Annotated in this window: 49 protein-coding genes and 1 pseudogene (2 of these 50 cut by a window edge); 21 read left to right on the plus strand and 29 right to left on the minus strand. The window is 46.0% G+C overall.

Annotation, left to right across the window (positions count from 1 at the left end; all coding sequences use genetic code 11):
* Positions 1 to 801: the final stretch of an Ig-like domain-containing protein gene (locus OU793_RS00275; protein ID WP_140102939.1), read on the plus strand. Its footprint begins 1,746 nt before the window's first position; 801 of the gene's 2,547 nt are visible here — the last part of the coding sequence; the start codon falls outside the window, past its left edge; it ends in the stop codon at positions 799 to 801.
* Between the two features lie 141 nt (positions 802 to 942).
* On the opposite strand, the gene OU793_RS00280 is transcribed toward OU793_RS00275, so the two are convergent.
* Positions 943 to 1,686 carry a YggN family protein gene (locus tag OU793_RS00280; protein WP_021449939.1) on the minus strand — a complete coding sequence of 248 codons (744 nt, stop codon included), beginning with the start codon at positions 1,684 to 1,686 and terminating at the stop codon, positions 943 to 945.
* A gap of 61 nt (positions 1,687 to 1,747) precedes the next feature.
* A complete protein-coding gene (locus OU793_RS00285; RefSeq protein WP_005456579.1) occupies positions 1,748 to 2,227 on the minus strand; it encodes a GreA/GreB family elongation factor in 480 nt (159 codons plus the stop codon).
* Positions 2,228 to 2,303: 76 nt separating this feature from the next.
* On the opposite strand from OU793_RS00285, the gene OU793_RS00290 reads away from it, so the two are divergent.
* Positions 2,304 to 4,229 carry an ATP-dependent DNA helicase RecQ gene (locus tag OU793_RS00290; protein ID WP_025509116.1) on the plus strand — a complete coding sequence of 642 codons (1,926 nt, stop codon included), beginning with the start codon at positions 2,304 to 2,306 and terminating at the stop codon, positions 4,227 to 4,229.
* 1 nt (position 4,230) lies between these two features.
* Here the strand turns inward: OU793_RS00290 and dinB are convergent, their stop codons facing one another.
* The 11 genes from dinB to bolA all read right to left on the minus strand — a co-directional run bounded on the left by dinB (position 4,231) and on the right by bolA (position 13,894).
* Positions 4,231 to 5,295 (minus strand): DNA polymerase IV, encoded by a 1,065-nt coding sequence (gene dinB, locus OU793_RS00295; protein ID WP_140102940.1) that lies wholly within the window; start codon positions 5,293 to 5,295, stop codon positions 4,231 to 4,233.
* A 132-nt stretch (positions 5,296 to 5,427) separates the two neighbouring features.
* Positions 5,428 to 5,661: a DUF2789 domain-containing protein gene (locus tag OU793_RS00300; protein ID WP_020841183.1), complete on the minus strand. Its 234-nt coding sequence runs from the start codon at positions 5,659 to 5,661 to the stop codon at positions 5,428 to 5,430.
* Positions 5,662 to 5,837: 176 nt separating this feature from the next.
* Complete coding sequence (gene nqrM, locus OU793_RS00305) at positions 5,838 to 6,071, minus strand: (Na+)-NQR maturation NqrM (protein WP_005436655.1); 234 nt, start codon at positions 6,069 to 6,071, stop codon at positions 5,838 to 5,840.
* Between the two features lie 22 nt (positions 6,072 to 6,093).
* Positions 6,094 to 7,098 (minus strand): FAD:protein FMN transferase, encoded by a 1,005-nt coding sequence (locus tag OU793_RS00310; RefSeq protein WP_005494217.1) that lies wholly within the window; start codon positions 7,096 to 7,098, stop codon positions 6,094 to 6,096.
* A 155-nt stretch (positions 7,099 to 7,253) separates the two neighbouring features.
* Positions 7,254 to 8,477, minus strand: a complete 1,224-nt coding sequence (gene nqrF, locus OU793_RS00315; RefSeq protein ID WP_005456545.1) for an NADH:ubiquinone reductase (Na(+)-transporting) subunit F — start codon at positions 8,475 to 8,477, stop codon at positions 7,254 to 7,256.
* A 33-nt stretch (positions 8,478 to 8,510) separates the two neighbouring features.
* The gene (nqrE, locus tag OU793_RS00320) at positions 8,511 to 9,107 is read right to left on the minus strand and encodes an NADH:ubiquinone reductase (Na(+)-transporting) subunit E (RefSeq protein ID WP_005436652.1); all 597 of its coding nucleotides are present in this window, start codon (positions 9,105 to 9,107) and stop codon (positions 8,511 to 8,513) included.
* Between the two features lie 7 nt (positions 9,108 to 9,114).
* Positions 9,115 to 9,747, minus strand: coding sequence for an NADH:ubiquinone reductase (Na(+)-transporting) subunit D (locus OU793_RS00325; RefSeq protein WP_005456515.1), 633 nt, complete (start codon positions 9,745 to 9,747; stop codon positions 9,115 to 9,117).
* The gene (locus tag OU793_RS00330; protein WP_005456526.1) at positions 9,747 to 10,532 is read right to left on the minus strand and encodes a Na(+)-translocating NADH-quinone reductase subunit C; all 786 of its coding nucleotides are present in this window, start codon (positions 10,530 to 10,532) and stop codon (positions 9,747 to 9,749) included. The genes OU793_RS00325 and OU793_RS00330 overlap by 1 nt, the downstream gene beginning before the upstream one ends.
* Complete coding sequence (locus OU793_RS00335; protein WP_005456580.1) at positions 10,522 to 11,766, minus strand: NADH:ubiquinone reductase (Na(+)-transporting) subunit B; 1,245 nt, start codon at positions 11,764 to 11,766, stop codon at positions 10,522 to 10,524. Before OU793_RS00335 ends, OU793_RS00330 begins: the two co-directional genes overlap by 11 nt.
* 5 nt (positions 11,767 to 11,771) lie before the next feature.
* The gene (locus OU793_RS00340) at positions 11,772 to 13,112 is read right to left on the minus strand and encodes a Na(+)-translocating NADH-quinone reductase subunit A (RefSeq protein ID WP_005494215.1); all 1,341 of its coding nucleotides are present in this window, start codon (positions 13,110 to 13,112) and stop codon (positions 11,772 to 11,774) included.
* 473 nt (positions 13,113 to 13,585) lie between these two features.
* Positions 13,586 to 13,894 carry a transcriptional regulator BolA gene (gene bolA / locus OU793_RS00345; protein ID WP_005456570.1) on the minus strand — a complete coding sequence of 103 codons (309 nt, stop codon included), beginning with the start codon at positions 13,892 to 13,894 and terminating at the stop codon, positions 13,586 to 13,588.
* Between the two features lie 274 nt (positions 13,895 to 14,168).
* Here bolA and OU793_RS00350 point away from each other — a divergent pair, with 274 nt between their 5' ends.
* From OU793_RS00350 to OU793_RS00365, 4 genes are all read left to right on the plus strand, one after another.
* A complete protein-coding gene (locus tag OU793_RS00350) occupies positions 14,169 to 15,326 on the plus strand; it encodes a methyltransferase (RefSeq protein WP_140103632.1) in 1,158 nt (385 codons plus the stop codon).
* A 36-nt stretch (positions 15,327 to 15,362) separates the two neighbouring features.
* The gene (locus OU793_RS00355) at positions 15,363 to 15,932 is read left to right on the plus strand and encodes a YajG family lipoprotein (RefSeq protein WP_005456550.1); all 570 of its coding nucleotides are present in this window, start codon (positions 15,363 to 15,365) and stop codon (positions 15,930 to 15,932) included.
* Positions 15,932 to 16,477, plus strand: coding sequence for a peptidylprolyl isomerase (locus OU793_RS00360; RefSeq protein WP_025541591.1), 546 nt, complete (start codon positions 15,932 to 15,934; stop codon positions 16,475 to 16,477). The genes OU793_RS00355 and OU793_RS00360 overlap by 1 nt, the downstream gene beginning before the upstream one ends.
* Positions 16,478 to 16,548: 71 nt before the next feature.
* Complete coding sequence (locus OU793_RS00365; protein ID WP_005456555.1) at positions 16,549 to 17,901, plus strand: MFS transporter; 1,353 nt, start codon at positions 16,549 to 16,551, stop codon at positions 17,899 to 17,901.
* 86 nt (positions 17,902 to 17,987) lie between these two features.
* On the opposite strand, the gene OU793_RS00370 is transcribed toward OU793_RS00365, so the two are convergent.
* The 4 genes and pseudogenes from OU793_RS00370 to OU793_RS00385 all read right to left on the minus strand — a co-directional run bounded on the left by OU793_RS00370 (position 17,988) and on the right by OU793_RS00385 (position 20,644).
* Positions 17,988 to 18,647 carry a ChrR family anti-sigma-E factor gene (locus OU793_RS00370; RefSeq protein WP_021822483.1) on the minus strand — a complete coding sequence of 220 codons (660 nt, stop codon included), beginning with the start codon at positions 18,645 to 18,647 and terminating at the stop codon, positions 17,988 to 17,990.
* The gene (locus OU793_RS00375) at positions 18,644 to 19,228 is read right to left on the minus strand and encodes an RNA polymerase sigma factor (RefSeq protein WP_005456530.1); all 585 of its coding nucleotides are present in this window, start codon (positions 19,226 to 19,228) and stop codon (positions 18,644 to 18,646) included. The genes OU793_RS00370 and OU793_RS00375 overlap by 4 nt, the downstream gene beginning before the upstream one ends.
* A 41-nt stretch (positions 19,229 to 19,269) precedes the next feature.
* Positions 19,270 to 19,959, minus strand: a pseudogene (locus OU793_RS00380) (2-dehydropantoate 2-reductase); the annotation flags it as partial.
* 88 nt (positions 19,960 to 20,047) lie between these two features.
* Positions 20,048 to 20,644 carry an LON peptidase substrate-binding domain-containing protein gene (locus OU793_RS00385; protein ID WP_015297181.1) on the minus strand — a complete coding sequence of 199 codons (597 nt, stop codon included), beginning with the start codon at positions 20,642 to 20,644 and terminating at the stop codon, positions 20,048 to 20,050.
* 323 nt (positions 20,645 to 20,967) lie between these two features.
* On the opposite strand from OU793_RS00385, the gene OU793_RS00390 reads away from it, so the two are divergent.
* The 4 genes from OU793_RS00390 to csdA all read left to right on the plus strand — a co-directional run bounded on the left by OU793_RS00390 (position 20,968) and on the right by csdA (position 24,573).
* Positions 20,968 to 21,768: an outer membrane protein OmpK gene (locus OU793_RS00390; protein ID WP_015297182.1), complete on the plus strand. Its 801-nt coding sequence runs from the start codon at positions 20,968 to 20,970 to the stop codon at positions 21,766 to 21,768.
* A 107-nt stretch (positions 21,769 to 21,875) separates the two neighbouring features.
* Positions 21,876 to 22,766, plus strand: a complete 891-nt coding sequence (panE, locus tag OU793_RS00395) for a 2-dehydropantoate 2-reductase (RefSeq protein WP_031827692.1) — start codon at positions 21,876 to 21,878, stop codon at positions 22,764 to 22,766.
* The gene (locus OU793_RS00400; RefSeq protein ID WP_005456692.1) at positions 22,763 to 23,362 is read left to right on the plus strand and encodes a DJ-1 family glyoxalase III; all 600 of its coding nucleotides are present in this window, start codon (positions 22,763 to 22,765) and stop codon (positions 23,360 to 23,362) included. The genes panE and OU793_RS00400 overlap by 4 nt, the downstream gene beginning before the upstream one ends.
* A complete protein-coding gene (csdA, locus tag OU793_RS00405) occupies positions 23,362 to 24,573 on the plus strand; it encodes a cysteine desulfurase CsdA (RefSeq protein WP_077283292.1) in 1,212 nt (403 codons plus the stop codon). Before OU793_RS00400 ends, csdA begins: the two co-directional genes overlap by 1 nt.
* Positions 24,574 to 24,606: 33 nt before the next feature.
* Here csdA and OU793_RS00410 read toward each other — a convergent pair whose 3' ends face one another.
* The 5 genes from OU793_RS00410 to OU793_RS00430 form a co-directional block, all read right to left on the minus strand.
* A complete protein-coding gene (locus OU793_RS00410; RefSeq protein WP_005456666.1) occupies positions 24,607 to 25,527 on the minus strand; it encodes a sensor domain-containing diguanylate cyclase in 921 nt (306 codons plus the stop codon).
* A gap of 309 nt (positions 25,528 to 25,836) precedes the next feature.
* The gene (gene csdE, locus OU793_RS00415; RefSeq protein WP_005482295.1) at positions 25,837 to 26,265 is read right to left on the minus strand and encodes a cysteine desulfurase sulfur acceptor subunit CsdE; all 429 of its coding nucleotides are present in this window, start codon (positions 26,263 to 26,265) and stop codon (positions 25,837 to 25,839) included.
* A 34-nt stretch (positions 26,266 to 26,299) separates the two neighbouring features.
* Positions 26,300 to 27,109, minus strand: coding sequence for a tRNA cyclic N6-threonylcarbamoyladenosine(37) synthase TcdA (tcdA, locus tag OU793_RS00420; protein WP_005494185.1), 810 nt, complete (start codon positions 27,107 to 27,109; stop codon positions 26,300 to 26,302).
* A gap of 99 nt (positions 27,110 to 27,208) precedes the next feature.
* Positions 27,209 to 28,312: a murein transglycosylase A gene (mltA, locus tag OU793_RS00425; protein ID WP_005456533.1), complete on the minus strand. Its 1,104-nt coding sequence runs from the start codon at positions 28,310 to 28,312 to the stop codon at positions 27,209 to 27,211.
* 260 nt (positions 28,313 to 28,572) lie between these two features.
* Positions 28,573 to 29,028, minus strand: coding sequence for a DUF2850 domain-containing protein (locus tag OU793_RS00430; protein WP_005456510.1), 456 nt, complete (start codon positions 29,026 to 29,028; stop codon positions 28,573 to 28,575).
* Between the two features lie 164 nt (positions 29,029 to 29,192).
* On the opposite strand from OU793_RS00430, the gene argA reads away from it, so the two are divergent.
* Entirely contained in the window at positions 29,193 to 30,530 is a 1,338-nt protein-coding gene (argA, locus tag OU793_RS00435; protein ID WP_140103630.1) for an amino-acid N-acetyltransferase, read from the plus strand.
* A gap of 348 nt (positions 30,531 to 30,878) precedes the next feature.
* The gene (locus tag OU793_RS00440) at positions 30,879 to 31,067 is read left to right on the plus strand and encodes a hypothetical protein (protein ID WP_011106047.1); all 189 of its coding nucleotides are present in this window, start codon (positions 30,879 to 30,881) and stop codon (positions 31,065 to 31,067) included.
* A 36-nt stretch (positions 31,068 to 31,103) separates the two neighbouring features.
* On the opposite strand, the gene recD is transcribed toward OU793_RS00440, so the two are convergent.
* From recD to recC, 3 genes are all read right to left on the minus strand, one after another.
* A complete protein-coding gene (gene recD / locus OU793_RS00445) occupies positions 31,104 to 33,251 on the minus strand; it encodes an exodeoxyribonuclease V subunit alpha (protein WP_140103629.1) in 2,148 nt (715 codons plus the stop codon).
* Complete coding sequence (recB, locus tag OU793_RS00450) at positions 33,251 to 36,925, minus strand: exodeoxyribonuclease V subunit beta (RefSeq protein WP_193237423.1); 3,675 nt, start codon at positions 36,923 to 36,925, stop codon at positions 33,251 to 33,253. The genes recD and recB overlap by 1 nt, the downstream gene beginning before the upstream one ends.
* A gap of 327 nt (positions 36,926 to 37,252) precedes the next feature.
* Positions 37,253 to 40,744: an exodeoxyribonuclease V subunit gamma gene (gene recC / locus OU793_RS00455; RefSeq protein ID WP_159404035.1), complete on the minus strand. Its 3,492-nt coding sequence runs from the start codon at positions 40,742 to 40,744 to the stop codon at positions 37,253 to 37,255.
* A 253-nt stretch (positions 40,745 to 40,997) separates the two neighbouring features.
* Between recC and OU793_RS00460 the strand changes: the two genes are divergently transcribed.
* Positions 40,998 to 42,821, plus strand: coding sequence for a DUF3413 domain-containing protein (locus OU793_RS00460; RefSeq protein ID WP_053046910.1), 1,824 nt, complete (start codon positions 40,998 to 41,000; stop codon positions 42,819 to 42,821).
* Between the two features lie 79 nt (positions 42,822 to 42,900).
* Here the strand turns inward: OU793_RS00460 and OU793_RS00465 are convergent, their stop codons facing one another.
* Positions 42,901 to 43,875, minus strand: a complete 975-nt coding sequence (locus OU793_RS00465; protein WP_005484954.1) for a TDT family transporter — start codon at positions 43,873 to 43,875, stop codon at positions 42,901 to 42,903.
* A gap of 109 nt (positions 43,876 to 43,984) precedes the next feature.
* On the opposite strand from OU793_RS00465, the gene OU793_RS00470 reads away from it, so the two are divergent.
* The 3 genes from OU793_RS00470 (at position 43,985) to dapD (ending at position 46,699) form a co-directional block, all read left to right on the plus strand.
* Positions 43,985 to 44,911 (plus strand): LysR substrate-binding domain-containing protein, encoded by a 927-nt coding sequence (locus OU793_RS00470; RefSeq protein ID WP_005482339.1) that lies wholly within the window; start codon positions 43,985 to 43,987, stop codon positions 44,909 to 44,911.
* A 128-nt stretch (positions 44,912 to 45,039) separates the two neighbouring features.
* Positions 45,040 to 45,336 carry a YebG family protein gene (locus OU793_RS00475; RefSeq protein ID WP_005482297.1) on the plus strand — a complete coding sequence of 99 codons (297 nt, stop codon included), beginning with the start codon at positions 45,040 to 45,042 and terminating at the stop codon, positions 45,334 to 45,336.
* A 331-nt stretch (positions 45,337 to 45,667) separates the two neighbouring features.
* Positions 45,668 to 46,699: a 2,3,4,5-tetrahydropyridine-2,6-dicarboxylate N-succinyltransferase gene (gene dapD / locus OU793_RS00480; RefSeq protein WP_005456577.1), complete on the plus strand. Its 1,032-nt coding sequence runs from the start codon at positions 45,668 to 45,670 to the stop codon at positions 46,697 to 46,699.
* Positions 46,700 to 46,774: 75 nt separating this feature from the next.
* On the opposite strand, the gene glpQ is transcribed toward dapD, so the two are convergent.
* Together glpQ and glpT are read right to left on the minus strand one after the other, a co-directional pair.
* Positions 46,775 to 47,830, minus strand: a complete 1,056-nt coding sequence (glpQ, locus tag OU793_RS00485; protein WP_005484945.1) for a glycerophosphodiester phosphodiesterase — start codon at positions 47,828 to 47,830, stop codon at positions 46,775 to 46,777.
* Between the two features lie 56 nt (positions 47,831 to 47,886).
* On the minus strand, positions 47,887 to 49,257 hold the full coding sequence (glpT, locus tag OU793_RS00490; RefSeq protein WP_005456512.1) for a glycerol-3-phosphate transporter: 1,371 nt from the start codon (positions 49,255 to 49,257) through the stop codon (positions 47,887 to 47,889).
* Positions 49,258 to 50,152: 895 nt separating this feature from the next.
* Here glpT and OU793_RS00495 point away from each other — a divergent pair.
* From OU793_RS00495 to OU793_RS00515, 5 genes are all read left to right on the plus strand, one after another.
* Positions 50,153 to 51,007 carry an MIP/aquaporin family protein gene (locus tag OU793_RS00495; RefSeq protein WP_025789001.1) on the plus strand — a complete coding sequence of 285 codons (855 nt, stop codon included), beginning with the start codon at positions 50,153 to 50,155 and terminating at the stop codon, positions 51,005 to 51,007.
* 50 nt (positions 51,008 to 51,057) lie between these two features.
* Positions 51,058 to 52,575, plus strand: coding sequence for a glycerol kinase GlpK (gene glpK / locus OU793_RS00500; RefSeq protein WP_005456578.1), 1,518 nt, complete (start codon positions 51,058 to 51,060; stop codon positions 52,573 to 52,575).
* 159 nt (positions 52,576 to 52,734) lie between these two features.
* Entirely contained in the window at positions 52,735 to 53,526 is a 792-nt protein-coding gene (locus tag OU793_RS00505; protein WP_005456614.1) for a DeoR/GlpR family transcriptional regulator, read from the plus strand.
* Positions 53,527 to 53,704: 178 nt separating this feature from the next.
* On the plus strand, positions 53,705 to 55,264 hold the full coding sequence (gene glpD, locus OU793_RS00510; protein WP_005456665.1) for a glycerol-3-phosphate dehydrogenase: 1,560 nt from the start codon (positions 53,705 to 53,707) through the stop codon (positions 55,262 to 55,264).
* A gap of 284 nt (positions 55,265 to 55,548) precedes the next feature.
* Positions 55,549 to 56,496 carry a CorA family divalent cation transporter gene (locus OU793_RS00515; protein WP_005494158.1) on the plus strand — a complete coding sequence of 316 codons (948 nt, stop codon included), beginning with the start codon at positions 55,549 to 55,551 and terminating at the stop codon, positions 56,494 to 56,496.
* Between the two features lie 76 nt (positions 56,497 to 56,572).
* Here OU793_RS00515 and OU793_RS00520 read toward each other — a convergent pair whose 3' ends face one another.
* On the minus strand, positions 56,573 to 57,671 hold the 3' portion of the coding sequence (locus OU793_RS00520; RefSeq protein ID WP_159404033.1) for an NnrS family protein. The gene runs 86 nt beyond the window's last position; the window shows 1,099 of its 1,185 coding nt (coding positions 87-1,185); its start codon lies off the right edge, out of view — the gene reads right to left on this strand; its stop codon occupies positions 56,573 to 56,575.

Genomic DNA, 57,671 nt, shown 5'->3' on the forward strand with positions numbered 1-57,671 from the left:
CCTGCACTCGACCCAACGCAATTCAAACAAGATATGGCAGCATTGCAGGCGAAAGGTAAGAAGTTCGTTCTATCTCTTGGAGGTGCTGAAGGCACTATCACTCTAAACACTGACCAAGACGAAGCGAACTTTGTTTCTAGTCTAACTGGCCTTATCGCTGAATGGGGCTTTGATGGTCTCGATGTGGATTTAGAGAGTGGATCTAACCTAGTACACGGTTCACAAATTCAAGCTCGTCTTGGTCGTGCTTTGCTGCAAATTGAGCAAAACATGGGTGGCGATATGTACCTAACCATGGCTCCTGAACACCCTTATGTTCAAGGCGGTTACGTCGCTTACAGCGGAATTTGGGGAGCGTACATTCCCGTGATCAACGATACTCGCAGCACGCTCGACTTGCTTCATGTTCAGCTATACAACAACGGCGGTCTGCCAAACCCGTACCTACCTGGCTCTGCACCAGAAGGCTCTGTTGATATGATGGTCGCTCAATCTAAGATGCTTATCGAAGGTTTTGAACTAGCCGACGGCACTCAGTTTGCGCCATTGCGTGATGATCAAGTCGCGATCGGTTTACCTTCAGGCCCAAGCTCGGCAAACTCAGGTCAGGCTCCGACACAAAATATTCTTAGTGCGCTAGACTGTTTAACAAAAGGCACATCCTGTGGCACCGTTAAACCAGCGTTCAACTACCCGAATTATGCTGGCGTAATGACCTGGTCTATCAACTGGGATCAGCATGATGGCTTTAACTTCTCAAAACCTGTTGGTGATAAGTTAACTCAGATGAACGCGCAATAAGCGCCTTTAAGCCGGTTAGGTGCGTTTGGTCAAACCCTCGCAACTCGACCAAAAGATGGAACCACTAAAACGAAAAGAGAGTGCCAAACGGCGCTCTCTTGCTTTGTATTTTTAGATGTTGTTTCTACGCGAAGCGATTCATCAAATGGTAAAGACTCGATAGTCTTTCAACTCAGGAATTTTCTTCAACAAATCGTCTTCTTGCCCTGCCATATTGTCCAGAGATTCACATAAGTCTTCCGCTTGTTGCTCCACCTCTTTCGAATGTTCAGCCAGACGCTGCTCAACTTTCGCACTTAATTCTGCCATGCTTTCAGAGAGTGCTGTTAGGTTTAAACCACCCTCTTCTTTCATTTTTTTCGATAAAGCATCGAACGCGCTAGCCAGAAACTCTTTATTAAAAATCTCCTGCGCTTTTTCAAAATCTTTCGTCCAGCCCTGCGTCATCGATTCAAAGCTGTCTGCAGGCAAAATAAAATCACCATCTTTGTAATAACGAGATTGCACATCAGCAAAGAAGTCTTTAACTGCAACTTTTACGTTATCAAACGCGCCCGGCGCATCCAAACTCGCTGCCACATCATCAATGATGTCATTGGCAAGTTCCAAACCATCACTCGCTAGCTGCTTAGCTTGAGGGATATAGGCATTCATTTTTTCGCGATATGCTTCAATCGCGGCTTTCTGCTCTGCATCGAGTTCAATCAACTCACCTTTGATGAACAAGTTGTTGTCTTCGTCCACGACGGCTTTATCACCAGATGTCTGGCGAATTTCCAAACTCTGTCCATCCATACGAACTTCATTATGGATGTCCACACGACATTGCGCTGCATAGCCTGTTGCACTAACCATCAGCAATGAAAGTGTAAAAAGTTTCTTCATGTCATTCTCTTATCTTCAAAATAACTTCTGTTAAACATAACACTCAGTTATACATTTGATGTCAGAACACCGTCACGACTTCGTAACAAGTTGTTTTATCGCCAATTTTCATCTCAAACTCTTCGCCTTCCTCTTTGCCAAGTAACGCTCGTCCCAATGGTGATTTCGCTGTTAAGACAAAGACTTCCTGATCTTGCCAAGCCACCGTTAGTCCACCAGAGCACGGACCGATGAAAAAGCGTTTTTCGATATTATTCTCATCGACGAGAACCACATACGCGCCTACACCTATTGGCGCATCCGTAAAGTCGCGAATAACCATTGAACGATACTGACGCAATTCGTCCTCACTCTCTTGTACTCGCATTGCTTGGCCATGAGCAAGATAGGAAGCCTCTAATGCAAGCGTGTCGTACTTATGCTCGGGCACTGTTTCTTCGTCCGTTGCGGCATCGATGGCTCTTTGGGTGGAAGCGTGTGCAATTCGAAGTTTTTCTTCCAATTGATGAATGATGATTTGGATTAACTCAGCTTTGTTCATACTTTTTGAAGGCGCGCTCAGTAGGCAGGATATGTTAATGTACTCTAGTCTATCACCGAAGAAAGGTTTCCCTAACATGCAAAGTACCCAGTTACTACAAACGCTTCAATCCGTGTTTGGTTTTGACTCATTACGCCAAGGCCAACAACCAGTTATTGAATCGGTCATGAATGGTTACTCTGCAGCAGCAATATTCCCAACGGGCTCGGGCAAATCTCTTTGTTATCAACTCCCCGCCACCATGCTGCCAAACCTCACTTTAGTGATCTCGCCATTACTGGCGCTAATGAAAGATCAGCTGAGCTTTTTGCAAAGCAAAGGGATCGCTGCCGCTTCTATTGATAGCAGCCAAAGCAGAGAAGAAGCGCAACGCGTAATGGTTGGAGTCAAAAACGGGGAAATCAAAATTCTGATGATTTCTGTCGAACGCCTCAAAAACGAGCGCTTTCGCGAGTTCATTCGTCAAGTGCCAATCTCTTTGATGGTAGTCGATGAAGCGCACTGTATCTCTGAGTGGGGACATAACTTCCGTCCGGATTACCTCAAGTTGCCGCAATATCAGCGAGAACTGAATATTCCTCAAACCTTATTGCTGACCGCCACAGCAACGCCCGCCGTTATTGAGGACATGAAAAATAAATTCGATATTGCGAGTGACCACATTACTGTAACTGGCTTTTACCGTTCGAACCTCGATATTTCAGTCATCCCTTGCGAAGAGTCCGAAAAGCAAACGCAACTCAACACGATTGTCGCCGCAGCCCCTAAACTGCCAACCATCGTTTACGTAACGCAACAGCAAACTGCAGAGCAAGTGGCTAAGTCATTGATCCACATTGGCGTTAACGCTCATGCGTATCATGCAGGAATGAAAAGTGAAGTTCGTGAGCAAATACAACAGCAATTTATGGCGAGCCAAATTGACTGCATTGTGGCCACGATTGCCTTTGGGATGGGTGTCGACAAATCAGACATTCGCCGAGTAATTCACTTTGATCTACCTAAATCCATTGAAAACTATGCACAAGAAATAGGTCGAGCAGGACGCGACGGACAACGCTCTGAATGCATTCTGCTTGGCAATACTTCTGGGCTAACTGTATTAGAAAACTTTGTGTTTGGCGACACGCCTGAGCGCTCTTCGATTAGTTATGTATTGGGTCAAATCAAAGAGCACCAACCTCAGTGGGAAGTCGTGCCACTACGTTTGTCTCGCGAGAGCAATATCCGCCAGTTACCACTCAAGACACTGTTGGTGTATTTAGAGCTTGCGAAAGTGATCGAAGCTAAGTTTAGCTACTTTGCCGAATATCGATTCAAATTCCTACAAGATCAGCAATTCATCGTTAACCAATTCCAAGGAGAACGACGCGAGTTTGTAGAAGCCATTTTCACTTGTTCGACCAAAGCGAAAGTATGGTGCCAAGTCGATCTCGATGCTCTTTGGATGCACTATCATTCGGAACGTAGCCGCGTTGTCGCTGCACTGGATTACTTTCATCAGAATGGTTGGGTTGAACTGGAAAGCAAGCAGCTAACCGATGTGTATTCCGTCTTGCCCGATACACAGAATATCGAAGACATCACGCAACATCTGTACGAGCTGTTCCAATCTAAAGAGCGCAAAGACATCGACCGAATTCACGCCATGTTGGGGTTGTTCCAATCGTCAGATTGTTTAAGTCATCAATTAGCCAGTTACTTTGCCGACCACAATGCCCCTGCTCACTGCGGTCATTGTTCTGTGTGTCGAGGACAGAGAGCGGTGTTCCCACCTCGGATTTACGATCAACCTGAACCAGCAGTCGCCTCCGCTTGGATTGCAGAGTTTGTCCAACTTTCCCCTTCTGCAATCAGTAACGAAGCCATAGCCCGATTCTTATGTGGCATCAGCACGCCGTTGATCAGCCAACTTAAAGCCTCAAAGCTATCTGGGTATGGTGCATTGGCTAATGTGTCCTTCGAACAGGTACTACAATTAGTTGAAAGTGTGCGGGAATAGATTAAAAGAAGCTGAGTTGGCGAGCTTGCTCTTCTGGCTTGAGCATAACGCTCAAGCCTAAGAGGCGAATTTCACGACCATTTTGACGCTTTAGAATGTCTTTTAGCAACAACTTAAAGTCCTCAAGTTCTAACTGAGGATGAATGTGTTCAATGGTAGTGAGCTGGAAGTCCGCGAACTTTACCTTAATGCCTTGCTTAATGATCGATTTATCTGGACTGGCACGCTCCAGTCGCTTTTCCAGTTCAGGATAAAGTTTCTCTTCGATCACTTGCCAGCACTCATCATAAGTAGAGATGTTTTGGCTAAACGTTCGCTCAACACCAACCGACTTTCTCTCACGCTCGACTACAACTTCTCGATCATCGATACCGTGACTACGTTTCCACAATGATGCGCCTTGGCGACCGAATTGGCGTAACAGTTCTCGATAGTCGCTATTTTTAATGTCTTCACACAGATAAAAGCCCGCTTGATGTAACTTTTCTAGACTGACCTTACCAACTCCAGGGATTTTTTCTAGTGGTAGCTTATCGACCACTTCTTGAACTTTCTCAGGAGGAATAACAAACTGTCCATTGGGTTTGTTCATATCCGAAGCAACTTTAGCGAGAAACTTAATCGGCGCGATTCCAGCTGATGCCGTCAGGCCCAACTCGTTTCGAATATCATTACGGATAGACTCCGCAATTAGGGTTGCTGAGCCCCTGCACGCTGTCGCATCGGTAACATCTAGGTAGGCCTCATCAAGAGAAAGAGGTTCAATTAAGGAAGTATAACGTTCGAAGATAGCTCGAATTTTCAGTGAGACTTGTTTGTAGACATGCATTCGACCGGGAACAACGAGCAAATGCGGGCAAAGCTGTAACGCACGAGCGGTAGGCATGGCACTACGTACGCCAAACTTGCGTGCTTCATAGTTACACGTGCTAATGACACCGCGCTGTTTTTCATGCCCGCCAACCGCAAGCGCTATATCTCGATAATTTGGGTTATCTCGCATCTCGACGGCAGCATAAAAACAATCCATATCGACATGAATAATCTTTCTGATTCGCTCTGACATACCCGACAAAATACTGGTTAAAAATACAGTATAATTCAATTAACGAAGCAAGAAAATGAAAGATTAAAACCACCGCTCAAAGAACATATTGCCAAGTTTCTAAAGGGTTGAATTATCTTTTTTTATCGCGGTTCAATCACGCAACATTACATCGAGCTGATCCACAAGCTCAGCCCAATCAGCATCTTCTTCAATAGCTTGTTTTAAAAATGCGGCCTGAGAATGTGTCCAGAAACTCGCTTCGTGTAAAGGTGCTGATTCACGTTTATGTCGATGCGTATTGACGAAATCTTTAATTTCTTTGGAAGAGCTCCCTAACCCGAGCTGATTGAAAAGATCAGCCATGCCATGTTGATGTAATTCCATTGTGTCCTCCGACTCGAATGAACCTTTATTTGAGTATATACCTCACCCAATTATGCGCCCGTGAAAGTACTAATATTTCACTCTCTATGTAGAAAGCACGGCGCTTTGATACACGCAAAAAATAACCCAGCCGAAGCTGGGTTATAGAAAAATGATAAGCACTCTATGCTTGCGCGTTACGCTATACGGTCTTTTTCCCACGCAGCTAGCTTTTCAGCACGAGCAGCTTCGCGAGCTTCACGCTTCTTGCGCGCGTCACATGGCTCTGGGCAGTTACATACTTTCTCTATGCCGACTGCGCCAAGACCACCACAGCTGCCTTTCACTACTTTCTTCTGGAAGATGTAGCCAACTGCCATCGCTGCGATCACCGCAACAAACACTGCAAATGTAATTAGAAATGTACTCATAAGAACATGCTCACTTCTGATGTTATTTGTTCATGAATGGCTTGTATGCTTCCGAAGCCAGCTCTTTAAAACCATCTTCCGTTTTCACAATCATGAAAACAGGAATGTTATTTTCGTTCGCGATTTCCATGCCTTTTTCTTCGCCTAGCACCATAAGACCCGTTGCTAGACCGTCAGCAGTCATCGACGATTTATCCAATACTGTCACAGACACCACTTTATGATGGATTGGTTTGCCTGTTTGCGGATTGATAATGTGAGAGTATCGCACACCATTGCTCTCAAAGTAATTACGGTAGTCACCACTTGTTGCAATTGCCATGTCACCTGGTTCGATGATCTCTTGAATAGATCGCTCATCAACCGTTGGTTTCTCAATCGCGATTCGCCATGGCACACCTTCTCGGTTAATACCTTTCAAACGCATTTCGCCACCAACTTCGACCATGTAGTTTTTGATCCCAACCGATTGTAGGTAATCAGCAACCACATCAACCCCCCAACCTTTTGCAATCGTTGACAGGTCAACATACAAATTAGGAATGTCCTTTGACAGTTTGTTACCATCAACGGTCAGGTGGTGAATCCCAGTGTTTGCCTTACGAGCCGCTAACTCTTCATCAGAAGGCACTACGTCAGGGCGAGCTTCTGGGCCAAAGCCCCAAAGGTTAACCAGAGGACCAACCGTTACATCAAGCGCACCTAAAGTTAGGCCATTGAGACGAACCGCTTCTTTTACTACGGTTGCCGTTTGCGCTGACACTTCGAAAGGCTCACTTGTTTGATGCTGGTTAAAACGACTCAGCTCTGAGTCTTCACGGTAAGTCGACATTTGATCGTTGACTTCTTCAAGCAGGCGATCGATTTCCGTTTGCAGAGCCTTCGGCGTCGGAATGCCATCTTGCTCAATGTATTTAATGTTGTAAGAAGTCCCCATTGTAGGACCGCTTAGATGAATTTGATCAGCAGGCTGTTCACAACCAGCCAAAATCAATAGAGAAGCGAATGCAACAAGCCACTTTTTCACTTGTTTACTCCCATTGTTGTTGAATTGATATGGGAAATAGGACCATGTCCGTCAATCCAATTTCCTATAGCAACTGTTGAATATGGTTTTGTATTTCAGAAAAAATAATGGCTAGCCCTTAGAGAGCTAGCCATAAATACAATCACTTGGAGGGATTAACCACCGAAGTCATCTAGTAGGATGTTCTCATCCTCTACACCTAGGTCTTTCAGCATGCCGATAACAGCCGCGTTCATCATAGGTGGACCACACATGTAGTACTCACAGTCTTCTGGAGCTTCGTGATCACGTAAGTAGTTCTCGTAAAGAACGTTGTGAATGAAGCCTGTGTAACCATCCCAGTTATCTTCTGGAAGTGGATCTGACAGTGCACAGTGCCATACGAAGTTGTCGTTCTCAGCCGCTAGGCCATCGAAGTCTTCAACGTAGAACATTTCACGTTTAGAACGTGCACCGTACCAGAATGACATCTTGCGCTTAGAGTGCAGACGTTTTAGCTGGTCGAAGATATGAGAACGCATTGGAGCCATACCTGCACCACCACCAATGAATACCATTTCTGCGTCAGTGTCTTTCGCGAAGAACTCACCAAATGGGCCAGAGATAGTACACTTGTCGCCTTCTTTCAAAGACCAGATGTACGAAGACATGATGCCCGGTGGTACGTCTGGGTTGTTCGGCGGCGGAGTTGCGATACGAACGTTAAGCATGATGATACCGTGCTCTTCAGGGTAGTTAGCCATTGAGTATGCACGAATTGTTTCTTCATTAACTTTAGACTCGTAACGGAAAAGATTGAACTTCTCCCAGTCCTCACGGTATTCCTGAGGAATATCGTAGTCCGCGTATTTAACGTGGTGAGCTGGCGCTTCAATCTGGATGTAACCACCAGCACGGAAAGGTACTGATTCGCCATCTGGAATTTGTAGCTTAAGCTCTTTGATGAATGTCGCTTTGTTATCGTTAGAGATAACCGTACATTCCCACTTCTTAACGCCGAAGATTTCTTCTGGTAGTTCGATGTCCATGTCAGTTTTCACTGCCACCTGACACGCTAGACGCTCACCTTCACGAGCTTCACCTTTAGTGATGTGATCAAGCTCAGTTGGTAGGATGTCGCCACCGCCAGATTTAACTTTTACGCGACACTGACCACAAGAGCCACCGCCACCACAAGCAGAAGATACGAATACGCCAGCACCAGCTAGAGCACTCAGTAGCTTACCGCCTGGTTGTGTAACGATCGCTTTATCAGCGTCACCGTTCACAGAAATTGTAATGTCACCTGTTGGTACAAGCTTAGACTTAGCGAAAAGAATCACTAGTACTAGCGCAAGTACGATCAGAGTAAACATCACTACACCAAGAATAATGTCCATTGACTATTCCTTAATTGTTGCGGTTTACCCGACTTACAGTTGAACACCAGAGAAAGACATAAAGCCTAACGCCATAAGACCTACAGTGATGAATGTGATGCCAAGACCACGTAGACCTGGAGGTACGTCAGAGTACTTCATCTTCTCACGGATACCTGCAAGAGCAACAATTGCTAGCATCCAACCCACACCAGAACCGAAACCGTAAACAACAGATTCAGCAAAGTTGTAGTCACGTTGTACCATGAAAGATACACCACCGAAGATCGCACAGTTTACTGTGATCAACGGTAGGAAGATGCCTAGCGCGTTGTACAAAGGTGGGAAGAAACGGTCAAGAACCATCTCTAGGATCTGTACAAGTGCTGCAATTACACCGATAAAGGTGATGAAGTTTAGGAAGCTAAGGTCCACGCCCTCAACTAACGCATTTTCTTTCAGAACTAGGTTGTAAACTAGGTTGTTCACAGGAACAGCGATAGTCAAAACTACCACAACTGCAACACCTAGACCGAAAGAGGTCTTAACTTTCTTAGATACGGCAAGGAAAGTACACATACCTAGGAAGAAAGACAGTGCCATGTTCTCGATGAAAATCGATTTAACTAACAGACTGATGTAATGTTCCATGACGCCCTTACTCCTTCGCTTCTACTTGTTCTGGTTTAAACACACGGATTACCCAGATCAGGAAGCCGATTAGGAAGAATGCAGATGGTGCTAGTAGCATTAGACCGTTAGGCTGGTACCAACCACCGTTGCTCACTAGAGGTAGTACTTCCATACCAAATAGTTTGCCTGAGCCGAATAGCTCACGGAAGAAACCAACAGTGATAAGAACGAAACCGTAACCTAGACCGTTACCAATACCGTCGATTAGAGAAGGTACTGGCGCAGACTTCATTGCGAATGCTTCAGCACGACCCATTACGATACAGTTTGTGATGATCAGGCCAACGAATACTGATAGCTGTTTAGAGATATCGTATAGGTAAGCTTTTAGCACCTGGTCTACCACGATTACTAGAGATGCGATGATCGCCATTTGAACGATGATACGCACACTGTTAGGAATGTGATTACGGATCAGAGAAACAGAGAAGTTAGACAGAGCAGTTACGAATGTTACCGCTAGTGTCATTACAAACGCCGTTTCTAGTTTAGTTGTTACTGCAAGAGCAGAACATACACCAAGAACTTGTAGCGCGATCGGGTTGTTATCCAACACCGGCGCCATAATGCTCTTTTTAATGTTTTGTGCGCTAGACATTAGTTCAGACCTCCGTCACGAACTTTTGCTAGGAAAGGACCAAAGCCCATGTCACCTAACCAGAAGTCGAATGTACCTTGAACACCGTTACCAGTTAGTGTCGCACCAGATAGGCCATCAACGCCGTGTTCAGAACCTGCTGGCGCACCACCTTTAACAACCTTGATTGCTGGTTTGTGGTTTTCGTCGAACAGTTTCTTACCAACCCATTGAGCACGCCATGATGGGTTCTCAACTTCACCACCAAGTCCAGGAGTTTCACCTTGCTCGTAGTAAGTGATACCAGACACAGTGTTACCGTCAGTTTCAACTGCAACGAATGCGTACATCATCGACCATAGACCGTTACCGTGAACTGGGATGATAACTTTAGAAACGTCATCACCGTTTTTCACTAGGTATACGATACCCGTGTTAGCACGACGAATGATCTTAGCTTTGTCTTGCTCAGCTGTAAGCTTAATAGACGTTGCGTTGTCTTTCGCTGCTTTACGTTGATCGTAGTTAGCTGCTTTAGAACCATCAGCCGCTTCTTCAACGAATTCGCCTGTTGCGAAATCAACCAAGCGAGGCTCGATGTATTCAGCATATAGCTCAGGTACTTTCTTACCATTTGCTTCAATGCCAGCAACTTCAACAATCTTTGATTGTTTATCTAGGACAGCGTTAGCTTTTTGCTTATCACGCAGACCTACTGCTGCTGTTGATACGATGATTGAACAAACAAGGCTCAACCCGATAACAACACCCAGCGTCTTTTTAATGCTGTCGTTATTACTTGCCATAGCGTGCTAGTCTCCGCTTGATGTTCTTCTCAATTACTACATGGTCGAACAGAGGTGCGAATAGGTTCGCGAATAGAATCGCCAGCATCATACCTTCTGGGTACGCTGGGTTAACTACACGGATCATCACACACATTGCACCGATTAGGATGCCGTACCACCATTTACCTTTGTTAGTAAATGAAGCTGATACTGGGTCTGTAGCCATGAAGAACATACCGAATGCAAAACCACCTAGAACTAGGTGCCAGTGCCATGGCATGTTGAACATTGGGTTGGTGTCAGAACCGACCACGTTAAACAGTGTCGATACTGCAATCATACCGATCATTACACCCGCAATGATGCGCCATGAAGCGATTCGCATGTAAACGATCATCGCTGCACCGATCATTAGAGCAAGAGTCGATACTTCACCAATTGAACCAGGGATGTTGCCGATGAAAGCATCCATCCAAGTGATAGGAGCGCCAGTGATGTTGTTGATCAACGCGCCGCTACCGCCGTGAGCCCATTGGCTAAGAGCAGTTGCACCAGAGAAGCCGTCAGCTGCAGTCCAAACTACGTCACCCGAGATTTGCGCTGGGTAAGCAAAGAATAGGAAAGCACGACCTGCAAGTGCAGGGTTAAGGAAGTTGCGACCTGTACCACCGAAGATCTCTTTAGCAACAACAACACCAAATGTAATACCTAGCGCCGCTTGCCATAGAGGTAGCGTTGGTGGAACGATAAGTGCGAAAAGAATAGAAGTTACAAAGAAACCTTCGTTAACTTCGTGCTTACGCACCATACAGAAAAGCACTTCCCAGAAACCACCAACAAGGAATACTGTTGCGTAGATTGGTAGGAAGTACGTCGCACCTAGTAGCATCTTACTGCCGACGCCTGCATCAGCAGAAATCGATCCGCCTAGCATTTCAGTCAGCCAGTAGTGCCAGTTACCTGCGATAACTGTCGCTAGTTGATCACCAGCGTACATGTGGTTTAGAGCTGCAATAGCTTGGCCACCTGCGTTGTACATACCCCAGAACATTGCTGGGAATACCGCAAACCAAACCATGATCATGATACGTTTTAGGTCAACGCTATCACGAACGTGTGAGCTTTTCTTTGTTACTAGACCTGGCGTGTAGAAAACTGTCGCTACAGCTTCGTACAGGGCAAACCATTTTTCATGTTTACCACCAGGCTCAAAGTGATGCTCGATGTCTTCAAGAAACTTTTTAAGAGCCATGGAAATTACCCTTCCTTCTCGATCTTATCTAGGCATTCACGAAGTAGTTGACCGTACTCGTACTTACCAGGACAAACAAAGGTACACAATGCCAAATCTTCTTCGTCTAGCTCTAGCGCGCCCAGTGCTTGAGCACTGTCACTATCGCCCGCGCATAGATCGCGAAGTAGCAAAGTAGGTTCCATATCTAATGGCATTACGCGTTCGTAGCTGCCGATTGGAACCATTGAACGGTCACTACCATTAGTCGATGTTGTCATGTTGAACAACTGACCTTTGAATAGGTGACCAAGGAATGAGCGAGTTACTGAGAACTTGTTCTTACCAGGCATAGCCCAGCCGAGCAGTTCTTTTTCACGGCCTTCGCGTAATACAGAAACCTGCTGATGGTAACGGCCAAGGTACGCGTGTGGACCTGTAGCGTGAGTACCAGTTAGTACTGAGCCAGAGATCACACGAACTTCGCCAGGCATCAGTTCGCTATCTGTTAGGTCGTCAAGGCTAGCACCCATTACGGTACGAACCAGACGTGGGTTATTCACCACTGGGCCCGCTAGAGAGATAACACGGTCTGTGTATAGCTCACCTGTTAGGAACAGCTTACCGAACGCGATAACGTCTTGGTAGTTGATGCTCCAAGCCACGTTTTCTGCATTTACTGGGTATAGGAAATGCATGTGGGTGCCAGCAAGACCTGCTGGGTGAGGGCCATCGAAGACGTGTTCTTCTACGTTAGACTGAGAAGAGCGTGGCAAGCTAGTGCCAGACTTACATACGTAAACCTTGCCTTCTGTCAGGGCTGAAAGAATGTCTAGACCGGCAATGAATGCTTCTTGTTGTTCGTTAATGATCAACTCAGGCTTAGCTGCAAGAGGATTAGTATCCATTGCAGTTACGAAAATAGCCTTAGTAGCAGACTCGATTGCTGGAACCTTGCTAAACGGACGAGTACGTAAAGCGGTCCAAAGGCCAGATTCAACCAGTTGAGTCTTGATCACTTCGCGATCTAGACCAGATAGTTGAGCGGCTTCGAACTTATCGAATGTCACCTGCTCTTCACCTGCCACTTCAATCACTACAGATTGAAGGACACGTTTAGCGCCACGGTTAACTTCGATCACTTTACCGGCTGCTGGTGCAGTAAATTTCACGCCAGGGTTCTTCTTGTCTTCAAAAAGAATTTGCGCTTTTTTCACTTCATCACCAACGCGGACATGCATGGTAGGACGCATGCCAACGTACTCTTCGCCAAGCAAGGCGACTTTTTTGATGGTCTTACCATCATTAATCACCTGGGATGGAGTTCCTGCGATAGGAAGATCCAAGCCCTTCTTTATTGTAATCATACGCACTTGCACTACTTTTATCGGGAAAAAGATTCTTTTGATTGCGTAACTTTTAGACACGACATCAGTGTCCGGTTTTGATGTTGTTTAAAACACCAAAATCGCAACATCCTATTAAAAATCTCGTCACATGAAATATGAGAGATTTATCAGGTGCGGTAGTCTAGCATTTTTTAGGAACTTGATGCCATGACCAATCATCAGAATAGAGGGGTAATTTCGATAGAATCAGGTCTAAAAGGTCAAATATTAGTCATAACTTTGACCGAACGCACAAATGACATATTCCACACATATCTTATGGAAATGAAATATTCACAGCCTGAAATATGCTTTAATTTATATTCATTTGTTGAAACGCTGTTAACACATTTTTTAACCAACATTTGTGCCACATTTTTGTCCCACACAAAATGTAAAACAAAAAAAGATGGCCTGAGCCATCTTTCTAAAAACGTCTGGGTTGAAAGGGGTTAACGCCCTCCTCCCATACACATTGGACTGTCTGGTGCACCATTTTGCTCACGTTTCCACTCTTCCTCTGTGTAAGTATGGATCGCAAGCGCGTGAATATGATTGTCTAGCTCATCGGCAAGAATTTGATGAACTTGACGGTGACGGCCAATCAATCTCTGACCGGCAAATAAGTCACTCACAACAATGACTTTAAAGTGACTTTCCGAGCCAGGCGGCACATTGTGCATGTAACTTTCGTTGATAACTTTTAAGTAGCTTGGTTGCAGCTCACTATGTAACTTCTTCTCTATGATTTCTTGGATCATATTCTTTCCTCAATGATGCAAATGCCATAAGTATATACCCAACTCCTAAAGAGGTGGAGACTTGATACTCTTTCCATTTTGCGACTTTGTTTCGCGTTAATACTAGCAAAGGTTCAGCCCATTCAGCACTGATGCGTTTAAAGCACGAGCCACAAGCTTGCCACTTTACGCTATTTCGGCGAGTTAAATAGAAAATTTGACAGCTTTTTGTATCTACGTAAGCCATCATTTGCGACAATAATCACTAGTTTATTGAATCAACCTACGTTTACTTATGAAAACCGAATTGAATCTTCACGGTAGAAGCCTCACGCTTCATCGTTTTCCTAAGCGTTCTAACGAAACGCTTCAAGCTTGGGATGCGGGTGATGAGTACCTGATCAATCACGTCGAAGAAATGGCATTACCTGACCATCAAAACATCGTTGTTATCAATGATAACTTTGGTGCCCTCGCTTGCTGGTTTTCTGAAAAACATCATGTCACTTTTATGAGCGATTCTTTCGTCTCTCACAAAGGCGCTCAAAAAAATCTTGAAGACAATCAATGTAATAAAGTGGCATTTCTGACCACAATGGACAGTATTCCTGCGAATACAGATCTTGTGTTAGTCCAGCTACCTAAAAGTAATCGTCATCTTGTTTGGATTTTGAGCCAACTTCGCAAAGTGCTTCCAACCGCTTGCCCTGTGATTGCTGTAAACAAAGCCAAAGAAATCCATACGTCTACATTAAAATTGTTCGAAAAATACCTTGGAGAGACTAAAACGTCACTGGCGTGGAAAAAGCATCGACTGGTCTTTTCTCAGGCCAATGCAGAACCAAGAATTGAAGTAGATCCAATCACGGCTTGGGGTGTCGAAGGAGAACACATTCAGCTTAAAAACCTGCCAAATGTCTATTCAGGAGAAAGCTTAGACTTAGGTGCGCGTTTTATGCTGCAACATATTCCTCAAGACGCCTCAATCAACCACATTATCGATTTGGGATGCGGTAACGGCGTCTTATCGGTAAAAGCAGGTCAACTCAATCCAAATGTAAGACTGACTTGCGTTGATGAAAGCTTCATGGCGCTTGAATCTGCCAAGCAGAACTTATTGGATAACTTAGGCGAAGGTCGCGACATTCAGTGCGTGGCCAATAACTGTTTGGATGAATTCAAACCTGACAGTTGCGATTTAATCATGTGTAACCCACCGTTCCATCAGCAACAAGCCATTACCGATCATATCGCATGGCAAATGTTCTGTGATGCAAAACAAATTTTGAACCAAAATGGCAAGTTACTCGTCATAGGAAACCGTCACCTCGGCTACGATGCCAAGTTGAAACGTCTGTTTGGCGATAAGAATGTGAAACTCATCGCTTCTAACAATAAGTTCGTGATTTTACAGGCAACAAAAAATCCTGCTAAATTAAGCGCAAAACAATAGAGCTCTCCGAGCAAAATGTTTACAAGGAACAATAAAATGAAAAAACTGTTACTCGCGGCTTCGGTTGCATTGCTTGCTGCATGTTCAGCACCACAACAACCGCAACTGAACCTAATGCCTGAAAGCACCTTGAGCACCAATCCTATTGTACAAGGCAAAACATACAGCTTGACCAGCAAAGACGTGCGCGCAGCGCAGTACGTAGCTTTGGTTGATAACGGTCGTTCAAACATTCTACCACTTCATGCGAAACAAAACTTACGCATTGCATTAGAAGAAGCTTTAGAGAAACAGTTCTCATCTCAAGGTTTCCACTCTGATTTAAACAGCAACAACGCAATTGAACTGAATGTTCAAGAAGCGCTAGTGAACGTCAAACATTCCGTGATGGAAAACCAAATGGATGCCAAAGTGATACTAGAGATCACAGCAGAAACACCACAAGGCAAATTGGTGAAAACCTATACAGGTACTGCAAAACGCTCTGGCACTTTAAGCGCTTCAGATTCTGATATTGAAGAAACACTGAATGATGTAGTGACGTTAACGCTTAAAGAAATTGCTAACGACCCAGAGCTTCGTCAGTACATGCAGGAGCGTTTCTAATGTTACGCAAAGCGATTCTTTCTTTAGCATTACTTAGCTGCAGTGTTTGGGCAGGGCCAAAAGTGGCGTTTGAAACAACGTTAGGTTCATTTACCGTCGAGCTGAATGAAGAAAAAGCGCCAATCACAGTGGCTAACTTTCTGAAATATGTAGAAGACGGCAGCTACGAAGGTACGATTTTCCATCGTATTATCCCAGGATTCATGGCACAAGGTGGTGGCTTTAACCAAGACATGCAGATGGTAAAAACATACGCGCCAATCAAAAACGAAGGAAATAATGGTCTGAACAATGACCGCACAACCATCGCAATGGCACGCACTAATGCACCAGACTCTGCAACTCGCCAATTCTTCGTCAACCTCGTCGACAATGACTTCCTAAACTATGGTGCTCGCCCACCGGGTTATGCGGTATTTGGTGAGGTGACTGAAGGATTCGACGTTATCGAAAAAATGGCACAGCAGCCGACCACTACAGTAGGTCGAATGCGTGATGTACCAGAGACGCAAATCGTCATTACTAAAGCAACGCTACTCAAATAGCCAAACCCATAAGCCCTTTGAATATTCGAAGGGCTTTCTCGTTCCATGGCTTCATTTTATTGGATTGATTTATGTCTTCATTACCTTCCATCACTTGGTTGGAAACGGTAAAAAGTTACCTTGATAAGCGACTCATGTGGGTTTTCATGTTGGGCTGTTCTAGCGGCTTTCCATGGGTACTTATCGGCTCAAACATGTCTGGTTGGCTAAAAGACGCCGGCTTGACCCTTTCCGCAATCGGCTATTTTGGTAGTGTCTTTGCGGTCTATGCGATCAACTTTCTGTGGGCTCCCTTGGTCGACCGAGTGAAGTTACCGCTGTTGTATCCTCTGCTTGGACAAAGACGCAGTTGGATCTTTTTCTGTCAAAGCATTGTTCTGGTTGCCACATTATTCATTGCAGGGGTCAATCCTGCGGAAAATCTCATTTTCGCCTCTCTGCTCGCCTTGTGTATTGCAACGGCATCGGCAACACAAGACATCGCCATCGACGCTTTCCGAATTGATACTTTTCCAAAATCGGAAGAATCTAAGTTGCCACAAGCTTCGGCTATGGCAGTCATCGGATGGTGGACAGGCTACTCATTGCCGGGATACTTGGCGTTTGTTAACGCCGATACTATCGGCTGGAACGGAGTGTATTACGGTATGGCAGCCGTTGTCGTGGTACTCATGGTGTTCACTTTGTTAGTGGGCGAACCAGTCACACAACGTGAAAAGCTCCAATCCGAAGCGGAACAAAGACACAAAGAAGTCGTCGGTTCAAAACTTGTGGCGTGGTTTACGGTCACCGTTGTTGAGCCTTTCCTCGATTTCTTCAACCGAAATGGTGTTCGCGTCGCGATAACCCTGTTGCTGTTTGTCTTCTTGTTTAAGATTGGCGAAGCATTCCTGGGCCGCATGTCGATTGCTTTCTACAAAGACATTGGCTTTAGCAACGAACAAATTGGCTACTACTCGAAGTTGATTGGATGGGGAGCCACCATCTTCTTTACTCTCGTTGGCAGTATGTTCAATGTGAAGTTTGGTATCGTGCGCGGTTTGATGATTGGCGGCATTGCTATGTCAGCGAGTAACTTGATGTTTGCTTGGATAGCATCTGTTGGCCCTAACGAGCATCTGTATTTAGCGACCATCATCGTTGATAACTTTACGACGGCATTTTCCACTGTGGCCTTTGTCTCGTTTCTGACTCTATTAACAGGGCAAGCGTTCTCTGCCACTCAATATGCATTGCTTGCGTCGCTAGGAAACTTTGGACGAACCACGCTAGCGTCATTCAGCGGTGAATTGGTTGACTACCTAAATGATTGGAGCACGTTTTTCATTCTCACAGCCGTAATGGTGATCCCAAGCTTGATCATGTTGTATTCACTGCGTCATTACTTTACGGATCTTTTGGAAAAAGCGCGGCATAAGCACTAACAACCGCAAATTTGCGCAAAAGTAAGAATAAAAAAACCACCGCACAATACGGTGGTTTTTTCTATACAAAACGCGGGATTCGAAGCTTACGGGTAAAGCCCTTTGCCGAACAAGTTGAAGATTCGTGCAACACCTTGCGTGAAAATCATTGGCTCAGTGAGTACCGTTAAACACAAACAGTCTTCACCTTCCTGAGTAAAGGGGCTGTGTTTCACTGAGGCATCTCGTATCATCAAGTCGCCTTCTTCATACTGCCCGTCTTCATCGCTAAATCCACCATGCAGAACCAGTGTGGATTCCAACCCTCTGTGCGTGTGTTGTGGGATTTGTACATTTTCGCCGATGTACATCAGGCTCACTCGAGCATCTTCACCCAAATCAATTTGTGCACTAAAAACCTTCCCACCGTAGCTTCGCCACGATCCCACCAAATCAGAAAAGCGCACTAACGTTTTTGGAAGCTCGAAGCTTTTACCTGCGACATTGACGAAAGCTGTATCTTGAATCACCACATTGTCGTTCACAGGTTCTGCGTTAATAATGTCGTTAAACATGTCATCAAACTCATGTGAATACTCTAATGGACTTTCACTCACTGTATTTGCTTGACTTGCTTCTACTTGGTTTACATACGCTCGGCACTTTGCGCACGTCTCTAAATGTGTGGCGACCACAAGACCAGAAACCGCATCAATGCTGCCCGAAGCGTATGCTTCTAACAAGTTGTTATCTGGATGTTTGTTCATAGTTGCTCCGTATGCATTGAGTGCCTTAACTTTTCTACTGCGAGTCTTAACCGAGACTTCACCGTGCCTAGTGGTATGTCAAAAAGTTCCGCTACTTGCTGATGTGGCAGTTCTTCGAGATAAACTGCTTGCAATACGTCTCTCTGATTTTTAGGCAAAATATCAAGAAACTTCACCACCTGTTCCTTCAGCATGTCTTGTTCTGGAGAATAATGATCAACCAGATCTGGCGGATAATATTCCGATGGCCAAATGTCATCAGAATGGATGTGAAGCTCTTTACCCTTTTGTTTTCTGAGTAAGTCAAAACACAAGTTGCGGATAATCGTGTATATCCACGTCGATAATGCACTCTTCTTTCCATCGTAAAGATGAGCTTTTTGCCAGACCGTTGCCATGGTTTCTTGAACCATCTCCATAGCAACTTGCTCATTACCAACGTGCTTGTAGGCAAACTGTTTTAGCTTGGGTGCATAAAAACGGAATACGAACGCAAAAGCCTCTCTATCTTTGGCTTTTACTTTATCCATGTAAGCGTTCCATTCATTTCGCCCCAATTTTTGTGGGCTATCACTCATCATAATCAGCCTTTACTATAGGGAGGCTCTCACCTCCCTTCTTCCTAATCGGTGATGTCATCAACGAGAAGATTGAAGCCACCATTGTTTCCGTCATCAATAGCAACCACTTGGTAGACAACACCATTCATTAAGTCTACTGGTAGCGAATCGATCGCGACCGCGTCAGGGTTGCCTGCGACGGTGACAGTTACGTAGTAAGTGCCTGCCGCAACATACAATCCTTTCGCACTTTCTTTATACGCAAAGTTTGTGATGGTTGGATCACTGCCCTTTATCCCTACTGACGTTGTGAGGTAGATATCCACCACCTCTGCTACTGGGTTGGCTGCCGCATGAGTCACGTTTAAAGTCGCACTGGTTGCCACTGCGCGTCTCATGTCTTCACCATTAAAGACTCTATCGCAATAAAAGGGCTTACAACTCCGACAGCATATACGCTGTCATCTTTCCCGCCATCAACCTTAATCCATCAACATCAATTATCTGATGACTCGTAGTGCCATCGACAAGATGCCCGACTCGAACTTAGCTTGGTTTCCTGTGATTTCAATTATAGAAGAGGAGGAACCATCAAGAACGAGCTGCTTAACTAGTAAAGAGCTACTTGAATCACCAGTATTAATAGCTGCAATGGTCAAATTGGAGTTAGCAGAAAGCGCGACTGCACCCGAATCAAAAACAACGGAGTCGCCCACGATTAATCTAACTTGATAGTCTCCTGCTGGAATGTTCGATTGTGTCAGTGTCTGATGAACCACAAGCGGCTATAAAGCCATTGCCAATATTGCAGCGGCTCTGCTCAGACTCAGCTCAATCCTTTCATATCCTTGCCTCTTTGTTAGTCGGGGCTTCTATGGCTTCTGTCAGAAATTGCAACGCAGGAATACAGTCCTCTGCGCCAACGAGCTGTTCGAACAGATTGCAGTCTAAAGGAAGTAATTCAAGCCAGCGCTGGGTAACCCAAGCTGAGTCATCGTAAAAACGATGCTGGTAAAGGTTTCCAAGTTGCGGAAACTCTTCATAAATATGGGATAATTGCTGGCTTAAATAGAAAAAATCTGGTGAGTTGTCTGGATGTTGCCAATTGTCTAACCATTCGACTTCTGCATGGCGTAAACCGTCCGAGTCCGCACGAACTCGTTTGATAACAAAGCGTTTCTCACCAGCGACTGTAATACCAAGAAGCCCATCACTAAGCGTTTCGAAATCAACCATCTTGACCAAAGTGCCGATCGAAGAAACATTTCCCACCACTTTTGGATCACCATCACTGCCCACAAGGCAAACACCAAACCCAACATTTTGCAGACTACATTCTTTCACCATACGCTTATATCTAGGTTCAAAAATACGCAGATTCATCTTGCCTTCGGGTAGTACAACCGAGGTGAGCGGGAATAACATGACTTCTTTCATTCAAACGTCCTCTTTGGTTCTCCGATTCATACGAACGCCTTATTACTCGGATCACTAACGATTTGTGTTGGTTAATCGACTGGCTTAAAAAGTCATAAAATCGCTTACGCAAACGATCTAAATCACATATTTATTGCAAGCTAATGCAACAAACAAAAAGTTCCGTAAATAAAGATAAGTTCGTGACACGCCTCACTAAAAACGTTCATTTTTGCACCCTTTATCACTTTCATTTGCGATTTTTATCGCTATTATTCCCGCCAATTGGAAAGCGCAGCACAGATTGCGTGTTCTGAATCATTACAAACATAGAGAGTCCCCTTATGCGTAAATCACTTCTAGCTCTTAGCCTTCTAGCGGCTACATCAGCTCCTGTAATGGCTGCTGACTACTCAGACGGCGACATCCACAAGAACGATTACAAGTGGATGCAATTCAACCTAATGGGTGCATTTGACGAACTTCCAGGAGAGTCTTCACACGACTACCTAGAAATGGAATTCGGCGGTCGCTCTGGTATTTTCGATCTTTACGGTTACGTTGACGTATTCAACCTAGCGTCAGACAAAGGCAGCGACAAAGTTGGCGATCCTAAGATCTTCATGAAGTTTGCTCCACGTATGTCTATCGACGGTCTAACTGGTAAAGACCTGTCTTTCGGTCCAGTTCAAGAACTTTACGTTGCAACGCTATTTGAGTGGGATGGTACTGATTACAAAACTAACCCATTCTCAGTAAACAACCAAAAAGTTGGTATCGGTTCTGACGTAATGGTTCCATGGTTTGGTAAAGTAGGTGTTAACCTATACGGTACTTACCAAGGTAACCAAAAAGATTGGAACGGTTTCCAAATCTCGACTAACTGGTTCAAACCATTCTACTTCTTCGAGAACGGTTCTTTCATTTCTTACCAAGGTTACATCGATTACCAATTTGGTATGAAAGAGAAATACTCAAGTGCTAGCAACGGTGGCGCAATGTTCAACGGTATCTACTGGCACTCTGACCGCTTCGCAGTGGGTTACGGTCTAAAAGGCTACAAAGACGTTTACGGTATCAAAGACTCTGACGCACTTAAGTCAACTGGCTTTGGTCACTACGTAGCTGTAACTTACAAATTCTAATAGAACCCATAAGTTCCCCAAAAATGGCGCCAATTGGCGCCATTTTTATTTGCTTTCCTCTCTCCCCTCATTATCCTTGCAGCAAACCTTTTTACTGAGAGCGTTTGGTGAATATTCTCATTTTAGGTCCGGGGGCCATTGGCTCACTGTGGGCAACAAAATTTCAATTGGCAGGACACCAAGTATCAGTGTGGGGCAGAACGTCTGAGCCGCAACACTCTCTTACGCTTGATGACTCACCTGCAATGGAGTTTCCTAACCAACATATTCCCTCTTTACAACAAGCGGATTTGATTTTGATCACGGTGAAAGCGTGGCAAGTGACCACGGCACTCAAACCTCTTATTGAGCACATTCATCGCGATGCCATTGTTATGCTTATGCACAATGGTATGGGTACGGCCGAGCAGGTAGAAGAGATGCTATCCGGAAATCCCGTCGTTATCGCAACCACAACCCATGGTGCTTATAAGCCGAATAAAGAACTCGTAATGCACACGGGGCAAGGCATCACTCAAGTTGGCGGCTTTAATGCATCTGGCGCTCATTGCCAGTTTTTGCAAGATGTTATGCAGCACGCTTTACCAGAAGTGGTTTGGAACCCAAACATCAATGCCGCGTTGTGGACCAAACTCGCCATAAACTGTGCAATCAACCCGCTTACAGCATTGCATCAATGTAAAAATGGCGACCTTGCACACGGTGATTTTCAAGACACCTTGAAAAACATCACGAAAGAACTTGTCGAAGTGATGAATAAGGAAGACATTGCGACGCAGTTCGACGTACTTTTCGAGACCATTATGCAAGTGGTGCGGGCAACGTCTGAGAACTATTCTTCAATGAGGCAAGATGTGTTTCATCAGCGCCCGACCGAAATTGATTTTATCACTGGGTACTTGCTAAAAGCGGCAGAGAAACATCGCATCAATACACCTGAGAATTTAGAACTTTACCAACGCATCAAACAAATAGAACAAAGCTGGACAGAAGAATGAGTAAGAAAATCTTAGTGCCAATCGCTCCGGGCACCGAAGAAATGGAAGCCGTCACCGTTATCGACTTGATGGTTCGCGCGGGTTATGACGTTACAGTTGCAAGTGCTGCATTTGATGGTGCACTGACAATGAAAGCCTCTCGCGGTGTAACACTGACCGCGGATTGCAAGCTGGTTGATATTGCCGATGACGAGTTTGATGCGATTGTTCTTTCTGGTGGTGTTGGCGGAGCAGAAACTTTCCGCGACAGTACCGTCATGATTGAAATCCTCAAACAGCACATGTACGAGGGTAAACTGGTGGCGGCAATTTGTGCAGCTCCTGCTTTGGTTTTGCAACACCACAACCTGTATCCAGATGCGTTGATGACATGTCATCCAAGCTTCCAATCTCATATTCCTGAAGACAAATGGCGAGCTAAACGTGTCACCATGGATGTGAATCACAACCTACTGACAAGTCAGGGACCAGGAACCGCACTTGAGTTCGCAATGGAAATCATTATCAAACTTTCCGGTAAAGAGCATGGATGGATGGTCGCAGAACCGCTAGTCACTATCCCAACACTGCATTATCACGAATTTGGTGAAGAGTAATGTTTGACGTAAACGCTGTACGCGAACAGTTCCCGGCTCTAAATCAAGACGTAAACCAATCGCCTTTGGTTTACCTTGATAGCGCAGCAACAACACAAAAACCGCAGTGCGTCATTGATGTCATCAGCCATTACTATAGCGCGCAAAATGCTAACGTACATCGTGGTAGCCACAGTTTGACAGCAAACGCGACTAGCCAGTTTGAAGCCGCTCGCGAAGCCTTAGCAACGTTTATTGGTGCAAACAGCTCTAAAGAAATCATTTGGACGCGAGGCGCGACCGAAGCACTTAACTTAATTGCACAAACTTACGCTCGCAGCACCTTACAACCGGGCGATGAGATCTTGATTAGCGAGATGGAACACCACGCCAACATCGTGCCGTGGCAAATTGTGGCAGAACAAACTGGCGCGAAAATCGTGAAAGTGCCAATGACACCCGAGTGCCAGTTTGACTTGCAGGCGTTTGAACAGAAGCTCTCTGAGCGATGCAAAATCGTCGCGTGCGCACAAATAACCAACGTGACAGGCACACGCCAACCTATCGAAAAGATCACCGAGCTAGCGCACAGCGTTGGTGCGGTAGTTGTAGTTGATGGCGCACAAGGCATCGTGCACGAGCAGCTAGATTTGTCGGCATCAGATATCGATTTTTACGTTTTCTCAGGTCACAAGCTGTATGCACCAGCAGGTATTGGCGTCCTATACGGCAAACTAGAGTTGTTAGAAGCGATGCCACCATGGCACGGCGGCGGTAAAATGGTTGAACGCGTTTCTTTTGAGAAAACGACCTTTTCTGCACTTCCTGGCAAATTTGAAGCGGGCACACCAAACGTAGCGGGCGCGATTGCTTTAGCGAAAGCCATTGAGTGGTACCAAGGTTTTGACCATCACGAAGTCGAGGATCATCTCCATGCGCTTCAAGATAAGGCCTACCAAGCACTAAACGCGTTGGATGACATCCATATTCTAGGCTATCAACCGAATGCCTCTGTACTGACGTTCGTAATGGACGGCGTTCATCACCAAGACATGGCGACGCTGCTCGATCAACAAGGCATTGCGGTACGAGCAGGACACCATTGCGCTCACCCATTGATGGATGCGCTAAACGTCAAAGGAACGGTACGCGTTTCTTTTGGTATTTATAACACAGCTGAAGATGTGGATAGGCTCATCGCCGCCGTAGAGAAAGCCGTCGACATGTTATAACGCCCACCTTTCGACTTGGAGTAACCAACAAGGTTACTCCATCTGCCTATCCAGAGTCGCCACGCAATTTCTGCCATTTCTTTTCGCAGCATAAAGCGCTTTATCTGCATGCGCATACAAGCGTTTGGTGGTTTCATTTCTGCCTATTTTGACCACGCCTACGCTCACCGTGACCGGAATTTCAATCTTTTCAAATTCAAACTGGCAATTTTGAATATGGGAACGTACTTCCTCTCCCACTTCTTTCGCCGCCGATAGAGAGGTTTCTGGCAGGATAATCGCAAACTCCTCCCCTCCTACTCTTGCAAAAATCTCGTCTTTAACCAACAAGTGAGAAACCAAATCGGCTAATGTTTCTAAGACATAATCTCCCGCATCATGGCCACGTTTATCATTGATAACTTTAAAAAAATCCAAATCAAACAATAATAAAGCAGATTGGTAGTCAGGAGTTTGGGATTTAATGACTTCTTCTGTGAGCTTTTCGAAAAAAACACGTCGATTGTAGATGTTTGTGAGAGCGTCAATTTGGCTTTGGTGGCGAAGAAGGGTTTCGACTCGGTGGCGGTTGGAAATGTTGCGGGTAAGAATGAGAACAACGCGACGACCTTGATAGTTTATAGTGAGCGGACAGATTTTCCCTTCGTAATAGAGGTCGCCTTTTGGCCCACTGTTCGCATCTATTCCCTGAATGCTGTCGGCACACATCTTGTACTCGATCGTCACAATACTGTCTTGATTGAGTGACCGATTGATCTGTTCGATAAACCAGTCGGCTTGCTCTTTCTCAAGTACACTGTGCAGCGTCTTACCTATCAAATTGCTTCCATCGTGATAGGCTTTTTTGTCTGTTCCTCCAAAAACATCAATATAGATACCATCTTCACTCAAAATAAAAGTGGGGTCAGGCATTCCGGATAACACGTCTTGCGCATGTTCCAAGGTGAATTGCATACAGGGAGGTTCCTAGCGTTTGTATCTAAGTAACCCAATCGCCTCCAAATGTGTTTCAACATTGGGGAATAGAAGCGAATGGGGCATATGTCTATTATCTAATATAGACAAATTTTAAATACAATTGAGTCTATAAAAACCAAGTGGGCAATATAATGAATCTGGATCAATAGAAAGGTCAATTAAAGTCAAAATAGTCGACTATTTGCATATTTTTTATTCACACGCAAAAAACGTCTCAACTCAGATACAAAAAACGCCAAACAGCTAAGCTATTCGGCGTTTTTTAAAAATTGGGGAAATGGCTCATTACACGGCAGTGTGCTTAATCTGCTCAACAATAGCTTTCAGGCCATTACCACGTGATGGGCTTAAATGCGCGATGAGTCCCAGCTGCTCAAAATAATCATCAATATCAAACGCTTGAATTTGATCGGCCGTTTTACCGTCATAAGCCGCCATCACCAACGCAATTAATCCCCGTACAATACGCGCATCGGAGTCTGCACAAAAATGCCACACGCCATTTTGCGCTTGGCTCACTAACCACACCAAGCTTTCGCAACCTGATACTGTAACTTGTTCTGATTTCAGCTCTTCTGGCATTTGTGGCAGCTTTTTACCCCACTGAATGACCTGACGGTAACGATCTTCCCAGCCTTTAAATTGCTGCATCGTTGCGACAATATCTTCGCTGGTGATTTCTGTTCCAAATGGAGATGCAGGAAAATCGATCATAATGTGCCCTTCTGTTTGATGCTTTTTGGCTGAACTACTTCTTGTGTTTTTGAATCAGCTTCTCAACGATTCGCGATACCGCAACAAAGCCAAACGTCGCGGTTACGACAGTTGCCGCACCAAATCCGCTAGCACAATCCATACGTTTTGGACCGTCCGCTGTCGACTTCACACCACACACTGAACCGTCTGCTTGAGGATACTTCAGCTGCTCGGTTGAAAACACGCAATCAATACCAAACTTACGAGCCGGATTCTTAGGGAAGTTATGATGACGACGTAAAGTGTCTTTGATTTTCTTCGCTAAAGGATCTTGAATCGTTTTCGTTAAATCAGCGACCATGATCTGCGTTGGATCGACCTGACCACCAGCGCCACCCGTGGTGATCACTTTGATCTTGTTGCTGCGGCAATACGCCAGCAAAGACGCCTTCGCTTTTACGCTATCAATCGCATCCAACACGTAATCAAACTCTTTACTTAAGTACTCATGTTGATTGTCTGGCGTAATGAAATCATCAATCAGATTAACTTTACACTCCGGGTTGATCAACTTGACGCGCTCAGCCATCACTTCAATTTTGCTTTGACCAACGGTACCCGTCATCGCATGAATTTGGCGGTTAATGTTCGTGACACAAACATCGTCCATATCAATTAGAGTCAGCTCACCGATCCCCGTACGAGCCAGCGCTTCCACCGCCCATGAACCGACACCACCAATACCAATCACACAAACGTGTGCAGCGCGAAGAATGTCCACTTCACTATTGCCGTAAAGACGGCGTGTGCCGCCAAAGCGTTGGTTGTAACTGTCAGATGCAGGGGTATCGAGTTCACGCATATTGAAGTCCAGATGATCGATAGAAAAACAAAGAGTGCGATTTATACGCACTCTTTGATGAAATGTCTAGATAAGAGGGGGTTCCTCTTTCTTGGATGGCTATTGTAGCTTTTCTGGCGGTAAAGCCCAAGGCGCTTGAGTTGGTGAGTTTTCCAGCCCAAGTTTCCACACTCGACCAAAATGCTTGTAATGCCCAGCTTCTGTCCCTGCTCTAGCACCAATGCCATGATACAGATCCAAATGGTTTTGTTTTACCGCACCACCTGTGTCTAACACGATCAGCATTCGCAGTTGGTGAGCGCCGCTCCAAGTACCATCGGCATTCAACAACGGCACTTCCGCCAAGATTGGCGTGCCCATTGGTAAGATAGAACGATCGCCCGCGACAGCGGCCATTGGCAACAACGGAATACCAGCCGAGCCTGTTACAGGCGCTTCCGCTTTTGGTGCAAAGAAAACGTAAGAAGGATTTTGCTCCAACAGCTCGCGCACTGTTGCATCGTCGTTGTCCATCACCCACTCTTTAATCGCTTTGAGGGACATTTTTTCACGCGGCACTTCACCACGTTCAATCAAAATGCGGCCAATGCTGACGTAAGCTTTGTTGTTTTTCCCTGCGTACGCAAAGTACTCCAACGTATCATCATCTTCAAAATGCACATAGCCACTGCCCTGCACTTCCATCATAAACGGGTCAATACGATTTGGCGCATAACCAAGCACTAAACCTTGGCCATCTAATGCCCCATTGTAGATCTCCGCGCGAGTCGGACAATCTGATGTGCAGTTCGGCTTACCGTAAACTGGGTACTTAAAAATGTCGTTTGGTGTATGACGAAGCTCCATCACGGGAGAAAAGTATCCGGTAAACAACACATTACCTTTTTTATCACCACCACCCAATTGCGCAGCTTGAATGCCAAACGCACTCAACGCGCTGGTGTCTCCGCTTTGCTGCGCCCACTCACTCAGTCTTTGGTAAAGCGGTTGGTAAATCTTCGCCATGGATGGTGACTTCATCACCACTTGCTCAGCTTGCTTATTAAACTCAGTAAAATCGCGTGGTTTGTTGGACTCAACTACATCCACTTTATTTAGGATCTGAGGGAACTCACCATCGAGATATTGCTGAGCGCGATCATTTTGTTGAGCACAACCAAATAGCAGACTCAAAGAAATAATAGGAAGGAGTTTTTTTAACACGTGATTTTTCCGTAAAAAAGAATAGCAAAAGGATGGCAAACAAATGCAAACGACGCAATTGAAAAGCGACGACAAAATGTTTCAACACTAAGCCAATCCGTTTACTTGTTGTTAAATCATCCATTTCGGGACGAACAACATGATAACAGGAGAATATTTACGAAATTGTCCAGACAATGTCTGAACTGATGTGGATATCAAAAAGATAGGAATGTTGAGCACTCGCGCAATGGCGAATGCTCAAATAGAAAACACAGTATTTAACGAACAGCGATGCCAGCGTGCCCTTCAAGACGAAAGACCGGAAGATAGTGCGCCCGCGCATCCAACTTCATTTCTGTATGTTGTTTTCCGACAAAATCAAAATGGCGCACGGTCGAACCGACTTTGTATGAGAACGAATCGCCATCAAACTCAAAATCGGTTGCAATGGTCGAGCCATTAACGGTCACGCCCCTTTCACTAAGCACAAACTCTTCCCTCGAGTAAGGCGCTACATCTTGCTCAACCCAGCGGCCATAAATTATTGATTTAGAAATGGGAGGGTTAATGTACCGAGTGATCAAATCGCCATACAGCATACAAACAATGACCGTACCCAGCACTGCCATTAGCATGAGAGAACGTTCCGCCCACTTGCGAAGTGACGATTTTGTGGATGAATTAGACTCGTTTTGAGCAGTGATCGCAGCATTCTTATTTACAACTGAAGACATGAGGTTCACTTATTTGAAATAGACGCGCGTATTGTAACCTCCATAACCAAACTGGACAAAGCACCGTACTCCAGATGTTTGTGCTTTATTCCAAAAAATTGCCTTGCCATCAATTGAATAAAAAGACATCATTTAAGCATAAATAAACACAAGGAATGGCTGTAGTGAAAATTCGTAGTACCGCTCTCGTAAAAGGATTCCGCCAATCAACCCCTTACGTCAACGCTCACCGTGGGAAGACCATGGTGATCATGCTGGGAGGTGAAGCGGTCGCTCATAATAATTTTGGCAATATAATCAATGATATTGCTTTGATGCACAGTTTAGGCATCAAAGTCGTTGTCGTTTATGGCGCTCGTCCACAAATCAATCAATTACTTGAAAAACAAGACCTTACTACGCCATACCACAAAAACATCCGAATTACCGACGAAGCGGCACTATCGGTAGTTATGCAAGCTGCTGGGCAGCTTCAACTAGCCATTACCGCACGCCTTTCAATGAGCTTAAACAACACCCCAATGGCTGGCACACAACTGAATGTAGTCAGTGGCAACTTTGTCATTGCACAGCCACTTGGCGTAGATGACGGTGTCGATTACTGCCACAGTGGACGCATTCGCCGCATTGACACCGACGCGATTAATCGTACGCTCGACCAAGGCTCTATTGTGCTACTTGGCCCCATTGCGAGCTCCGTGACAGGCGAATGTTTTAACTTGCTTTCTGAAGAAGTCGCGACGCAACTGGCGATCAAATTAGGCGCAGACAAACTGATTGGTTTCTGCTCTGAACAAGGCGTGATTGACGACAATGGCAATGCCGTCGCAGAGTTGCTGCCTATCGAGGCAGAGCACGTTATCAAAACGCTTTCAGAAAACCACGCTTCAGATTCCGATTACAACGCGGGCACTTTGCGTTTCCTCAAAGGTTCCATCGCCGCTTGTCGCGCTGGCGTCCCACGTAGCCATCTCATCAGCTACAAAGTAGATGGGGCTTTGATTCAGGAGTTGTTCTCGTTTGACGGTATCGGAACTCAAGTCGTCATGGCGAGCGCAGAGCAAGTTCGTCAAGCTGGTATTGATGACATCGGCGGCATTTTGGAATTGATTCATCCATTGGAAGAACAAGGCATTTTGGTCAGGCGTTCGAGAGAACAGCTAGAGCAAGAGATTGGTAAATTCACCATCATTGAAAAAGATGGCTTAATCATCGGATGCGCAGCTTTATACCCATATTCTGAAGAACGAAAAGCTGAAATGGCCTGTGTTGCTATTCACCCAGACTATCGGGATGGCAACCGAGGTTTGTTGCTGCTGAACTACATGAAGCATCGTTCAAAATCAGAAAACATCAACCAGATTTTTGTCCTTACCACCCACAGTCTACATTGGTTTAGAGAGCAAGGATTCTACGAAGTTGGAGTCGATTACTTGCCAGGAGCCAAACAAGGGCTGTACAACTTTCAGCGTAAGTCCAAAATCTTAGCGTTAGACTTATAAACAAACTCAACATGATTAACAGATGCGTTCTGAATCCTCAATCCGAGGTTTGGAACGCCATGCTCCGACTCTCTCAACAATAAAGCCATGAATCATAAGCAGTAATACCATTAATTTAGATATGCAAAGCATTACATTGATTTTAGTTCCATTTTTACCTTTTCAATATACACACTGTTGGCTATACTCTGCGCGCTAGTGATTGGTTTTTAACCAATGCAAATGGATCTAGGTGATGATACGTAGCCTTCACCCTAAAATGCTGGGCAGTCGATAACTAGTTAGCCCGCATTGCACACCAAGGACAGTTGTTAATCTGACTTTCAATAAGCCGAGACGAGCACTGTTATGAGAACAATCATTTGTAATTCGCTTCAAAGTTTCTGGGATATGGCTGACAATCAGTTTTTAGAAGGCCTAGATGTTCACTGTGTTTTTCCGGTGAATGACGCCATTCGAGACTTTATCCTTACTTACCAACAGCAATACAAAATACGCAGCGTGTCTTTTACCGATGCCTTTGCACAACGTACATAAAAGAAGACCGAGCCATAAGCTCGGTGTCTTCTTGTTTTAGTTAGTAAGCCGCTGTACTAATCCACTCGCGCGAGTAGTTTTCACTTTAATGCCTCGCTTCAGAACATTGAGCTCGGCATAAAGAGCTAAACGCTTCTTCGCGCGGGTAATGCCTGTGTAAATCAACTCACGGGTTAATATCGGGCTAAAGTCTGGGGGCAAAATCATCAGGGTGTAATCAAATTCACTACCTTGCGATTTATGGATGGTCATGGCGTAAGCCGTTTCATGTTCAGGTACTCGGCTCGGTAAGACCGATTTCACACTGCCGTCAGGTAACTCAAAAAAGACTTTCAAACGCGGTTCTTCTTCAGTGTCATCTCGCATGCAAATACCAATATCACCGTTATACAAACCTAAACCGTGATCATTACGCGTAACCATGACGGGTCTGCCGTGATACCAAATTTCATCCTGAACTTGAATGAACTTGCGCGCCGCGAGCGCTTTCTCGATGCGCTGGTTTAGCCCAGCCACACCAAAGTCACCTTCACGGATCGCGCACAGCAGTCGGCATTGGTTGAAAGTATCTAACACCGCTTTGGCTTTGTGCGTTAGCGACTCTGGCTCTCCGGTTTTAGGATCAGTTTCCTGTTGTCCAATGCGTTTGAGGTAACGACCGTATTCCTGCACCAACGTCTGCATCATTTGGTTGTAATGTTGACTACTTAGTGCGAAATGTTCGATATCGGAAAAGTCACGCGCCCAGACGCTATCTACGCTCGCAGCAGAACCTGAGTTAACCGCTTTTGCCAACTGACCAATGCCTGAGCGAGCGTCAAATCGGTAGCTCTTTTGCAGCATACATAAGCTATCGGCAATGCTGGAGGCACTGTTCCCCGTATGGGCTAAAGTATCGAAACCTGTCAGTTTTGCGATGGCTGACGCCTGCTCTTTGCCATAACCCAATGCATGGAACGAACAGATATCACCCAACACAGCCCCTGCTTCAACTGAGGCAAGTTGGTCTTTATCACCTAACAAAATCAGCCGCGCATGCTTCGGTAAGGCATCGACCACTTTGTACATCATTGGTAAATCAACCATCGACGCTTCGTCGATAACCAAAATATCCAAATGCAGTGGATTTTGCTTGTTGTGACGAAATTCTGCGCTATTAGGAATCGCGCCCAGCAACCTATGTAAGGTACTCGATTCAGTCGGAATTTTGGCTTTTAGCTCCGGAGAAACTGGCAGTTCTTGCACTGCTTTACCAATGGACTCGGTTAATCGCGCCGCCGCTTTCCCCGTTGGGGCCACCAGCTTGATGGTTAGATTTTTCTCGTGCGTCGCCTGTTCAATTAAAGCAGCAAGCAATTTGGTTACTGTCGTCGTTTTACCCGTACCTGGGCCACCAGAAATCACAGCAAATCGACGAGTTAACGCAACCGCCGCCGCGACTTTTTGCCAGTTCACACAAGCTGAGAGTGGTACGAGTTCATCCAGTGTTTGCAAATCTTGAACTTTGCGCGCATTGCTAAGCACGGAATCAATGGCGTACCAATCCAACGATTCGCTTGCGACCACATCAAGGTGGTCACACACCAATTGCTGACGCAACACTTGGTTGCTGCTTCCCGCTTCTACTGCTTTGCCTAACGCGTTAAATAGAAAATGGTATTGGCGCGCAAACAAATGGTTGAGCAACTCGGATAATCGCGCAAACTCTTGTGGTTGCAAGTTAACTGCGGCGCCCAACTGATTGAGCTTTTCCGCCAGTGTCACTTCATAATGCCAATAGCGGTGCAGATACAGACGCTCGCCATCGAACATCAGCGGTAAGGCTTCTCCTTGCGCGCCGACCACGGTGGAATTTTTTAATACTTGAATCCAGTCTATGCCTTGCAACTGTGTGTTGAGCGCCAATGCCGACTCACCAAACAGCCCTAGCTTACTGGCTAAATCCGTAGATTGCCCTTGTGCATCGAACAGAGACAGACAGATATGTCCTTTGCCAAGCTCACTACTGACAACACCAGCGATAAACGCCAATGCTTGACTGTCCGACTGTTCATCATGCGTTTGAGAATCAATAAAACAGGCGAATTGGTAGTCGAGCTGACGAATAGCACCTTTGTGCGCCAAGCGTTCCAACACTGCCAATAGGCTATCTTGGTCAGAATGAAGATTGTGATTTGTCGTCATTAAAGTAGCTCCATCTGCCCGGCTTGAGTTGAGCGCGTTTCAAGTACTTGACCATCAATCAAACGATCCATCTCTTGTAAGAACTCTAAGGTTGGTTTCGCGGCAAAAATGCCGTGGTCACTCTGCCCATCCATGCCGCGCAAGAACAAGTAATACACGCCACCGAAGTGCTGCTCATATTGATAATTCGCCAATCGGCTGCGTAGGAAACGATGCAGTGCTAACGCATAAATCTGGTACTGCAAATCGTAGCGGTGATCAGCCATCGCCGATTTCAGAGCCTCACCATGGTAGTGCGTCACATCGTCGCCAAGATGATTCGATTTCCAGTCAAGCACGTAGTATTTACCTTGATGTTCAAACACCAAGTCGATAAAACCTTTGAGCATACCTTGCACGGTTTGGAAACCTAAATCCCCCGCTTTCGCCGACAACGGATCGTGACGTTGAATGACTCGGTTTAACGCCGGTGCAGACAACACTTCAATCGGCAACAAAAATTCCATCTCCACCAAACGTTGCGACGGTGCTTTTTGATTCAGCAGCAAAGACTTACCATCCAACGGAGTTGCGAGTACGGTATCAATCAATTGCTGTAAAATGGGCAACCACTCTTCATCGAGCTGTTCGCTTTCCATCAAGCCAAGGATGATTTGTGTATTCTCTTCCGTCGTGGCTGGCTGAGTAAATTCAATTTCCTCAAACAGGCTGTGCAGGAACGTACCCGGACGCGCACCGCGAGGGAAGGTAAAAATAGAACGCTCTGGCTCCACCAAATCCGCTTCGTCTTGCTCTTCAGATGAGTCGATATCAAAGCCCGTAATCTCAATCGTGGCATCATGCTCGGCGTGATGAGAGCCTTGCTTGACCAAGCCAGAATAACTGGTGATGCGCCAGTTTCTGTCGATAGGGTTTTGCAGCTCTTTCGCGCTAAGATCGTGTATTTCTTCTTGTGGCGCTACGTAGTTGTCTTCGAGTTGCTGCGGCGGATCGGCCACAACGACACAATCAAGCTCGTCTTGTTGCTTTGTTAAACCTTGGTGCAAATCGTTAATGCCACCTTCTTGACCATTCTGAATCAAATAGCCAATCGCACTGCGGTGTACGCCAGTTGGCTCTTTGGTCGAACAACCATTGCGCAAAGGCGAGGCTCCAATAAAACACGCATACACAGCACGCGTTAGTGCCACGTATATCAAGCGTAAGTCTTCCGCCAAACGCTCTTTATCCGCTTGCTTCATGGACGCATCGTTGCCAGTGATATCCAGTACCGTGCGGTCACTGGCTGCATCGTAATATTTGGCTTCGCTGGCTTCTCGATAGCTGAACACAAACGGCAGAAATACGAGGTCATACTCCAAGCCTTTTGATTTGTGAATAGTTACGATCTGCACTAAGTTACGTTCCGATTCTAAACGTTGGATTTGGTCATCACTGCCACCCAAACCGTTTTCCGCATCACTGATAGACTGAGCGAGCCAACGCAGCAGACCGTGATCGCTATCCAGTTCATTACTGGCTTGTTGAAGCAGTTCACCGATGTGCATTAAATCGGTAAGTACTCGCTCACCATTTTCACCCTGTGAGCTTGCACCCTCTTCTAGTAATCGCTCAGCAATATGGCGTTTGCTGATCACTGCGCGCAACATCGGCAGCACACCACGCTGAACCCAAAGTTTGCGATACTCTTTGAATTCGTTAACAGCGTTTTCCCACACGACTTCATCGTTATTAAGCGCATCCAAACTTGCTGCATCGAGGGCAAACAGCTCAGAGGCAAGACTTGCACGCAGCGCACGATCATTTTCTGGAGTCAGCACCGCTTGCAGCAAACGCTGTAGATCCTGCGCCACCGAACTGGTAAACACACTGTCTCGGTTAGACAGGTACACGCTGGCAATGCCTTGATCAGCCAACGCTTGTTTGATCATTCGACCTTCACTACCTGTTCGAACCAACACCGCGATATCGCCCGCTTGAACCGCTTTCTGTTTTTCGCCATTCACCAGACACGCTTGCCCCTGTTGAGCCTGCGTCAAAATAGTTTGGATTTGGCTTGCGGTCGCCTCTGCCATTCGAGTCAAATACTCGCCTTTTGGTAGCGGTTTATCGTCCGCTTCTTGCAACCAATAAGTCAGCGCCGGTTGCTTTTGGCCACCCATAGTCCAAATGCGTTTTTCGGCATTGGGACTGTACCTAACGGGTAAGAACGGAATATCCGAATCATAGATAAATGGACTGTCTGGCAAAGCAAATACTTGGTTTACCGCCTGCACCATATCTGCGCTAGAACGCCAGTTGGTTCCTAACGTGTAGTGGGCACTTACTTGGTTACGCGCTTTGATATAGGTGAAAATGTCTGCGCCACGAAAGCCATAAATCGCCTGCTTGGGGTCCCCGATCATAAACAAACCACATTCCGGATTATTCAGATAAATACGGCTGAAAATACTGTATTGAAGCGGGTCGGTATCTTGGAACTCGTCAATCATTGCGACAGGATACAAAGTACGAATACGCGCCGCTAAAAGCTCGCTTTCGTCCGTATCGATAGAAGCAGAAAGTTGCGTCAGCAAATCATCGAAAGAGAGCCACTGTTTTTGATTTTTCGCATTGGCCAGCATCACACGACAATGCTCAATCGCATGAGCAAGCAGTGGCGCTTTTAAGCTGATTGGGTTAGCAAGAAATGTTTCAATGGCTTCAAATACCGCGTGCTGCGGCGCACTGCCTTTCGGTGTTTTTTCCAACAAGACGTTTTGCGCGAATTTCTCCAGCTTGTCTGGATAATCGTAACCTGTGGTTTCCGTTGCCGCCCAAGCATTAACCGCCTCCAACCACGTCGGCAGAGACTTTTTGGTGTAGCTGCGTTTGTTAATATCTGAATCTGAAATCAGCGTGAAGAAGTCATCTTGGCTTTCTCGCCACTGTGCTTTTAATTCATCAATTTTTTTCAGATTTTCAGTATGAAGATCAGCCAAACTGCCTTTCATTGCAGGAACAGAAAGGATTAACGGCGCACCGGTTAAGTAATTGCTGATGTCAGACAACAACGCAGATGGAGAGCTCCATAGCTGGCGGATTTCTCCCGCCAAAGTAAATGGCAATGGGTAGAAATTGCGGCGCCAGTAATCGGCTACAACTTGCGCTTTTAGGTGGCTTTCATCGGTCACAAACTCGTTATTAAATCGGCTGCCAGATTCAAACGCATTTTGCGTTAGCATACGTTGGCAAAAACCGTGAATCGTGTAGACCGCCGCCTCGTCCATCTGACGCTCTGCCTGCAATAAAATTTCTGCGGCTTGCTTGTGATCGTCAAACTCATTAAGCAAAGGTTGGATCACCGGATCGGAACTCTGTCCACGCGCAAAAGCGATTCGCGCATCATGGATTCTTGCCCTGATACGATCGCGCAATTCCGCAGTTGCCGCTTCGGTAAAGGTTACGACCAGAATTTGGTCGACCGTAAGCGGTACGCGATGTCGAGTTTCCGCGCTGCCGTGACCAAGCAAAAGGCGCAGATATAAACCTGCAATAGTGAAGGTTTTACCTGTACCTGCTGATGCCTCGATTAACCTCGCACCGTGCAGAGGAAACGTCATCGGTTCTAGTGGCGTTGGTTGAGGTTGCTCTGTGCGGTCTAACGTATGTAGAGGGCACTCTGCACCTGACATTTGATCCATAACGCTGAATCTCTCCGGATTATTTACTAGGACGTATCACCTAATAAATGTGATCTATAGTTAAAAATTCTATTAATATGTTTAACAAGTTGGATAATTTAGAGCTTTGTGAGATCTTTCTCACGGTTATCCATAAGACGTACCGTTAGTATGCGCCCCACGAGATAAGCCAAACCTTTTTGGCGACACAACTCAAATGAATTAAACAAAAGTATCATGGTCCCTCTGACCTTGTGGCCGTACAGCGAACGCCCTACAAAAAATAATGATTTTCTGGCGGCCACCCTACTCTTCCTTCTCTTTATCCAACTGTCTTTATTACGCTTTTACGTCATCAGCGTCTTGAACCGCTAAGCGCGCACCTTGCAAAACTAATGCTGTCAGCAAACGAACTTCTGAGGCCAACTCATCATTCCAAGCAGGCCAAATTCGAGAGATGTACGCATTATTGCCTTCGCCCGGGCTCATGAAGCCATCATTGAATGCGTCAGCCATTTTCTTCAAAGATTTCTCTTCGTCATCGACCCACTGACCGCGGCTAAAGCCCGCTTCAACACAAGCCAACGCCGTTTTCGGGAAATAAGGCAAAGGCTTAGTCATGCCTTCGAAGAACAAGCGAACTAATTCAGTCAGTAGCTGTTTGGCATACTGCGCATCGGCAATTTCTGGGTAGATCAAATGCAGCGCGCCTTCTCTACGATCGTAACCAATGATGTGAGTTTTCTTAGCATGACCCGACGCCGACATGGCAAGGTGATCGATCCACGCAGCAAGGTAATCCTGAGCTCGAATCTTACCGCTTCGATAGCGAATCAAACCGGATTGGTAGCATTGAGTCAGCCAACCTGTCAGACGAACGTTTTTCTCTTCGCCTTCATTTCGCTCAAACAAGGAATCAAACGTCAGGTCGATTTCCAAATCGTCTTTAGGCGCACCAGATAAAAACGCCAGTTTATCCACCAGCTCTTCCGCCTGAACTCGGTTGGTTTCAAATTCGATATCACCAAACGCCCCCACCGGCAGTTTGCCTTGCGCGCGCTGTTGACTCATAAAGTGTTTAAGCACCTCTGCTTTTTTCTCTGGCTGCGTCAATGTCGTTTCAAGCAAGGTTTCTAACAGCTCATCACGCATTTGATAACTTTCCAAACCACCTAAAACAAAGGGTTCGTCGTCTTCCATCACCGGCAGTGGCGGTTCAAAGATTACTTTTAAACGACGATTGAAAAAATACTGCACAGGTAAGCGCCAGAAACGTTGCAACTCGACTAAGTCGAGCTCAAGTGGGTACGTCGCTCCTAACAGATAGTCGTCTAATGCCCGATTAAAATCACGACGAACATAGCCTTGCGATTGACTACTTTGAGTCAATGCCGCTGGAATCCACTCTTTCGCGTAGCTGGCGTGCGTGCCTTGGAACGCACTTGGGCTAAACGGCACCATGGCGTGGGTATTCACCAACGCATTTAATAAGTTGTCGCCAGACTCATCAACGGGCAACGCTTCATCACCACTTAAACAATAGTTTTGGTGGCAGTATTCCATCAGCTCAGAAACCAGAACCGAAGGCACTCGCTCGGTGTTGTCTTGGATTGAACGGCCAACATAACTGATGTAGAGCGTTTGCTGTGCAGACAACATCGCTTCGAGGAATAGGTAACGGTCATCATCTCGGCGCGAACGGTCGCCCGGTTTGGCTCTTCCCGTCATCAAGTCAAAGCCTTCTGGCGGCATGGAACGCGGGTACACGCCGTCATTCATCCCCAGCAGACAAACGGTTCTAAACGGAATAGAGCGCATCGGCATCAGGGTACAAAAGTTCACTTGACCAGCTAGGAAGCGCTGGCTGACTCGTGTGCCAGATAATTTGTTTTGAAGGTATTGGCTGATGATCGACGGCGACAACGCATCATCAAATGCGGCATCAGCTAATTGCTCTTTGAGTTGGCTGAGCGTATCGCGAATGGATTTGAGCGCCATTTCGCCTTCTAACTCAACTGAGAAGAAGTCATCCAGCAGTGAAACCAAAGTCTCTCGCCAACCATCAATAGTCTGAACATGAGAAAGTTTGCTTCGATAAGTGCTAATTTGTTGGATAAAGTGTGCCAACTTGCCCGCAAGCTCTGCGCCCATGCCTTGCACTTCGTTGTACGGAGATAAACTGCCTTGCTCGGTTTCAAACAAACCTGCGGATTCTGGCATCGCGTAGCCAAGCAACATGCGTTGAATACCAAATTGCCATGTGTTTTGACGGGTTTCCGGCAGTTCAAATTCGCGTCCGGTATTGGCATCCAACCCCCAGCGAATTCCCGATTCTTCAACCCATTGTTTGGCTTGTAAGAAATCATCTTCGCTGAGTTCAAAACGCTTTAATATCGCCGGAGTTTCCAGAAGTTCGAGTAGTTCTGATGCCAAACAGCGCGTATTGGGTAAGTTCACCAACTGCATAAATGCGGCGAGAATTGGGCTCTCTTGATCGGCGGTTCGGTCAGAAATCGAATAGGGAATAAAACGCTCACCCGGTGCGTTACCAAAGACCGCCTGAATCGCAGGGCTGTAAGCGTTGATGTCCGCGACCATCACGATAATATCGCGCGGTTTTAACGTCGGGTCAGCATCGAACATCGCCAATAGTTGATCATGCAGCACTTCCACTTCACGCATCGGGCTGTGGCAAGCGTGCAGGCTGAGTGATTTATCACCCAAGCGAACCACTTGTTTGTGATGACTGTTTTCAATCTGTTGGTCATCTTGATGTTCTTCAAGATTGAGAATATCCGCTTGCAATTGATGGAGCAGACTGTCGCGCTCAACATCAACAAACGCTTCAATTTCATGAGACTCCAGCTGAGACAACAGATACATATTGTCACGCCCGAGTTTACCCATGGACGCCAACAGACTGTTTCCGACCACATCGGTGTGCAGCTCATCGATCACGTTATCTTCCAATGAACCTTTCAGTTGCTCAGTTTCACCTTGCACTTCCGAGTGATCGTCCTGCCACACAACGTGCTGACGATGTTTCGCCGCCAAACGAGCCAGATATTTGCGATCTCGAACTTCACCCCAATAATAACGACACGGGTTGGTGAACATCAGATGCACGTCGATGTGTTCACCAATGGCTTTTAGCGCATCCATATAGCGAGGCGGCAACGAAGAAATGCCAAAAACAAACAAACGCTTAGGTAAATGGTCAAAATTGCCGTTAAAACTCGCTAACGTGTCGATAAAGTGCTCATAAAGGTTGGCGCGGTGATATGGAGACTGCCCTAATGACACTGTGTGATCGTACAACGCTTGCCATAAGATCGGCTGCCACGGATGCTCATCTTCCAGCTCTGGCACACTCTGCCCAGCTTCCCAACTTGCGATCCATTCCGGACGATACACCAAGTAACCATCGAAAATATCGGCAATTTTCTCAGCCAGCTGATACAGCTTAGAGTGGTCACTGTCATCTTTGAGGTACTGCGCTAACGGCGAAAACACCTCTTGGTTGAGAAGCCCCGGCAGCAGATGCATCAACTTCCACGTCATCGCTTCTTTGTTAAACGCACTGCGCTTGGGCACGTCTGGCAACACCTGCGTAAACATTTCCCAAATGAAGGTAGCAGGAAGCGGAAAATCAATGTTCGCGGCAACACCAAACTCTTTGGCCAATTCCATTTTTAGCCACTGGGACATGCCCGGACTTTGAACCAGAATTTGTTCTTTTTCGAACGGGTTTTCCAGCGGACTGATTCGAATCAGTTCGACAAGGAGTGATTTAAGAACGTCAACTTGGTTGGAGTGATAAACAGTAAACAAATTGGGAATACCGAGCGCCGATTGAAACTGTTAGCTAGCTTAGCACAGCCCTATTTAAACCCGCAGTGATCTCGTGTTCTGAAAAAAGTAAAAGGTTACATATCGCTCAAAATGGACAGAAAACATCACCTTTTCAAGGCGTAAGCAAAATCTTACACAGCCATACAAAATGTGACACTACTCGCAACTATTCCATAATAAAAAACACTGTTTTATACTCTTGCTACCTATAATTTATAAATATATAAAAAGTATGTTTCGCAAACTGTCTTCCAACAGCGCTTGGCTGATTGCTTTTTTTGCTTGCTTTGCAGTGTATCTGTCGATCGCTTGTTATCCTTTTGTGTTGTCTAACAATCAGAATGAACCTCTAACCTTGTTGCAAGGTTACTATTTGGTTTCAACTCAATATGGCTGGCTGGGCTTGATCGCTCTTCCATTTATGTTGTTGAGTTTATTGCTCTCTTTTCTACCGACTCGAGCATTCAAAGGCATCGTGATCGCTATCGCGATCTGTCTATTGATCATGTTTAAAGTCGATATCCTCGTTTTTCAGCAATACAAACTTCACATCAACGCTCTATTAATCCGTATGTTTTTCGAAGGTGGCGGTGATGTCTTCGATATTTCGTGGATGAGTTGGCTTATCTTCGTCAGTGAAGTTGCCGTTCTGGTGATCGGGCTCGCCTGTACCGTTTGGGTAAGTAATAAACTGGCACAAAGCCGAGCTAAGTTCGTTTTGATCAGCGTCTGGTTTGCTGTATTGCTCAGCACACAGATGATTCATGCGTACAAAAACGCGCTTTACGACGATGAAGTCAGTCAGTTTTCGAATAACTGGCCACTTTACTACCCGCTGACGGCTCGTAAATTTATTTACAAACACGATCTAGTGGATGAGAACATTGCATCGAAGAACCGCGTAGAGTTAACCAACATTGAACGTAGCTCACTCAACTACCCGCTTGCACCCATTCAAGTGCAAAGCAAAGAGAAGCAGCCCAATGTTTTGTTTATCTTGGTTGACGCGTGGCGCTACAGTGATGCGACGCCGGAAGTCATGCCAAATGTCAGCAAGTTCGCCAAAAAAACGGTGAATTTCACACAACACATGAGCGGCGGCAACTCAACTCAAGCGGGTATTTTCAGCCTGTTTTACAGCTTGCCAGCAACCTACTGGGAAAGCTTTTACGCAAGCCAACGCTCTCCTGTTTTTATGGATACGCTGCAAGCAGAAGGCTACCGCATGGGCATTTTTGGCTCAGCACCGCTCACCAGCCCGCCACTTTCTCGCACGGTATTCAAAAAAGTGTCGGACTTGACCTTGAAACAAACTGGGGAAACAGCTGTAGAGCGCGATCAGCAGATCACAGACAAGTTCATCGAGTTCCAAAAGCAGGACAGCGACAAACCGTACTTTGGTTTTCTGTTCTACGATGCCGCCCACGGCACGGTGTTTCCTGAACCTGAATTTGCGAAATTCAAACCATACTGGGAACGCGTTGACCACATTTTGCTCAACAACGATTTTGACGCTTCGCTTTACCACAATCGATACAAGAACTCGTTGTACTACATCGATAGCTTGATTGGCGATGTGCTGAAAAACGTCGACTTAGACAACACCATTGTGGTGATTTCATCAGATCATGGTGAAGAGTTTAACGACCATAAGATGAACTATTGGGGCCACACGGGTAACTACAGTGACGTTCAAGTACATGTGCCTCTTTACGTGTACATGCCAAATCGTCAACCAGAGCAAATTGATTACCGCACGACCCATTTTGACGTCGTGCCAACCATGATGAATACGCTGTTTGACGTTCAAGGCACAACGAGTTCATACAGCGTTGGTCATAACTTGTTTGATAGCTCCGCCCCTCGCGATTGGTATATTGCTGGCAGCTACTACAACTATGCATTGGTCGGCAAAGAACTGATGCTTGTGGTCAATCCTGGCGGGCACTCTCAGCAACTGAATCGCCAATTAAAAGTCGAGAAAGAACAGAAAGTTCCTGTCGATATCATTCGTCATTCTCTGGATGAGATGTCGCGATTTTACAAAAAAGGCTAGCGTCCAACATCGACGCCGATTGAAATAAAAAACAAAGCCTCTTGATTGTAAGACCAAGAGGCTTTTTCCTATCTGCTATTTAAGCGTGATGAGCATGCATCAAGCGTGGCTGAATCAATAAGTTGTTGATGTATTGTAAAGCCACATAAGAGACAACAAATGTTGCCACAATCAACTCAAGACCAGCTAAGCCTCGCACTTGTTGAACATAGTGCGCAGCCAATCCTTGCAACTCCATCCAATTCGCCATTTTAAACAGCGCCGTCGCACCGATCACCATCGGGAAAGTGAACGCCGCATAGCCTGGGCTAAATGGCAGTCTAAGCAATTTAAAGAATGCGAGGTAAATGATGGCTGTCATCAATACCGCGATACCAAATAGCATAGCGATGATCACTGGTGATGGTGTCGCAGTGACCGTTAAGTACCCTGCCAATGATAGACTTGCTGGCGCTGCCATGATTGCCATTGTTGGTTTCGCTGCATCCGGAATTTCATGGGTAAACATGAAACGGTAAATCATCATCGGCAACATGATCGCGTACGCCACCATACCAAACATCAATGCACCTTGTGCCACTGGTGCTAACATCGGGTTGCCAGAGAAAGACACATCCGCAACGATGATACCCACTGGCGGTACAAACCAACTAGGAACCATGTGGTGCAATTCAAAATCTTTGGCGCGATGGTAAACAAAGCTCACCAAGAACACGATGTGCAGAACCACCGCAATCAGCCAAAGCACATCACCAGCCAATGGGTAAAAATGGCCGAGAGAGTTCGATACCACCATAGTGCCCATCGCAAAAGTCGGAACCACGCTGCCCACAACCGGATGAGCAAGATCTTGTCTCAATAGATGGTTATGTAGCAAAAACTTGGTTGCCAATATAGCCAACAATACGCTCGCGATACCCGCACTAATCCACTGTCCGTAGCCATGTAATTCGGCGAAGTTTTCCCAACTCCAACCTAAGCTTGCAATGCCAAGAGCCAAACCCGCCATCGGAGTTGGTGCTCCCATTACTTTTGCTTTTGTTCTTTGAATCATGATGACCTCAACCAGACTCACTCTTGATGGAGCGTATAATACGCTTGCACTTCGTTCCGATATATCTAATTATTTAAAACAAACGTTCAAAATTACTTAACGGTGGGGTATGGCAAGTCACATTTCTCTTAAACAACTGAAAGTGTTTACGACGATCACGCAACACAAAACGCTCACAGCAGCTTCTGATAGTCTCTTTTTATCAAAAGCCGCTGTGAGCATGGCACTCTCAGAATTAGAAAAGCAGATCGGCCATCACTTGTTTGATCGTGTTAATAACCGACTGATTTTGAACCAAGAAGGTCAAAAGCTACTGCCACTGGCGGATGAATTACTCAACCGAGCCAAGGACATCGAGAGCATTTTCGATGGTGACCAAGCGCTATCGGGCCAACTTCGCATTGGTGCCAGCGACACCATTGGCAACCAAGTCGCGCCCTATTTGCTTAGCGAATTTCGTCAGCAAACGAACCATCGTTCTCAAAGCCTGTTCATTTCTAACTCCGCACAAATCTGCGACATGCTGACCGATTACGAGTTAGACATAGCCCTCATTGAAGGCAAAACACTTCACCCTGAATTGCAGTCCACCCAGTTTAGCGAAGATGAAATGTGCGTGATTTGCGCGCCCGATTACCCAGCCGCGCACGAAGGGCCAGTAAACTTAACCGAGCTAGAAAACAGCGAATGGATATTACGAGAGGCGGGATCTGGTTCACGCGAATTTTTTATGCGCGTTGTCGCGCCGCGCTTGGAACATTGGCATGAAGCTTTTCAGCTCAATACCACCGAAGCGTTGATCAACTCAGTATCTGCTGGGCTGGGCTTAGGCTGCTTGTCACGCTTGTCTGCAGAACCTGCTATTCGTGACGGTCGTGTAAAACTGCTCGACATGCCTTTAGATATGAAACGTCGCTTCTGGTTACTGGTTCATAAAGAGAAATATCAAAGCCCATTGCTCAAAACGTTTATCGAATTTTGCCAAGATTGGGAACGACCAACCAACCTTCCTTTGGGGAATAAATCCGCAAAGTGAAACCAAGATAGTTTAAATGCTAGTCAGTTAGTTGTACGTGTCTCTCATTCTGAGGCTTGTGGCTAGACTTGATTGGTCAAAAACTGTATAAAAAGCCAGTATCAATACACCAAATTAGGGGACCAACCATGGCTGTAATCGTCAAGTACGTGGTAGAACGCAATGGAGAAGAGAAAATGACTTTTACCTCTAAAGCGGAAGCTGACGCATACGACAAAATGCTGGATATGGCAGATGAACTATTCACACTGCTAGGTAAAAGTGAACTTCTAGAGGACGAAGGTAAGCAAGAAGATCTTGCGATGTTCCTTGCGCAAAACAAAGAAGAATTGCTTTACGCAATCGGTGCAAAACGTAAACCTGCACCAAAGAAAGCAAAAAAGCTTGAAGCTGTTGAAGAAGAACAGCAAGAAGACGCAGCATAATCCAATGACTGCCCTTCAAATAACGCCGCATCTTGTGGCGTTTTTTTATGCCTAAAAGCATAGATCATAATGAAAGAACGTCCTTTCTTTCTAGATCCGAGACGAGAAACTGCCTTTTTGAATTTCAGCAAAACTCTCCCAATAGACCACCTCGTAGCTACATTTCTCATCAGACAGACATATCTCCCAAAAGACAAAAGGTATCCATCTACAGACTTTCTCCATTTCCCCCCTTTAAACTCCCCAATACACTCTTTATGATGGCTGACAACGTAATTATTTCTTGTCAGTGAACAGACGAGACACAAGACTCAACACATGGAGATCAACTATGGCTTTCTTTTCTCTAGCCTTTGGTACGGCAACTAAAAACCGCGACGGTAAAATCATCGAAGCGTTTTTCCCAAACCCAGTTCTTAACCCAAGCGACACACTTGTTAACGCACTGGCTGCAGTAGCAGGTTACGAGCAAGGCAACCAAGCTATCGAGATCTCTGCGGCACAAAGTGCAGAACTTGCGGCAGCATTCGAAGCAAACGGCGATGCAGCAAACGCATCTTTCGCAACCAAAGCAGCAGAATCAGCACAACCACTTGTACTGGTTATCCTAGCTACGGATGAACAGCCACAATCTGTTGCTGAAGGCTTCCTAAAACTTCAACTTATCTCTAACCGTCTAGTTAAGCCACACGGCACAGTACTGGATGGCATCTTCGGTCTGCTGCACAACATCGCATGGACAAACGAAGGCCCAATCGACCTACCTGAGCTGGCTGAGCGTCAAATCGAAGCTCGCCTAGCTGGCCGTACGCTAAGCGTAGATTGCGTAGACAAGTTCCCTAAAATGGTGGACTACGTGGTTCCAACTGGTGTTCGTATCGCAGACACTTCTCGCGTTCGTCTTGGCGCACACGTTGGCGAAGGCACAACTGTTATGCACGAAGGCTTCATCAACTTCAACGCGGGTACAACTGGCGTGAGCATGGTTGAAGGCCGTATCTCTGCTGGCGTGGTTGTTGGTAACGGTTCAGACATCGGTGGCGGCGCATCGATCATGGGTACGCTATCTGGCGGCGGTAAAGTTGTGGTTTCTATCGGTGAAAATTCATTACTAGGCGCGAACGCAGGTCTTGGCTTCCCAATGGGTGACCGTTGTACTATCGAGTCAGGTTTGTACGTGACTGCTGGTTCTAAAGTGCGCATGCTAGATTCTGCAGGTCAAGAAGTCGAAGTGGTGAAAGCACGTGACCTTGCTGGTGTTTCTGACCTACTGTTCCGTCGTAACTCTGTGACAGGTCAAATCGAGTGTCTTGCAAACAAGAGCGCGGTTGAACTGAACAGCGAACTGCATAAAAACAACTAATAAGAATACGAAAATCCCCCAGCAGGAAACTGTTGGGGGATTTTTTTAGCTTAAAGCAAAATGTGTGAGTGCTGATTACTGATTTAAAAAGCTGACTGCTTTATCTGGGAAATCAGTAAACAAACCATCCACCTTCACTTGGTTGTAGTACACATCCATCATTCCTTCAAAGCTGTCCGTGTACGCAGGAATGCGTCCTGGATCGGCACGGAACGTGTATGGATGAACTTGTAAGCCGGCGTCTTTTGCAGCCTTCATCAACGGCTTGATGATGATATTGTCTTTGGTTGACTTATCATCCACCAGCATCGGCTTCCAAGGTCCAATACCTTCGGCGTAACTCGCCACTTTCTTCATGCCGTCGGCTTCGAACATCCAATCATAGCTGTATGGCATTGCTGTATCGCCTTTGTACACCATAGTTTCGTTCCAATCGGTGTAAGCCATGAGCTGAACGAGCTTTAAATCCATGTCCATTGCGGGCATCAACTCACTGTTAATGCGTTGCAGTTCATTCGCATCAAAACACTGCAGGTAGACTTTGTCGTCTTGCGAGTCGTAACCGTACTGCTTCAAGACTTTAAGCACCGCTTTAGAAATGTCCTTACCTTCGTGACGATGGAACCAAGGCGCTTTAATTTCCGGGTAAATACCGATGTCGTAACCCAACGTCTTGTTAAGGCCTTGGATCAGTTCAATCTCTTCAGCAAACGTCGGTACAGTGAAATCAGATTTCCACATTGGGAATCGGGTTGGATAACCGGCGACTTTTTTGCCGTTTTCGTCGATATTGAACCCTTCAGTGACTCGCAGAGATTTGATTTCTGCCAGAGTAAAGTCAATCGCGTAATAACGACCATCTTCGCGTGCGCGATCAGGAAAACGCTCCGCTACATCCGTGACGCGATCCAAGTAATGGTCGTGCAACACCACTAACTGATCGTCTTTCGTCATCACGACATCTTGCTCGATGTAATCTGGTTTCATTGCATAAGCTAAAGCTTTGGCTTCTAAAGTGTGCTCCGGTAAATAACCAGAAGCGCCGCGGTGAGCGATAACAAGCGGCTTTGCAATTGCGCCAGCAGATAGGCTAAGCGCTAAAAATGTGAGACATACTGACTTGGTTTTCATTGTTATATCCTTGATAAAGCGAAGAGGCAGTATTCCACTGCCTCTTTAAATAAATATTACGCTAGCGCTTCTTGTTCCTTTTCGCGCTCTTTTTGCTCGTGGTGTGCGCGCTCGCCTAGAAGCGCATACGTCAAACACACGATAGAAGTAATACATGAACCAATTAGAATGATGAAACCGCCATCCCAACCGAAATGGTCCACGGTGTAACCAAGAACCGCGTTCGCAGCCACCGCACCGCCTAAGTAACCAAATAAGCCAGTTAGACCAGCAGCAGTACCCGCTGCTTTTTTCGGTGCCAATTCAAGTGCATACAAACCAATCAGCATGACAGGGCCGTAAATCAAGAAGCCAATCGCGATAAGAGCCATCATATCGATTGTTGGGTTGCCCGCAGGGTTGAACCAGTAAACCAATACCGCCAACGTTACCAATACCATGAACAAGATGCCTGCAGGTGCACGACGGCCTTTGAACAGTTTGTCCGAAATCCAACCACACAATAACGTGCCAGGAATACCTGCCCACTCGTATAGGAAGTAAGCCCAAGACGATTTATCTACCGAGAAGTCCTTCGCTTCTTTTAAATAAACGGGTGCCCAGTCCAACACACCGTAACGGATCAAGTAAACAAACGCGTTTGCAATCGCAATCGACCACAACAGTTTATTGTTGAATACGTACTTGAAGAAAATTTCCTTCGCCGTCATTTCTTGTTCATGCGACTTGTCGTAGTCATCTGGGTAGTCATCTTTGTACTCTTCAATCGGCGGTAGACCACAAGACTGAGGCGTATCTCGAACCGTCATCCAAATGAACACTGCAACCAAAGTGGCGAAAAATGCAGGTACATAAAATGCGGTGCGCCAATCATCGTTAAATGCCCACAGACCCAAAATGAATAGTGGACCAATCAAACCGCCACCCACGTTGTGCGCTACGTTCCAAACCGAAACGATCTCACCACGCTCTTTACGTGACCACCAGTGCACCATGGTTCGCCCACAGGCCGGCCACCCCATACCTTGGAACCAACCGTTCAAAAATAGAAGAATAAACATTGCCGTGATGCTGCCTGTTGCCCATGGCATAAAGCCAAAGCAGAACATAACCAGAGCAGACATCAACAAACCGCCACTGAGGAAATAGCGCGGGTTAGAACGGTCAGACACGCTGCCCATTAAAAATTTTGAAAGGCCATAAGCGATTGAAACAGCGGCCAAAGCAACACCAAGGTCACCACGACTGTAACCCTCCTCGATGAGGTACGGCATCGCTAAACTGAAGTTTTTACGAACCAAATAGTAGCCGGCGTAGCCAACAAAAATACCGATGAACAGTTGCCAACGGAGGCGAGAATAGGTGCTATCAATGCTATCTGGGGATAGACGATCAATGTGCGCCTTAGGTTTGAATATTCCAAACATAGGAACCTCATTATGTATATGCGATGGTAAAGAACCCAAAAGGAGCGAACGAAACAAAATTAACATTCGTTCGAAAGTTTCTGCATTGTATGAGGTTAGGATTTAATTTCTGTGATAAATGTTGCATAGGAATTAATTATTAGTAAATACAGCAAATTAGCCACCATTAATTAGACAGCCGTTCAACTTTACTCAGAATTCGTTAATATCTTTTCTTGATCAAAAAAGAACATTTAATCACTCACATTCGAAACTAAACAAAATAAAGGCTCGAATAGGAACACAAATTCGAGATAAATGATGCTGCATGACGCATTAAGCTAAGGAAAAATCAGTAATAACAAAAGTGAAGGAAAAGTTTGGTGTTTAGTTTCAAACGAAATAAAGAGTCCAAAAACAACCAAGTTCTACTGAGGTGCACATTTCGTACACTTAGCGCGATGAAAACAACTTTGGAAGACAAAATCCATATCGTACTCTCGCTCTACGCGAGTCCGATTTTATCGTCGTGCGTTCTAGTTATTTTCTTTCAGGATCTCCCCCCAAGCCTTTGCTGTATCTGGCTTTAACTACCTCTTAGGGATTACTTTTTACACAAACTATTGAACGATAATCCACCATTGACGAACCAGCTTCACAAAACTCCTCTTACCAGTTGTGCATTTGTTTTCACATCGGTAATTTGAGCGCTGAAAATGACTCACTCATCCCTATAAAGAGCTTTCTATCAGTTTCCTTTCTGGTCAAAAGATGCGCCATTTAACAAAAACGAAGAGTTTGGTTAACAAATTCATGCTCAAACGCTCATTTTCAATGCTCGTTTGTTTTCGCAAACGTTTATATGTGCACAATACTATCGTGCTAGATAAGCAAAAATAACTATAGGACTCTTAACATGACAACCAACAAACACCCCTCTCTGCTCGGAGAATGTTTGGCCGAGTTCATCGGTACAGGACTACTCATCTTCTTCGGCGTTGGCTGCGTCGCAGCCTTAGTATTAACAGGCGCATCTTTTGGACAATGGGAAATCAGTATTGTATGGGGCTTAGGTGTCTCCATCGCGATCTACTGTACTGCCGGCGTTTCAGGCGCACACATCAACCCAGCCGTAACCATTGCATTAGCGATGTTTCATGGTTTCGATAAAGCGAAAGTGGTGCCGTACATCATCGCTCAGATGTTAGGTGCATTTTTCTCTGCCGCTTTGGTTTACAGCTTGTACAGCAACCTTTTCACCGATTACGAAATCGCACACAACTTTGTACGTAGCAGCCAAGACGCCCTTGCAACGGCTGGTATTTTCTCAACTTACCCACACGCTTCTCTTTCTTTCTTTGGCGCATTTGCTGTGGAATTCGTCATTACAGCTGTATTAATGTTTGCCATTTTGGCTCTGGGTGATGAAAACAACGGTGCCGCTCGTGGCGCGATGAACCCATTATTGATTGGTATTCTGATTGCGGTTATTGGTGGTTCTCTTGGTCCACTGACTGGCTTTGCGATGAACCCAGCTCGTGACTTTGGCCCTAAACTGTTCGCGTACTTTGCAGGTTGGGATTACGCACTGACCGGCGCTAAAGACATCCCTTACTTTATCGTTCCCCTTCTTGCTCCTATTGCGGGTGCTTGCTTTGGTGGTTGGTTATATCCAAAAGCGATCGCGGCATACCTCCCTCGCCAAGGTCACGGTTGTACCATTCCAAACCAATGTGATACTGAAGAAGAAACAAAAGAAGCTCGAGCTTAACCGCTTGCCAATTACTAAAATATAAATAACGAAACAAAAGGATTCTTACCATGACTGAGCAAAAATACATTGTTGCCCTCGACCAAGGTACGACAAGCTCTCGCGCTGTTATTCTTGATCACGACGCCAATATCGTAAGCGTCGCTCAGCGAGAGTTTACTCAGATTTATCCACAAGCAGGTTGGGTTGAGCACGATCCAATGGAAATCTGGGCAACACAAAGCTCTACATTAGTTGAAGCTTTGGCTAAGTCAGGCATCCGAAGCGACCAATTAGCTGCCATTGGTATTACGAACCAGCGTGAAACCACCATCGTCTGGAACAAAGAAACAGGCAAACCCGTCTACAACGCAATCGTATGGCAATGTCGTCGTACCGCAGACATTTGTGAAGACCTAAAAAGCCGCGGCTTAGAAGATTACGTTCGCGACAACACCGGCTTGGTGCTTGACCCTTACTTCTCTGGCACTAAAGTGAAGTGGATTCTGGATAACGTAGAAGGCGCACGCGAAGATGCAGAAGCAGGTAAACTGCTGTTTGGTACCGTCGATACGTGGTTAGTATGGAAGATGACTCAAGGCCGCGTTCACGTTACTGACTACACCAACGCATCACGTACCATGCTGTTTAACATCAACGACCTATGTTGGGACCAAAAGCTGTTGGATGAGATGGGCATTCCAGCGTCAATGATGCCAGAAGTAAAACGCTCTTCGGAAATTTACGGCAAAACGAACATCGGTGGTAAAGGCGGTACTCGTATTCCTATCGCAGGGATTGCAGGTGACCAACAAGCGGCGTTATACGGCCAAATGTGTGTGGAAGCTGGCCAAGCGAAAAACACATACGGCACAGGTTGTTTCTTGCTGATGAACACTGGCCAAGAGAAAGTCACCTCGAAGAATGGTCTGCTTACCACTCTAGCTTGTGGTCCGAAAGGCGAGCCAGCTTACGCACTTGAAGGTGCTGTGTTCATGGGTGGTGCCTCTATCCAGTGGCTGCGTGACGAACTGAAAATCCTAAACGGTGCAGAAGATTCTGAATACTTCGCAACAAAAGTGGACACATCGAACGGCGTTTATGTAGTACCAGCCTTTACTGGCCTTGGCGCCCCATACTGGGATGCTTACGCACGTGGCACCATTGTTGGCCTTACTCGCGGTGTGAACTCAAACCACATTATCCGCGCGACTCTGGAAGGCATCGCTTACCAAACTCGTGACGTATTGGATGCGATGCAAGCTGACTCCGGCATCAAGCTCGCAAACTTGCGTGTTGATGGCGGTGCGGTAGCAAACAACTTCCTAATGCAATTCCAATCGGATGTATTAAACACAGAAGTGCACCGTCCACAAGTGACTGAAGTAACGGCTCTTGGTGCTGCATACCTGGCAGGTTTAGCGGTTGGTTACTGGAACAGCATTGATGAACTGCAAGATAAAGCAGTGCTTGATCGTACGTTTGAACCGCATGATGACGAAGAAAAACGCAACCGTCGTTACAAAGGTTGGAAACGCGCTGTGAAATGTGCGCAAACTTGGTCTGAACTGCACGACGAAGACGATTAATTTTTCTCCCAAACGAACAAAGAGCGCCATTTGAGCGCTCTTTTTTGCGTCTTATCCCCGATTCCTACCTGCCTTTACTTCTCACAACGCGCAAATTCGAGCACAATAGCGCTTCGAATTTGAAGCATTGGCCGTTACCAATGCACAAGGGAGTGGTAAGTGAAGCAAATACCTAGACACCAGCAGATTGTTGAACTGGTGAAAAAACAAGGCTATGTCAGCACGGATGAGTTGGTAGAAAGATTCAATGTCAGCCCACAAACCATCCGACGCGATCTCAACGAACTCGCAGACGACAACAAAATTCGTCGTTATCACGGTGGTGCAACCATCCCTCTCAGTTCTGAAAACACATCTTACAACACGCGTAAAGCGCTTAACTTCAATGAAAAAGATGTCATTGCAGAAGAGGTGGTGAAACACATTCCTGACGGCGCAACGCTATTTATTGATATCGGCACAACACCAGAAGCAGTCGCACGTGCGCTCACTAAGAGCCACAAGCAGCTACGCGTAGTCACCAACAACATCAACGTGGCAACCATTCTCTTCCCTAACCCAGAGATCAAGGTCATCTTAGCAGGTGGTGAAGTCCGCAGCCGCGATGGCGGTATCGTAGGCGAAGCAACGCTCGATTTTGTGAAACAGTTCCGTCTCGATTTTGGCATTCTCGGTATCAGCGGCATCGATTTTGATGGTTCCCTATTGGACTTTGATTACCACGAAGTACGCGTGAAGCAAGCGATCATCGACAACAGCCGCAGCGTATTTCTCGCCGTCGACCACACCAAGTTTGGTCGCAATGCCATGGTGAAACTGGGCAACATCGCACAACTGAACATGATATTTACTAACAAACAGCCACCAGAAGAAATTCTCGCGATCTTAAAAGACGCCGCAATACCCCTCGAAGTGGTCGAAGCCAATGTAACATCAGCAGACGCCGAATAGATAAATCGCTCAAATTTGAACCTCAAAATGACCTCTGTCTTAATTAGACAGAGGTTTTTTTATGCCCAAATCACACAAAACGCTCACAAACGAAAATAATAGATGATCACAAACGAAACCTGAGCTAGGATTAAATCATGTTCTAAAATGCTCGTTCGCTCACCAAGAGGTCAAATTCATGAGTATACAAAAAAATACTTCCACAACTAGCTCATCCACTCTTTTAGACTTGATCGTTATCGGTGGCGGCATTAACGGGGCTGGCATTGCAGCTGATGCAGCTGGCCGCGGTTTGAGTGTCGGTTTATATGAAGCTAACGATTTTGCATCAGCAACGTCTTCAGCAAGTTCTAAACTTATTCACGGTGGATTACGCTACCTTGAACACTACGAGTTTCGTTTGGTTTCGGAAGCGCTCGCAGAGCGTGAAGTGATTCTACGTAAAGCACCACACGTCGCTCTACCAATGCGTTTCCGTTTGCCTCATCGCCCATTCCTACGCCCAGCTTGGATGATCCGCTGTGGCCTGTTCCTTTACGATAACTTGGGCAAACGCACAACTCTACCAGGCAGTAAAACCGTCAACCTTGCAAAATCTGGCTTGCTAAAACCAGAAATGAAAACCGGTTTTGAATACTCAGACTGCTGGGTTGATGACGCTCGTTTAGTCTTGCTGAACGTTATGGCGGCTCGTGAAAACCACGCCGAAGTACGTAACTACTGTCGCGTTGAAAAAGCGCACCGTGAAAACGGCGTATGGCATGTGACTATCCATGATGTAACGACAGACCAACGCTTCGAGCGCAAAGCGAAAGCTCTGGTTAACGCTGCTGGTCCATGGGTGAAACAGTTCTTTGATGAAGGATTGGAGCAAACCTCCCCTCGCAACATTCGTTTGATCAAAGGCTCGCACATCGTTGTTCCTCGTATCCACAACGAACCGCAAGCCTACATTCTTCAAAACAAAGATAACCGCATCGTATTTATGATTCCTTATCTAGATAAGTTCTCAATCATCGGTACGACAGATGTGGAATACAAAGGTGACCCACGTGAAGTGGCGATCTCGGATGACGAAGTTGATTACCTCATCGACATCGTGAACCAACACTTTGTCCACCAGCTTACTCGTGAAGATGTGGTTTGGACTTACAGTGGTGTACGTCCTCTGTGTGATGATGAGTCTGACTCACCGCAAGCGATCACACGAGACTACACGCTAGAGCTCGATGCAGAGTACGACCAAGCACCATTGTTGTCAGTATTCGGTGGCAAGCTAACGACTTACCGTAAACTCGGTGAAGCGGCGATGAAGAAGCTGGAACCGTACCTACCTCAAATGGGTGGTAACTGGACAGCAAATCAAACGCTACCAGGTGGTAACTTTAGCTGCACCCGTGAACAGTTAGCGAAACAAATTCACGCGAAATACTCATGGGCACCGCAAGCGCTGATTCTGCGCTATGTGACTCAGTTTGGTACGCAAACGTGGGATTTGATGGAAGGCGCATCCAGTGAAGCCGATCTTGGCCAAGCGTTCTCAGAGCAAGCAGGCGGCGTATACCAACGCGAGATCGATTACTTGATGAATCATGAAATGGCGCTAACCGACGAAGACATTTTATGGCGTCGTACTAAACTTGGCCTTTACATGAACGACGAAGAAAAACAGGCACTTGCCGACTACCTGAAAGAAAAGTTGCAACAAAAAGTGGTCAACCTTTCTCAGGTTAGCTAGAAAGCTCCTCCCCCCCCCCCTCACCTATGACAAAGCCTGCCTCGTTGCAGGCTTTTTGTTTCCCCTTGTTGCTGTGCGGTTCTTATTGCTTCACTTGCTTACCAATAAGAACAATTATTCATAGACATTTGGCGTAAAATGCAATCATACTCATTTGAATAATTATCCCCCATGACTTCAATGTGAAGGAGTGAGAACGTTGCGGCGTGTAGTGCGCTCAGTCATTCTCGCTAAGTTAAGCATCTGGGGATTATTGGGGTATAGGCTCATACAAGGAAAAGAAAATGGGTTTTATGATTGAACATTGGGATTTCTCAACCCCAATGGCGACTCAAGAAACAACAGCGGCGGAACACATTCAACCGAATCATTGGTACCACTGTGAAAGGCTTCATCCCGATATTCGTGGCTGGCTAGAAGACAATCACGTACCACGTGCGACGGTCGATCATCTGTTAGCCGACGAGAGCCGACCATCTTTCCATCCTTTGGATGACGATAACTTCATGCTGATCTTACGAGGCATCAACATGAACGAGAATGCGTCGCCGGAAGACATGCTCAGTATCCGTATTCTCTATTTTCAGGGCGCACTGATCTCGACTCGTAAGATCCCATCACGTGCAATCATGGAAATTCGCCAAGCATTAGCAGAGCACAAAGGGCCGAAAAGCCTGGCGAGCTTGCTGAATCAAATTATCGAAGGGCTGAACGGCAAAATCGACTTGTATCTCGACACCATCGAAGAAACGTTAAACGAGTTTGACGTCAATGATGAGTCAACGTACAACCACATTGCGGCACAAAAGGCGCTTATTTCCATCAAACGTTTTATTCGCCCTCAGCAATATGCGATTCGTGATTTGATCGAGTCAGAGTCAGAATTAGTAACATCAAGACCTCACCAATATCGCTTCGCGCATAACAACATTACTCGCATCAACGAAACGATTGAATTTTACCTTGGCGAAGTAGCGCTTTTCCAAGACGAAATCAAACACAACCGAGACGAGAAGACCAATAAAAACAGTTACCTGTTTACTTTAGTTGCCACCATTTTCTTACCAACCAGCTTCCTAACAGGACTACTTGGTATCAATATTGGTGGCATGCCGGGCGTAGAATCCTCCATGGCGTTCACTTGGTTCTGCATCGCTTTGATTGTGATCTTTGGCCTAGAGTGGTTGCTGTTCAAACGCTTAGGGTTCACGAACAAAACGGATGATGAATAAGCGATAAAACCGTAAAGCGCAGAAACCAAAAGAGGAGCGTGTCGCTCCTCTTTTTTATCACTCAAGTCTAAACGCTTTATCCCGGATGACCATCCACACGAGGGGTCACGAGCATCATACCAAAACGCCACACAAACAGCCCAAACGCGACAATCCACAATCCGCCGCTGATATCAATCCACAGCATCATGTTCGCTGGGTCAAAGATCACGGCGAAACTGCGAACCAAAGCAGCCGCGGTAATCGCCGCAAACGCAAGGCCCATGTTTGGCCCTTTGTAGATCATGCGACCGGTGTGCCCCATCGTCACGCGCGCGATCATCGCCAAAATCAAACCGCCTAACGCACCTATCGCAAACAGGTGAATGAGGTTATGGCTAGCAAATGCATCTCCCCAAGCGCCTCGCAAAATTAAGCTTAGTGGCAAACACAAATACGCAGCATGCAGCGACCACACCAAAGGCTCGCTCAGGGTTAACCAAGGTTTCCAGCGAACAAAACGCACCAACTGAGCAACTCCTGCAAACAGCATCAACGGATTGCCTAATTCTGCAAACGTCACGGGGAAAAAGCTCAGCACAAATAGCATTACCAACGGCAAGTTCGCGAACCAATCTAACCACGGCAGTGGTTGTGCTTTTTCAAAATTAAATCGACGCGCAGTAAAGAATGGAATCACACGTCCGCCCATCACCGACAATAACAACGTAAACCACCACAACATCGCCTGCCACACAGCAGAAGAAGTAAACGGCGGCATGCCTTTTATCGTCGCGTAGCTTGCAAAGTTCGCAAAGATGGCCAAAAGGAACAGAGGCACAAAAAATAAATTACGCCACCCTTTGGCTCGATAAACACGAATGCCCACCTCATAGGCAACAAACAGTAAAAATACCGCTTCAATGCTGCTGGTTAACCACAAGGGTACTGGCGTCCAAAGCAATATTCTAGGTGCTAACCACAAGCCAAATATGACCAAAAGCGTGTAATGCTTGGTGCCATTAATGCCCGTCCAGTTTTGTACAGCAGTCAATACAAAACCAACCACAATCGCCATCGAAAAACCAAATAACATTTCATGCACGTGCCACCACAATGCCGGTACAGCTAATGCGTTTGGCTGTCCGGTTTGGAACATCCACACCCACAACGCAATCGCAACAATGGCGTAAATC

The sequence above is a fragment of the Vibrio sp. VP6 genome (genome assembly GCF_028823755.1).
Lineage (GTDB): Bacteria > Pseudomonadota > Gammaproteobacteria > Enterobacterales > Vibrionaceae > Vibrio > Vibrio parahaemolyticus.

Bases quoted from the DNA above. Each gene is read 5' to 3' on its own strand.
- OU793_RS00280 (WP_021449939.1), bottom strand. From the start codon at position 1,686: ATGAAGAAACTTTTTACACTTTCATTGCTGATGGTTAGTGCAACAGGC.
- OU793_RS00285 (WP_005456579.1), bottom strand. From the start codon at position 2,227: ATGAACAAAGCTGAGTTAATCCAAATCATCATTCATCAATTGGAAGAA.
- OU793_RS00290 (WP_025509116.1), top strand. From the start codon at position 2,304: ATGCAAAGTACCCAGTTACTACAAACGCTTCAATCCGTGTTTGGTTTT.
- dinB (WP_140102940.1), bottom strand. From the start codon at position 5,295: ATGTCAGAGCGAATCAGAAAGATTATTCATGTCGATATGGATTGTTTT.
- OU793_RS00300 (WP_020841183.1), bottom strand. From the start codon at position 5,661: ATGGAATTACATCAACATGGCATGGCTGATCTTTTCAATCAGCTCGGG.
- nqrM (WP_005436655.1), bottom strand. From the start codon at position 6,071: ATGAGTACATTTCTAATTACATTTGCAGTGTTTGTTGCGGTGATCGCA.
- nqrF (WP_005456545.1), bottom strand. From the start codon at position 8,477: ATGGACATTATTCTTGGTGTAGTGATGTTTACTCTGATCGTACTTGCG.
- nqrE (WP_005436652.1), bottom strand. From the start codon at position 9,107: ATGGAACATTACATCAGTCTGTTAGTTAAATCGATTTTCATCGAGAAC.
- OU793_RS00325 (WP_005456515.1), bottom strand. From the start codon at position 9,747: ATGTCTAGCGCACAAAACATTAAAAAGAGCATTATGGCGCCGGTGTTG.
- OU793_RS00330 (WP_005456526.1), bottom strand. From the start codon at position 10,532: ATGGCAAGTAATAACGACAGCATTAAAAAGACGCTGGGTGTTGTTATC.
- OU793_RS00335 (WP_005456580.1), bottom strand. From the start codon at position 11,766: ATGGCTCTTAAAAAGTTTCTTGAAGACATCGAGCATCACTTTGAGCCT.
- OU793_RS00340 (WP_005494215.1), bottom strand. From the start codon at position 13,112: ATGATTACAATAAAGAAGGGCTTGGATCTTCCTATCGCAGGAACTCCA.
- bolA (WP_005456570.1), bottom strand. From the start codon at position 13,894: ATGATCCAAGAAATCATAGAGAAGAAGTTACATAGTGAGCTGCAACCA.
- OU793_RS00350 (WP_140103632.1), top strand. From the start codon at position 14,169: ATGAAAACCGAATTGAATCTTCACGGTAGAAGCCTCACGCTTCATCGT.
- OU793_RS00355 (WP_005456550.1), top strand. From the start codon at position 15,363: ATGAAAAAACTGTTACTCGCGGCTTCGGTTGCATTGCTTGCTGCATGT.
- OU793_RS00360 (WP_025541591.1), top strand. From the start codon at position 15,932: ATGTTACGCAAAGCGATTCTTTCTTTAGCATTACTTAGCTGCAGTGTT.
- OU793_RS00365 (WP_005456555.1), top strand. From the start codon at position 16,549: ATGTCTTCATTACCTTCCATCACTTGGTTGGAAACGGTAAAAAGTTAC.
- OU793_RS00370 (WP_021822483.1), bottom strand. From the start codon at position 18,647: ATGAACAAACATCCAGATAACAACTTGTTAGAAGCATACGCTTCGGGC.
- OU793_RS00375 (WP_005456530.1), bottom strand. From the start codon at position 19,228: ATGATGAGTGATAGCCCACAAAAATTGGGGCGAAATGAATGGAACGCT.
- OU793_RS00385 (WP_015297181.1), bottom strand. From the start codon at position 20,644: ATGAAAGAAGTCATGTTATTCCCGCTCACCTCGGTTGTACTACCCGAA.
- OU793_RS00390 (WP_015297182.1), top strand. From the start codon at position 20,968: ATGCGTAAATCACTTCTAGCTCTTAGCCTTCTAGCGGCTACATCAGCT.
- OU793_RS00400 (WP_005456692.1), top strand. From the start codon at position 22,763: ATGAGTAAGAAAATCTTAGTGCCAATCGCTCCGGGCACCGAAGAAATG.
- csdA (WP_077283292.1), top strand. From the start codon at position 23,362: ATGTTTGACGTAAACGCTGTACGCGAACAGTTCCCGGCTCTAAATCAA.
- OU793_RS00410 (WP_005456666.1), bottom strand. From the start codon at position 25,527: ATGCAATTCACCTTGGAACATGCGCAAGACGTGTTATCCGGAATGCCT.
- csdE (WP_005482295.1), bottom strand. From the start codon at position 26,265: ATGATCGATTTTCCTGCATCTCCATTTGGAACAGAAATCACCAGCGAA.
- tcdA (WP_005494185.1), bottom strand. From the start codon at position 27,109: ATGCGTGAACTCGATACCCCTGCATCTGACAGTTACAACCAACGCTTT.
- OU793_RS00430 (WP_005456510.1), bottom strand. From the start codon at position 29,028: ATGTCTTCAGTTGTAAATAAGAATGCTGCGATCACTGCTCAAAACGAG.
- OU793_RS00440 (WP_011106047.1), top strand. From the start codon at position 30,879: ATGAGAACAATCATTTGTAATTCGCTTCAAAGTTTCTGGGATATGGCT.
- recD (WP_140103629.1), bottom strand. From the start codon at position 33,251: ATGACGACAAATCACAATCTTCATTCTGACCAAGATAGCCTATTGGCA.
- recB (WP_193237423.1), bottom strand. From the start codon at position 36,925: ATGTCAGGTGCAGAGTGCCCTCTACATACGTTAGACCGCACAGAGCAA.
- OU793_RS00460 (WP_053046910.1), top strand. From the start codon at position 40,998: ATGTTTCGCAAACTGTCTTCCAACAGCGCTTGGCTGATTGCTTTTTTT.
- OU793_RS00465 (WP_005484954.1), bottom strand. From the start codon at position 43,875: ATGATTCAAAGAACAAAAGCAAAAGTAATGGGAGCACCAACTCCGATG.
- OU793_RS00470 (WP_005482339.1), top strand. From the start codon at position 43,985: ATGGCAAGTCACATTTCTCTTAAACAACTGAAAGTGTTTACGACGATC.
- OU793_RS00475 (WP_005482297.1), top strand. From the start codon at position 45,040: ATGGCTGTAATCGTCAAGTACGTGGTAGAACGCAATGGAGAAGAGAAA.
- dapD (WP_005456577.1), top strand. From the start codon at position 45,668: ATGGCTTTCTTTTCTCTAGCCTTTGGTACGGCAACTAAAAACCGCGAC.
- glpQ (WP_005484945.1), bottom strand. From the start codon at position 47,830: ATGAAAACCAAGTCAGTATGTCTCACATTTTTAGCGCTTAGCCTATCT.
- glpT (WP_005456512.1), bottom strand. From the start codon at position 49,257: ATGTTTGGAATATTCAAACCTAAGGCGCACATTGATCGTCTATCCCCA.
- OU793_RS00495 (WP_025789001.1), top strand. From the start codon at position 50,153: ATGACAACCAACAAACACCCCTCTCTGCTCGGAGAATGTTTGGCCGAG.
- glpK (WP_005456578.1), top strand. From the start codon at position 51,058: ATGACTGAGCAAAAATACATTGTTGCCCTCGACCAAGGTACGACAAGC.
- glpD (WP_005456665.1), top strand. From the start codon at position 53,705: ATGAGTATACAAAAAAATACTTCCACAACTAGCTCATCCACTCTTTTA.
- OU793_RS00515 (WP_005494158.1), top strand. From the start codon at position 55,549: ATGGGTTTTATGATTGAACATTGGGATTTCTCAACCCCAATGGCGACT.